We start from the raw sequence: 57,671 nt of genomic DNA, 5'->3' as shown, positions 1-57,671 counted from the left end.
ATCCACGGCGATCTTGACGATCTGCGCGAAATTGTCGTCGTGCATTTTGCCCTTACCCACATTGCCGGGATTGATGCGGTATTTGTCCAGCAAACGGGCGGTTTCGGGATGTTTGTTCAAAAGCGTGTGGCCGTTGAAATGAAAATCACCGATGATGGGTGTGGTGATGCCCTCACTGCGCAGGCGGCGTATGGCCTCGGCCGCTCCTTTGGCCGCGTCATTGTCATTGATGGTCCAGCGCACCAATTCAGAGCCGGCCTCAATGAGCGACTTGGTCTGGGCCAACGTGGCCTCAACGTCCGCGGTGGGCGTATCGGTCATGGACTGGATGCGCACCGGCTGGCCAGCGCCCAAAAGAACCGGGCCGACAACTACAACAGGTGTTTGACGACGTTTGATCATGAGAATCCTTCGACTCGGCTTCGACTTCGCTCAGCCTCGCTCAGGATGACTCCCACAAGGGAGAATGCAAGGAGTCATTTACACCTCAAGCAAAAATGCTATAATTGACGGCGTATTATAAGGAACATCAGCCAAAAAAGCAATATATGGAAATCTTTCTAGCCAGGACACAGGGGTTTTGCGCCGGGGTGGCCAGCGCCATTGATATCGTGGAATTGGCCCTGCAAACCTACGGCACGCCGCTTTATGTCTATCACGACATCGTGCACAACACGTCGGTGGTCAATGACATGCGCGAGCGGGGCGTTATTTTCGTTGAAGACCTTAACGACGTTCCCGAAGGCAGCCGCATCATTTTCAGCGCCCACGGCATTCCCCCGACCCTCATTGACCAGGCCAAGACCCGTCAATTGAAATACGTGGATGCCACCTGCCCCTTAGTCACCAAGGTCCACAAAGAAGCGGTGAAATTTTCCAGCCAGAACATTGACACCGTGCTCATCGGGCACGTCGGGCATCAGGAACTGGTGGGCACATCGGGCTATGTCCGTCCCGACTTTTTGCATATTGTGGAAGATGAAGATGACGTGGACGATCTGGACATAGCCCCCGGCAAGACCGTGGCCTATATCACCCAAACCACCTTGTCGGTGGATGAGACCAAGGGCATCATTGCCAAACTCCAGAAAAGATTTCCCAAACTCGTGGGCCCGTCGCGCTCGGACATTTGTTATGCCACCCAGAACCGCCAGGACGCGGTCAAGGAATTGGCCAAGACCTGCGACATCATCATCATCTGCGGCTCGCCGCATTCGTCCAACAGCAACCGCCTGCGGGAAACCGGCGAAGGCCAGGGCGTTGAAAGCCATATCGTGGACACGGCGGAAGAACTGGATGTCAGTATCTTTAAAAATAAAAGTAAGGTCGGTTTAAGTTCCGGGGCGTCCGTCCCCCGTTATCTGGTGGACACCATCATTGAAAAGATCCAAAACGCCTATCCCGGCACAAGCGTGCAGGAATTCCCTAATCCGGAAAAAAATATTGTTTTTCCGGTGCTGCAGTTTAAGGAATAAGAGATCTCTCGTCCCGCATAGCGGGACTCGAGATAAATTCGCCCTGTGGGGCTCATTTATGGCCAAACTCTTCATTGACAATATTGAATACGAAGTCCCCGACGGCAAACAGATCGCGGAAGCGTGCGAAACCGCCGGCATCCCCTTTTCCTGCAACTCCGGGGTCTGCGGCACCTGCCAGATCGAAGTGCTTGAAGGCGCCGAAAACCTCAACGAACTGAATGAAGAGGAATCGGCCCTGGGCCAGGACCGCAATCACCGCCTCGGATGCCAGTGCAAGATCCTCGGTGGCATTGTCAAGGTGACTTATTGATGTTCATCCTTCAGGAAAGCTCCATTGACATCGCCTCTTTCAAAAATACCGGCGCCAACGACGCCGACGGCGCGCTGGTGACCTTTGAGGGCATTGTCCGCGCCGACCAACACGGCAGCGGCAAGGTCAGCGTTCTGCAATACATCGCTGATACGCCGGCCTGCACAACAGAAGGCAAAAAGATCATGGCCGAGGCCCTGTCTCTTTTTCCCGTCACGCGCGCGGTATGCGTCCAGCGCGTGGGCAAACTCAACGTCGGGGAAACAGCAATATGGATCGGCGTCTGGGCCAGCCACCGGGACGAGGCCTTTAAGGCCTCGCGCTACATTATTGAAGAAGTTAAAAAACGCCTGCTCATCTGGAAAAAAGAATTCTTCGCGGATGGGACTTCCGACTGGGTGCGCGGCTGTCAACACGAGGTGAAAGTATGAATCCAGCAGATATTGACATTGACATCCACAGCATTTCCCCGGAGGATTTCAAAAAATACGCACTCGTGGACGTGCGCGAGGACGAAGAGATCCGGGAATGGCCCGCGCAGGCTGAACATCTGTGCATGCCCTGTTCCGGATTTCCTTTGAACAAAGATGTCTTGAGCAAGGACACGTCCTATCTCATCTTCTGCGCCAAAGGCGGCCGCAGCCATCACGTGGCCGAACTCCTTCAGGCCGAAGGATACAATGCCGTGTCCGTCAATAACGGCATCGCCTCGGTCAACGCGTATTTAGAAGGCCTCCCGAAATAATGAAAAGCATCCCCGACGCCCTGCTGGCGGATTATACGACGTTCCGCCTGGGCGGCCCTTGCCGGTATTTGCTGGATTGCCAAACGCCTGATGAAGTCAAACAGGCCGTGAAACAACTGGCGGCTGACAAAACACCGTTCGTGCTCATCGGCGGCGGGTCCAATTTGGTTGTTTCGGACGAGGGCCTGGACGCTGCGGTGGTGCGTTTTGTCAGTCCTACCCCGCTCATCAAACGCAGCAACGATGACGTGACAGTGTCCGGCGGCACGTCTTTGGACGCGCTGGCCCTGAACATGGTGGAAGAGGGCCTGGAAGGGTTAAATTACGCCACGGGCATTCCAGGCACCGTAGGCGGGGCTGTGGTGGGCAATGCCGGCGCCTGGGGCAAACAAGTGGGCGATGTGCTTAAATCCGCGACCATCCTGGACCACAAAGGCAATGCCAAGACCGTCGGTCCGGACTACTTTGCCTTCGCTTACCGCCACTCGCGCCTGAAAGAAACCGGCGAGATCGTCCTGGACGTCACCTTTGCCCTCAAACCGGGCGACTGTGTTGCACTGGCGACGGAACGCGCCGCCATCCTGAAAACGCGCGCTGAAAAGCATCCTGACCTGGTCACCCATCCATGCGCCGGCAGTTTTTTCCGTAACATTGAGCCCACCTCCAAAGCCGAACGCCGTCAGGCCGCGGGATGGTTTTTGGAGCAGGCGGGCGGGAAAAACTTAAAAGTCGGCGGGGCCCAAATTTTTGAAAAACACGCCAATATCATCATCAAAGGCCCTCACTGCACAGCGCAAAACGTGCACGACCTATCGCTGAAAATGGCCCTGCTGGTCAAGGCAAAATTTGATCTGGTCTTAAACCGCGAAGTGCGCTTCGCCGGCAAGTTCCAAAACGCACCCGGAGCCAATGAGCAGGGGTTTTGGTAAACTAATCATCGATCTCAATGACCGCCTGGCCCTCACCCAAACCTCATAATGGGCCGCATCCCTGGCAAGCACCTGTATTTTCCTGGCCTTGGGATGCGTTTTCACAAAGATTTTCATTCAATACTAAACCCCGCATTCACCACCGCCGTCACTTTTTTCTCCAGCGATGTGGTGTCATTCACGCCGTAGTCGGAAACCTCGGTGGAATTGACCGGCGTGATCTGGAATATCCCCATCCTCGCCGAACGGATAAACCCGATCTTATTGCCCGTGGCCTTGACCATGTTCTCGGCCCGCCGTTTCGCGTTCTCGGTGGCCAACGCCAGCATTTCAATCTTAAGTTCGTCGAGTTTTGTATAGTAATACTCCGGCGCGCCGGATTCAAAGGCGATGTTTTGATTGATCAGCTCCGTTGAGCCGCGCGACACCGCCGTCACCTTATCCACCTGATTGGACCACACCTCAATGGGCTGGATCAAGGCGTAATAATCAATTTCATTGGTGTCCTTGCCCTGCGAAGTTTTCTTGTATACTTTGTCGCTGACGATCTGCTGAATAATGATCTCGCTATCCACCACACCCTGGTTCATCAGATATTTTTTCACCTTATCCAGGTCTTCCTGGACCTTTTTATAGCCGCTGGGCAGGTCGCGTTCGCGGCGGCTGAAGATCGCCTTCCAGACAATTTTATCGCTTTTAATGTTCTTTTGCGCCGACCCGGTCACCGTCACCACCTGCTGGTTGAATTTGACCACCGCCATAAACCCTTTGGCCAATATCAAACTCGCCGCGACGGTGGCCACCGCAATGCAAACACCCAAAACAATGATCTGTGAATCCCTGAAGATCTTTCCCGTTTCCATAATCCTGTCCTTTCGTTTGATATAAATAAAAAAACCCCGCCGAGTCAGCCATCTGACCTTGCGAAGGTTTTACTTTTTTTATAGTCCAGGTTCCCCCTTCAACACAGGACTCTCCGATACATCTGTTTTCAATATATCACCGGGCAACCCCCTGTCAATCAAATTGCCGGGTAAAAATAGGTGGACCTCAAAAGATCCCTCTATACGGCTCTGCACCGCCGTTAACCGCTTTCAGGAACGCGGGGAATTTGCGCGAGGGAACGGTCATTTCCGTGACCTTTTCCCGGGTCACGTCCTCAAAAACCATCGTCATCCCCCTCTTGCCGTCATCGTCCGTAAAATGCTTGATGTACACGCTATAATGCGACCCCAAATAATCCCATTCGATCAAATCCTGTAGTTTAGACATATTTTTTTATTTCCTAGGCAACTTCTTATTCTGTGGCTTATTTAAATAATTCTCTTTTGAAACAACCGACCGCCCAAGCCTTTTTTCCAACTGTTGGCGGGCGCCCCCGGCAATGTCCCCACCGGCTTTTGAGTCATCTTTTAATTTAGCCATACCTTTGGAATCTTCGGTGCGGTGGATTTCCGTTGTAGAACGCTCTCCCAGCATCGTAAAGATCAGCTCAAAATCATCCATATGATCCCGCAGATTTTCACGCTTTAACCCTTTTAACTTCCTGTACTCACTAGGAGTGATGCCAAACGTGGCTTTGGCTATTTCGGCGGTCAAAACCTCGTAATCTTTGTCTTCCTGTGCGCCACGCTTCTGCCATTCATCCGTTAATTCTTCCCGGATGACAATGCCGCGCATGCGCTTTTCGATCCAGTCATCGCTATATCCCTTTAGCTTATAGAGCAACCGCATCCGTTTAGCCGCAAGCTCGGGATTTTCTATCTCTTGAATACGCTCATAACCGACCTTGGCCAGCCAACGCTTAAAAGGTTCAGCTTTGGGTGATGGGATGGATTGGATAATACGGAATATGCCCTCTGTATCAGCGCAGTCAGTTTCCCTATTCTTGCCATCCGGTGCGACTAATTTCAACTGTCGACAAAATGTCGACAGTTCAACACCCGCATCATCTTTTTCACGAACCTTCATTTTATACCAATAATCCCTGGGATTTTCACTATCCGTCAGAGACCCTACGATATCCACAACTGAAAACCACCATTCATTATTATGAATGGTTCTCCTGATCTGTTTACCCTTAAAAATGGCAATTTTGGTTGAGATCATTTCTTGAGACATGATGCCCCCTTCTGTTTAATAGATTATAACGCTTGTGCTACGGGGAGCAAGCAAACTATGGCCGGGGAAGCCCTGCTTAACTAAGAATGATCCTAATGATTCCTGGTGCAGTTTTCAAAAACTTCCCTCACCCAAACCTCATAACGTGCCACTCGAATTAATTCAATTGAACGATCAGATCTTTATCAAAAACTTGGGCTATCCGTTTTAAGGTATCCAAGGTCAAATTCTCCCGGCCGGCTTCCAAACGGGAAACGTACTGCTGAATAACACCCAATCTTTTAGCCATTTCCTTTTGGGTATACCCCATATGGACCCTTAATTCTTTGATCCGTTGGGCAACACTTAATCGCTCTGGCGGGATACTCAACGTCTGTTCATAGATACCCTGCCAGAAACCCGCCCTCTCTCTTGCCCAGGCATCTTTTGCGATCCTTTTTCTGACAACAGGCCATTGACGGCAAAAAGCTTCTTTAGAAACATAACTAAAGGCCTCCTTGGGATCGTCGACACGGGAAAACAACTTCTCCGCATAAATGTAAAAACGCGGGTCTCTTTCATTATGCAGGATCTTCTTGACCCGCACCTTGTTCAGCGTTGTGTCCCACAACCAATTGATCTTCATAGATGCCTCACAACAGTTTTCCAGGGATCAGTTTTAATATTTGCCCATCCAAATACTTAAAAACCTTCCCCGTGTCCACCTTGGGAACCAGGTCCATCAAAGCCAATTTTGCTTCTGTCCGGTCAAACCCTCTGTACCAGGCTTCAAGGCGTTCTGTATGGTTGTACGCAAAATATTCAAAGAAAAAATCCGCCAACGACTTGTAATGAGAAGAAAGATAGTAAATATCAAACAGGTCTTTAACGCTTCGCCGGCCCGTGGCCACGACCTGCCCTGCCTCGCCTTGTTTTTCCTGGCCCCCTATCGCCGCACAGATCTTCCTGTAGTAAATATCATCCATGGAGTGCATACCGTTCTTGATTGGATGGACATTTGCGACATAATCCTTAACAAAATCTATCTTCAATACTTCACCACCCTTTAATTCCATAAAATAAACCTTCATCGGAATTAATTTAGGATCATCCTGCTCGGCATCCAGTTGATAATCAAATCCGGTTTCTTGGGAAATATAGGCCATGATCTTTTCCGGTGTTTTCTTGTCATACTTTTGGCTAAAAAAATCTAAATCCTCCGAGAAACGGTGCCGGACATAAAAAGCCAGCGCCGTGCCGCCGGTCAAGTAATAGTCCTTGAATTTGCGAGCGACTAATCCGGTGATTCTTTTCTGCTCTTTCTTTATATAGGCGATCTTGTTTTTCATCTTTGGCCTCACTGAAAGTATACTACTCATAAGTAGTATTGTCAAATTGTATCAAGAAGACTGATGCTCCGCATGGGGAGCCAAATTGGCACCTTGAAGAATCGTATCAATGTCCTCACTTGGAGGGGAATTTACCAAGCAGATCACGGCCGGGGAAGCCCTGCTTGACTAAGGATGATTCTAATGATTCCTGGCGCGGTTTTCAAATGTTAATTTCTCCAACCAACGGCTGGAGTTTTATATTTTTTACGGCTTCATTGGCGGATGAAACCCGATCGGTATCTTGGGCTTGGGCGGCTCTTCTTTTTTCTGCAGCAACCGCCTGATCGCCTCAAAAACCTCAACAAACTTCTTATCATGGTCTTTAAAATTCCGCTCCAGGTCTTCGATCTTGCGAGCCAGATCTTTGTGGGAAATAATCATCTCCCTCAATCTGGCAAAAGCCCGCATGATCTGTATATTAACCTCAACAGCTCGGTCACTATTTAACACGCTGGAAAGCATTGCTACACCGTAATCGGTAAATACATAAGGCAGGTACCGTCTTCCTCCCCAACTTGAGGTCGCAATTTGCGACCTCAAGTTTTCATATTCTTCCTGGGTCAATTGAAACATAAAATCTGCTGGAAACCTCTTTATGCCTCTCTTGACCTGTTCATTAAACCTTTTTGTCGGCACTCCGTATAATTCCGCTAGATCCCTATCCAGCATGACCTTCCGGCCCCGGATCAAAAAGATCTTGTTTTGAATGATCTCGACCGATGCGACAGTTTCTGATTTCTTGAACATGGAATACCCCCTTGTAGATTAAAAGTTAATAGATTTACTACAGGGGATTTTTGTCAAACAGACTACGGCCGGGGAAGCCCTGCTTGACTAAGGATGATTCTAATGATTCCTGGCGCGATTTTCAAATGTTTAATTTCTACCTAAAGATTGTTGTATTTCGTATGCCTGCCCCTGGCTTTCTCAACCGGGTATTTCAGGGCATTTTTCTTCATTTTGATATCAATGGCCTTTGACAAATCGATCCCGAGATTATCCGCGAGTTCAAATAAATACACGGCAACATCCGCCAGCTCATCCGAGATCTCGGACCTGCAGGCCTCGCCATGTTCCTTGACCTCTTGCGGCGATTTCCACTGGAAATGCTCCAGCACTTCTGCCGCCTCTAAGACCAAAGACAGCGCCACGTCCTTATGATTGTGGAATTGCTTCCAATCCCGCTCATCGCGGAATTTTCTTATTTTTGCGGTGATTGTTTTGATTTCTGCCATTAAAAATTAGCGCCTGTCACTCTATTTCTTTTTACCGCGTATCATCCCTATCCGGCCAATCCTGTATTGGTAAAGAAGGCGGATTATCCTCTGGAAAATCTTTCGGAAGCTTATATTCTCCCAACTTTGGTGCTGGAAAACTTAATCCATAAGCCACGGATAGGCGCCAAAAATCAGAAACCAAAGCACCCTCTAGATTGGGAGAACAGGACAACGCTGACAAGTTATAGGGCTTTTTAGAAACCGCCGATGAAGCAAGCGGCGATGAACTAAAAAGAAAATTCATGCCTTTGGCCAAGGCAATCTTTGCTCCTCCTCCTGCGAGAAAAACAATCTTTATATCATCCAAACTCTCTCTTCTTTGTTTCCTCAATTTGATATGAGCAGATCTCCAAGGTCTTTTATACTCATCACTTCTAATAAAAGCCCTAATCCTCTTTCTTATTCTTAAGAACACATCCTCCTGAAGCCCGGTTGAAATTTCCTTAAAATTCTCGAAAGCTCTATAAACTTCACCCAACGAATCATCATGTCCTTGTTTCCTCAAAGCTTTCACAACTAATTTCTCTAATTGATACATGCCCATAGGTATAGCATCTGATGACAACCACACAGCACGCTCTTTCAAACCTCGGTCAAGTCTAAAAATCGATACGTCGGTTGTTCCCGAACCAATATCAATAAGAGCGTACAAGCCTGCCTCCCTATCCGCAGACTTACGATAACCAACCAGTTCTGCGACAGCCTCAGGAATAGCAAAAACATTCATTTGAGTTTCATCATATACACACTGGCTTTTTAATTCACTGGCAAGACGTAATAAACTGCGCGACTCACCTTTCTCTCGTTCCCAAAATCTGTAGAGTTCCTGAGCTACAGCCAACATTTTTTCAAAGTCTTTTCTTACGAGATTATCTTCAGCATAATCGATAGGAATACACACATTATAATTAATATGCAATTCTCTGCCTACATATTGACGCTTTAGAAAATCTCTGCATCGGTGCATCATATAGGCAACATAAAGAGACGTAACTTCTGATACTCCAACGCCCTCCTTATCAAGACCTAATAGTTGTAAATTTTCCTTGAAATGAGATGCGGAAACTTTGTCAACAAAATCCTCATTCTGAACTGACGCTAAGAGTGTTTTAAAATTTCTTAACCCTAATCCCCATTTTCCTGCTTCTACAGCCTCACCTGCCTCTTCACCTATATATATCCGATTTTGCTCATCACCAATAAGAACTGAAGGAATAACGTATGAAGGAAAAGACTTTAACTGATGTTTAAAATCAATTAAGTAAACCTTCTCCCTTCCATCTTGGATTTGATAACACGCTTTAGAACAACTTGTTCCAAAATCAATACCAACATGAATGGGAAGCTTCCCAGATGATGTCTTGATAATTGCAGGCGCAGCGGCAGGACTTTCGGTCTGATCTTCCGGTTTGACTTTCTGACCAGATAACGACTTTTTTTGAAAAAAAACTCTACACGATCTCCAGAATCCCTGCAGCAATTTCAACATGCGAACAACTGACGCTCCGTTTGGTCTCCTCCAAAGTGATGCCAGCCTCCATTTGATTTCTATATTTCCTAATCTCCCCCTCTAGCATCGTAAGATAACTCTTTTTCTTATTCCCCTGAATACCCCTTTCTAATAATTTCTGTTTCTGTTTAATCTTCTTTTCAAAATTTAATCGAATACTGGCTACTCGACCTTCAATCAAAAGGTTATTGCTCCGTTCCGCATCAGATTTTCTTTGTTCCTTATTCTTTAAAAATGTCCCTAGCGCCATACGATGGGACTGATCCAAATAACCTGGATCAATAGAAAAAGAGCTTCCATCTTCCGATCTCCGCCCGCTCTCTAGCATCTCACCTAACAAAACCTCGGAATCTTCTCCTGGGCAAATCTCATTAAGGGTTTCATCAATAAAAACTGTCTCAATCGTGTTGGTGTGTCGCGCCGCTTCGATTTTAAGTCGGAATACATAAAAAAAATATTTCCCCTTAGGCGCAATATTCGTATCAAGTTTAACAAAATAAGCATTATTGTGATGAATCGGATTTTCTTGATAATACCTTAAGATAAGAGCTGTTAGTGGATGCGTATTATTTAGAAACTCTATACTGGGATTCTGCAAAGCCGTATCAGAATCAAAGGTAATTTCAACCCCATCCGTAGAATAAAATCTTGATAAATCATGTGACTTTTCACATTTTGAGATAAAACCTTGCAACGCTTGATCAGCCACAATCTTCCCTAGGCAAGTCTTTTCGGAATATTCAAAGCGAGTCTTTGGGAAGAACCGCTCTAAAAAATAAAGAATAAACTTTTTCAACTGCTGCGGAGTTATATATCTTCTTGTTTTCTGTATTCTTGCAATCTCATCTTCAAAATAAGTATCTACCCCAATAAATTTTGCCGATTTTTCCTCCAGCTCACGCATCTCCCGTTCTTTCTTCTCCAAAATCAATGCCTTGCGTTCAACAAGATCCTCCTGCTCTTTAGCAGAAAGCTCTTTGGTCAACACCTCAGTAACAAGTTCCTGGATCTGCGCGCCCATAATAGGCTCCAATCCTCCTATCGAACGTTCAAAAATCCCGATCCGTTCATAAAGCCGCATAAGCACCCGATCCTCTATTGTATCCGCCAAAGACATGTTATAAATTCTGATCTTTTGGGAGCGCTGCCCAATACGATCAAGGCGTCCTATTCTCTGCTCAACCTCCATTGGGTTCCATGGAAGATCATAATTAACCATGGTATCGCAAAATTGAAAATCTAAACCTTCACTGCCGACCCTTGATGACAACAACACTTCTATAGAAGAATTTTCGTCCTTAAATTGATTAATCAATGCCGCTCGCTCTTTATAAGGCACGTCTCCTGAAATAATAAGATTTTTTATCCCCGCAGCTTTCAATTTTTTAGAAAGATAACGTAAGGTTGCCTTATAAAAAGCAAAAACCATTATTTTGAGCTTCCCATCCTCTTTCTTTAACTTCTGAATAGCCTCCATAAACTTTTGAAATTTCGTATCTTCAGTAGACCCTCCCCAAGTGTTAATAATTTCCAAAAGATTATTACGCGCCAATTCAAAACCTGAGCTTTTTGACTCTGTTTTCTCATCACTCTCATCATCTAGAGGATCATCATCCTCAACTTCAGAATTATCTAAATGCTGCTTATAATGCTCCACCATAGCTGATATACACGAAGCCGTACGTCTTAACGGATTGATCAGCATCCATCCAATCACCCTTGAATCAATGCCCCGCCTCTTTGCATCCGCCCGCACAAAGGCCTCTACAGCCTTATAAAACACCTTCTCCTTATCAGATAGATCCACCTTCACAGTTTTAGCCTGTCGTAACACGATCTTTTCTTTAACATCTCTCTTGCGAGTGCGATTTAGAATATGTCCTAGAAAGTTTAATTCCGACACATTCCTCTGAATATCGACTAACTGGCGACGATATTCTGGCAATCGCTGATCAACTGCCTTGAGCTGCTTCATCCGATCAATAACATCCAAACAAAGATTATGCTGATAAGGCTTCCTTGCCTTATCTAAATCCGCAAAAAAATCGGTTAACAACTCCCCAGCTCTTTCAAGATCTGCGGGAATATGGCTCAAACATGTTTGGGCCAAGACAACAGGTTCATTTTGAGTAAAGAGTTCCTCCGAAACTTGATGATTTGAAAAGTTCTCATCATCTAAAATATGCAATAAATTAAAAAGATCTCTATTCCCCATTTGCACTGGGGTTGCCGTTAACATAACCATAGCATCTGCAAAATCGCTCAAAACTTTTCCAGTCCTATGGTTCAGCGTTGTCTGATTTCGCATATGATGCGCTTCATCAATGATCACCAAATCAAATGCAGGACCGATCTCTTCTATTCGTTCAACTACACCCCTGTAGCGAATAGTTTCAAGTGGAATAATAACCTTCAAGGACTGAACCGCATAAGACTCCTCAAGCTTATCCAAGAAACGCATGAGGTCTGGCCGACGCCAAATATTAAATTCTTCCCCAAAGCGATGTTCCATTTCCATCTTCCATTTGTCTTTCAGACCTGACGGGCAAACGACAAGAATCCGTTGGAGATTTTGCCTCGCTTTTAATTCCTGAAAAATAAGACCCGCCTCAATAGTTTTACCAAGACCTACCTCATCCGCAATAAGAACGCGATTGTTGAAAGAATCCAGAAACTTGAGAAGTGGCTTGAACTGATACGGATAAAAATTGGTTCGGGAGGCATTAAATGAATAAAGGTTATTTGTAAGGATATTAATCTTAGAAAGCTTCTGATAAAGGATGTTCAACTGAAATTCTTCGAAAAATCCCAAGTGCCCCAGCCTTAAGACATCCACTGGCGAAACCCCCTCTATGTGGGGCCGAATATCAAACTCTGAAAGAACCGGACGTTCTTCTCCATCAAAAAAAACTTTATAATATTGAATTCCACCATGTAAAACATCCACATCAACAATAACCCCGATACGACTGGAGTCGTTTGTACGCTGAACCTGGTCGCCTTTGTTGAATTTAGGAATCATCGCGAGTCTTTATATAGTTTAGGTCTGTTGCATTTTTCATATAAAAACTCAATTTCTTACAAAATAACTTCTTCCCTCACCAAAATAACTATCATAAATGTGTCAATAAATGACCTCACACTTTGATTCAAAAAGATCGCAACCATAACGTTGCGATAATTCATCCGAGACCCGGCCAATAGCCACACGGACAGCTGCTCGCGTTTGTTGTCTTTTACACCAATCAAGCACTCACTGCCCATGTTTAAGCGTCGCAAGTAAACTCTTAGCTACTTTCTTGACCTCTTGCGGCGATTTCCACTAGAAATGCTCCAGCACCTCCGCCGCCTGCAAAACTAGGGACAACGCCACATCCTTATGATTGTGAAATTGTTTCCAACTGAATCCTATTTCAATCGGCCATTTTGTAGGCGATTAAGCGTTTTTTCAAACAGCTTAAATCTACGCCATAAAAAACTCTGATAACTACGCGCAAACTTACTCTGTTTCGCCCGCATCCCTTTTTCTTTAAAGGCACGCTCATATCTGCGAAGATCTTTCAAATTTCTAAATGGCAGCAGCTGACTGGAAAAATATTTTTCGACTATGCTAGCATTTGCTCCAATATCGTCAATCTGTTCTTGTAACCACTCCGATGGTAAACGATTCTTTTTTCTGCTATTCTCGTCTCCATTCAAAAAATGAATATTCAATATATTATTGATTTCTTGTCCAGAGATACCTTTTCGATATAAATCATAAGGGAAAAAATGGTCATCTTCTGGTTTATGCTGGCCGGATTCAACATCATCCCGACTTATCTTTTTTCCATTTATAAAAATTGGGGTTTGTTGCCAAAGAGCCTGTTTAATAATATTACGGTAAGTCGAACGACCAGCACGTATATCAACACCTTTAACTTTCGCAAATATTTTTATATCCGCTGGGGAGATTTTCAAGTCGCGATTATGCTCAGCCAAATCACGCATCTTCTTAGCATCCATGCCAATATGTTGCGAGTAGCCAGAACCGATATACCGATTAGAAAGTGACGATCGCCAGAACCATTTTCTCAACTCAGTTGCCTGCTTCTTAGTAGGTGCTCTTTTTCGATAGTAAGAAAATACCGCTAAAATCGTAATCATTGTCTGCGAAGGCAAATCGCTAAGGGAAACGATCTCATATTCTTCTTTTAAATGAGTAACTGCGCGGGCCACTGAATCTACGACATCTTTAAAAATCTTGTTATATGTGTTACTTGTATGCTGATGAACTTCTTCGGCTATCTTTTTTAGCGTAGTAATTCCTATCTCGACTGTTTGTTGCTTCCGTTTCTCTAACTGTAAAATTATCGCGAAAACATGTATAAAGATAACAGTGTCTATTCCGCTGGTAAGAGCTTCTCTGTTTTGCCTTTTCCATGTTCTCAAAATTTTACCAATATTGGAATGCTGATTCCAAGTCTCTGATAAGAATATTGATTCCGTTGAAATACGAGTGCCCGCCTGATTGATACGCTCAAATACTTCTATCGCGTGGTGATAGTCGTTCAATGAAATAGTTATTACAGGCACCCGATAGCTATTTCGAACGAGACGAGAGAATTTATTAAAATCCAATTCACACGAACTTTCCCGAGCATATTCCAGAACCGGTCCCTTTTTGTTTCTGTCGATATAAAACTTCTCGAAGTCAATAACTTGACGTTCGCGATTATCGCAGGTTTCATGAAACTTATCTTTCACACGAGGCTCAACAAATTTCTTTTGGCGACAAAGGTAATATATACTTGCCATTCTCTGTTGCCCATCTAATATCAAGAACTTTCTTTGAGGCAATTTTTCACCATCCAAAGTTCGGGCATCGATATGCTTGTTTGTTTCCCAAAGAATAAAACTACCCACAGGATATTGTTTTATGAGACTATCGAAAAGCTTCTTAACCTGTCCCGTTTTCCAGACAAACCCGCGCTGAAACTCTGGGACAGCAACATGCTTCGACTCGATAAAACGAACGAGTTCCTTGAGATTATATTTTCTTATTTTCGTTCCCAATTTATACCGCCCTTACCAAATCACGTCCATTTCGCTAAACACTCATAGTGTTCATCTTAAAAAAATTAGCGCCTGTTACTATTTCTAATAAAAAATCCTTAATAAATTAATAAAAGAACTGGCACTTAAAATAGGACCCTATTTTTATAATTCACTATATTTCTTGAAATTCTCGGCCTGTTCAAATATTTCTTTAAAAACTTCATCTTTGGGTACTGGGGGGTAACCATGTTCAGCGAGAACTAAAATCAAATCCATCTTTAATTCTGCTTTGATGTCATCACGATGAGACCAATCAGTATATTTCGCTTTATCGTCCACAATCTTTTTAACTGCTTGTGAAAGTACAATCAATTTATCTTCGGGATATTCAAACTTGTATTTCAGTGCAATGGCTTTCAGAATGTCATAAAATGCCTTTTCTTCAAAATCAATTCCTAAATCCATGAATGAGTTGCGCTCCTTCTGCAAATCTCTATACAGCTTCGCAAACTGTTCGGCTACATCGTCCAACACATCGCTTTGCATTGCCTGAAAATCTTTTCTTTCATTATACAGATCAACCAGCTTTTTCATCTTCTTGGTAAAATCAACACCTTTAATTCTGTTTACCTTCTTAAATTCCTCAATTGCTTGAATCAGCAATTTCTGAAGCAACTTGATTTTAGTATTCGGCAATGTAATTTTCTCTATCTTTGCCATGTATTCATCGCTGAAAATATCTGTACTGTTCTTTGGGTCGTTCTTATCTAGCTTGAAAATCTCTTCTACGCCATCGCTGATCAAGGCCTCTTTAATCATTTCCCTCACTTTGTCATTCATCTGTGCCGTATCGGGCGCATCGCCTTTTGTTAATTTGTGGATAATGGCTTTAACGGCAAAATAAAAATGGATGTGGTCTCTTTCTTTAGCGCTAAGCCCTTCGCTGCTGCAGCAAAGGCTATACGCAGATCGTAACTTCTTGGTTAATCCAATAAAACGCTTTTCCATTTCATCTGTCAACTGGACAAACTCTGCTGCGTTATTAAGGCAACTTAGCTGCTGCATTGCTGTCCCGTTAAAGAAAGGTTGTAGATCAAACTTGTGAAAGAGCTTTGCAAGCAAGTCCAGCTGATCTTTTACAATTACAACCGCTTTGCCTACATCTTCAAAATCATCACTACCAACTTTTGTATATTTCGCCAAAGCAATATTCATATTGGTTTTAATTCCAATGTAGTCCACCACCAATCCCGCTTCTTTGCCTTCGTACACACGATTCACTCGGGAGATTGTTTGTATCAATGAATGTTGCTGAATGGGCTTATCGATATACATAGTATCTAAAAATGGAACATCAAAGCCGGTTATCCACATATCAACGACTATTGCAATTTTGAAATTCGATTTTGTAATCTTAAATTGCCGGTCTAGCTCTTTTCTGCTTTCTTTTGTTCCAAGCATGTCATACAGCTCTTTTGGATCATCTCTATGCCGAGTCATGACCATTTTGATTTTCTCAATGGGCTTTAGCTCTCTCTTTTCTTCTGCAGTCAATTCTACGCCTTCCTCGCATTCTTTTGCTTCAGCCCACTCTGGTCGTAAGGCAATGATTTCTTTATACAAATCGTAAGCAATGGGGCGGCTACTGGCTACAAACATTGCTTTGCCTCTTATGGTAGATCCTTCTTCAATGCGCTTTTCGTAATGTTCCACAAAGTCTGCGGCTACTAATTTCAATCGCTTTGGGTCGCCCAAAATAACTTCCATTTGCGTAACGACTCTTTTACTTTCTTCCACCTGATATTCATTCGCGCCTTCTTCCGAACACTTCTTGTAATATTCTTCAATCTCTTTCAGTTTCTGCTCATTGAGTAATACTTTAGCGGCTCTGCCTTCATAAACGATTCTAACGGTAATTTCATCGTTCACTGATTCCTTCATGGTGTAGGCATCTACTACCTCACCAAACACATCGAGCGTTGCATCAATAGGCGTACCGGTGAAGCCCACGTAAGTAGCCTGTGGTAAAGAATCGTGCAGGTACTTGGCAAAGCCGAATTTCTTAGCTACCCCTTGATCGGTAACTTCTATTCTTTGGTCAAGGTTGATCTGTGAACGGTGCGCTTCGTCTGAAATACAAATCACATTTGATCTATCGGTGAGCAACTCAGTGCTTTCTGTAAACTTGTGAATGGTGGTAAGAAAAACACCGCCACTTTTTCTGTTCTGTAACAGTGTTTTAAGTTCGGCACGGGTTTCTACGCTGATGACATTTTCATCGCCAATAAAACTTTTGGCATTGGTAAATTGTGTTGATAGCTGGTCGTCTAAATCAGTTCGATCGGTGATCAATACAATGGTCGGGCTTGCAAAGTGTGGGCTTTTCATGAGCAACCGCGTGAGATATAGCATGGTGAAACTTTTGCCGCAGCCAGTTGCCCCGAAATAAGTTCCGCCCTTTCCGCTTCCGTGTGGTCGCATATTCAACTTAACGCTATCAAACAATTTGTTAGCGGCGTAGTATTGCGGATAGCGGCATACAATCTTTATATCGTCTTTAGCTGTGTCAGGGAAATAAATGAAGTTACGAATTACATCTTTTAGGCGCTGTTTGTTAAACAAGCCCTGCACCATGCTATAAAGCGAATTGATGCCATCTACCGCTTCATCTTCAGGATTTACTTTCCGCCATGCGTAAAAGAAATCATATTGAGCAAAAAGAGAGCCTATTTTGTTATTCACGCCATCGCTTATTACACAAAAAGCATTGTATTTAAACAACTCTGGAATATCCCTACGGTAGCGAACCGTTAACTGAGTGTAGGCATCTTTGACGGTGGTATTTTCTTTTACTGCGCTTTTAAATTCGATTACTACTAATGGCAAGCCATTGATATAAACAATGCCGTCAGGGATACGTTTTTCGTAACCTAATATTTCCAATTGGTTCACGAACTTATAAATGTTATTGTCTGTTACAAAGTCTATCAGATGAATGCGGAGATCCTTCTTACTACGGTCTGCCCTCTTTATTGTAAAGCCATCTGCCAATAATTTTATGATGGCTTTATTACTTTCGTATAAAGCTGAACTTGGAAAAAAGTCTAAACTACGGATGATGCTTTCAATTTCCTGCTGAGTAATATCTTCAGCAGCGTATTGATTGAGCAAAAACTTCTTCAAATCATCGCGAAGCAAGACATCACTCATTTCTTTATGAATGGTCTCACCTTTGCAGTGCGGGATTTGTTGCCCTGCAAATAGCTCAATGACGGCTTTTTCTAATGATTCCTCGTTGAACATTTTTTAATTCTCTATAGTCGCAAGTTTTGAAAGCAATAAATTCTTTACTGTTTTAAGAGCATTGTTTTCTTTTACTTTTAAATAAATATTATTAACAATCTTCCCAGCACATTCTTCAAATTGTATAAAAATATTATTGGAAGGAATCAAAATAGGAATTGTCCTTAAAAAGTCTAATGTTACATAGTTTTGAGTGCTTCCTAATAAACTTGATTGAATGTGTAACTTCAAATAGTCACTCTTTAAGAAATAAAGAATGTATTCTGCGACTTCTTTTCTCTCAGATGTCTTAAAAAGCCCCACATTTTTAATTGCAAAATTTATATTGTCATATAAAACATAATTAACTAAACCAATCGTGCCAATCATACTAAAAAGAATGTCGTGCTTATCAACTTTGCTCCGTTTATTAGCTTGATTGAAATCTTCTGCGCTAATATTATAGGTTTCATTCAAAGAAAGGTCGTATAGATTCAAGTGCGTTGAAGTAACCAAGGGATGACCAACCTCTGTAGGTTCGGGTGAATCATGTGTGCCATCTTTTACCGTTACTAGCTTTGAAATTACATCAACTTTCCACCCCTTTGGGATTTCTCTTTCTAATTTTTCATTAAATTCCATTTCACCATTATTGGATCTGTAGGGCTTTCTACTCTCATTAGGAAATTCAAAATCAACAAACCATTGCTTGTAAATTGCCTGTGCTGTTTCTTCTAATTTCTGAATAAACTGACTGTTGAAAGCTATGCGTTTTACAATGGCGTTGTATTCTTTTACAATTTCTTTTTGTTTTGCAGGGTGGGGAACTTTAATAGGAATATCACAAAATGTTTCCCATGATATGCCTCCTCTGACATCTCCACCACTTATAAAACCAATGTATCTATCATTCTCCGGACGGCATAACCACATAAATAAATATTCTGACAATAGAATCTTGTTGTCTATTGGTTCAAAAACATAATAAGCAGACGAAACGATGGCAGGTTCATCATTTTTATATAAATCCACAGGAAGCTTTTCATCTCTTCCTACACTCATCAACTTACAAGCAAGTTGTCCTTTCTTTAGAATCTTATAAACGGACATATCTGTATCAACAATATTAGCAACGGAAGAAATAAATGTTTTCTCCATACTTACGCCAATAAGTTTGGTAATAGCCAAATCACTATTTCTTTCATTTACTTCCTTAATATACTGACCAAGTTTGTTATAATTTAATTTCATAGCCCAATTCTTTAAAAACGATTAATAGATCTTTCTTCGACTCTTCTTCGATTTTCAGCAGGTTGGCAAATTCCGTTTGTAAACTCTGCATCTTATCGTCAAAGTCAATATTCTCATCACGATTTACAAACTCAATATACTTGCTTGGTACCAGTGAGAAATCTTTCTTCTCTATTTCCTCAAATGATACGCTGCGGCAAAACTCTGGCGTATTCTGATATGTTTTCTCAAAACCAGCCTGTTGCCAATTATGAAAGGTATCGGTTATTTGCTTAATAGCGGTTTCTGAAAACTGCACGAATTTCTTTTCAAAAGGTTCCCCCACCTTTCTTAAATCAAAAAATAAGATTTCTCTCTCTCGGTTGCGATATTTCTTAATTTCACCATTTAGTTCAATAGTTCTTGCTTTTTTATTTCTATTCATAAACCAAAGTGTAACGCTAATTGGTGTTGTATAAAACATGCCTTTAGGTAAAACCATGATTGCTTCCACCAAATTATTCTCGATCAATTTTCTGCGAATAGCTTTCTCCGTTCCGTCGGCACTCAATGCACCATTCGCCAAAACAAAACCAGCCGCACCGTTTTCAGATAGTTTACTCACCATGTTTAGAATCCACGCATAGTTAGCATTGCTTGTTGGCGGAACATCGTAGCCAGCCCATCGCGGATCGTTAGTAAGTTCGTTGTCTGCCCGCCACTGGCTTTGATTGAAAGGTGGGTTAGCCATGATGTAATCGGCTTTCAGATCTTTGTGCTGATCACGAAAGAAAGTATTCTCTGCCACATCGCCTAGGTTGGCACTGATGCCCCGAATGGCTAAATTCATTTTTGCCAACTTGTAAGTAGTGGTAATTGCTTCCTGCCCGTAGATGGAAATGTCTTTTTTATTTCCGTGATGGCTTTCAATAAACTTCATGCTCTGCACAAACATGCCGCCCGAACCGCAACAAGGGTCATAAATCTTCCCTTTGTAAGGCTCAATCATCTCTGCAATCAGGTTTACAATACTCTTGGGAGTGTAGAATTCTCCTTTGCCTTTTCCTTCTGCAATGGCGAACTTACTCAAGAAGTATTCATACACCCTGCCTACAATGTCCTGCTGCTTGTCTTTAAGGGTGTTAATATTGTTGATGGTGTCGAGCAAAGCCGCCAGCTTGCTTCCATCCAGATTCATTCGTGAATAATAATTGTCAGGCAAAGCGCCTTTGAGAGCAGGGTTGTTCTTCTCAACGGTAAAAAGGGCTGTATCAATCTTTATGGCAATGTCGTCTTGCTTGGCATTTCCGATCAAATAACTCCAGCGTGAGATTTCAGCTAGATAGAACACATTCTTGCTGGTGTAAAACTCCACCATGTCTAAATACTTCTTTTTGCCCTCGGCAATCAATTCCTGCTTGCGTTCCTCAAACTTGTCGCTGGCAAACTTCAGGAATATCAGTCCCAGCACCACATGCTTGTATTCTGATGGCTCAACCGAACCACGGAGCTTATTTGCCGAATCCCACAAGGTTTCTTCAATACTTTTAATGTTCTTCTTTCTTTGTTTTTCAGTCATTATGCTTTCTCCCTTAACAAATCCGCTGGGCATTATTGATCAGAATTACTATTTCTTATAGTTTTCCAACTAATGTCTCAATTTCATCTAACCTTTGAACAAAATTCTTGGTATCCAAGAAATAATTAGGATAGGCCCGCTTTAATGTTTCAATATTTCCCGCTGAAACAAGAACAATTTGCAACTTTTCACCTTTTAAAATACGCTGCTCTTTCTTGGAATATTCCTCATTAGCTAACTCAACCTGATCCCGCCCAAATGATCGAAGGCTAACAGTTTTCTCAGCAGGATTTAATTCGATTAAATGATAATGGTAGCTACTGGTTTTCTCATCAGTCAAAATATGATTTGCAACAATAGAGAAAGCACTTAATTTATGACGTACACCAAGCCCTTTAGCCGCCTGTACAACCTCCAGAAATGTTTCACGTTTTGATAAATGCCCATACTCAGGAACTGGTGTTGTTTCTTCTAAATGCGCAAATGCTGATCCTACTAAAGCAAAAAACTTAAGCCATCTTCTTGGTCCTTCGCTTGCTTTTAATGAAAATTCTAAAAATGTATCAATTGTCTCTACCGCTGTTGCCCAGGCGTGTTGTAAATCAGTTCTAATTTGAAGTTCGAGCAATAAACCATCGTATACAGGCACTTTTTTATTACGATATTTATAAATAATATGAACCCCCCGATACCCTGATTTCTTGGGGGAGAGAATATAATCATCTTTACTTACAAAAAAATGCTCAAATCGGCTTTTAGCATAATTACTCTCCAAAGCACGAAGTTGCTCTAAATTCCTAACCACTGCTCTTAGTCCTCCAATATCTTGCATTCTTGAAAGCTGCATATGCTTAAATCTTTTCAATTTTCTAATAATTGAAGGTGTTCTTTTTAAACGTTGCGCGACGATAGCTTTAGGAACTCCAATCGCAACAAGCTTCTTCCTTAAAGTAGATTGAAAAGTATTAATTGGATACCCGTGACAAGAACGCCAATTATTGAGTATTCGAAATGCCATTACCTGTTGTAATGGAGAGGTAGGGTTAATTAATGTTTCCCCGGCCTTACTGACTTGGCTTTTTGTAAACTCTGGTATTGGCCAATTATTCATTTCTCATCATCCACCTATATGATACATCTCAACCTTAGGAATATTCCTATTAGATTGGCGATGTTCGGACCGCAGTTCGGAATAACGGTCTTCGCGCTTCATCCAGGTGACGCGGATGAGATGGGCCAGGAAGGCATCGTCGGCGCCGTTGCGCAGGTTCGCCAGCAGGTCGGTGCCGTGGGTGGCAAAAAGGCAGGTGTACATTTTGCCGTCGGCGGAGAGGCGCAGGCGGTTACAGGTGCCGCAAAAAGCGTGGCTGACCGAGGAAACAAACCCGATCTCCCCCTGCCCGTCCTTGAAACGGTAGCGCTCGGAGGTTTCCCCGTCCTGGGTGCCGTCAAAGCGTTCCAAAGGATAGACGTCCTGGATCATTTGGACAATTTCGGACGAAGGCACCACATACTTGTATTCCCAGCGGTTTTGATTGCCCACGTCCATGTATTCAATGAAACGCAGGACGTGGCCGGTGCCGCGGAAATGCCGCACCAGGTCCAGAATGGTATGGTCATTGACCCCGCGTTGGATGACGACATTGAATTTGATGCGTTTAAAACCGGCCGCCTCGGCGGCTTTGATGCCGTCCAGCACATCCTCCACCTTGCCCCGATTGCCGTTCATTTGCTTAAAGACGTCCGGGTCCAAGGTATCCAAACTCACGGTCAGGCGTTTGAGGCCCGCGGCTTTTAAGCGCCCTGCCCATTCGGCCAGCATGGAACCGTTGGTGGTCAGGGCCAGGTCTTCTACCCCTTCAATGGTGGATAATTTGCGGACCAGTTCGTCAATGTTGGGCCGCAACAAGGGCTCGCCGCCGGTGAGGCGCAGTTTTTTGACGCCTAAAGAAACAAAAACGCGCGCCAGCCGATCAATTTCATCAAAGGACAGCCATTCGTTTTTGTTCAGAAATTCGTAGGTGCGGTGGAACTGTTCCGCGGGCATGCAGTACGGACAGCGAAAATTGCAGCGGTCAATGACGGAGATGCGCAGGTCTCTTAGTGGGCGATTAAGTTGATCGAGTGTGGACATAGTGTCTGGATTCCCGACAAAAGCATTCGGGAATGACAATCCTTTTAGGAATTATGGGGACACGTAACAAGTACATGTCCCCATAATTCACTCGGTTGAAATGGTTTTAACCTTGTCCAGCGAGCCATTCATGGTGTGCCAGGACAGCGACGCGCATTTGACGCGCGAGGGGTATTGCCAGATGCCGGAAAAAACAGCAAGTTTGTCCAGATGATCGGTCTTGCCGTCGGGCTTCAATTCACCGATGACTAAGCGATGGAATTCGTCAAACAAGGCCTTGGCTTGGGCAATGGTCTTGCCTTTTAAGGCCTCTGTCATCATGGATGATGAGGCCTTGGAAATGGCGCACCCGGAGCCCTCGAACGCCGCGTCCTTGATGATGCCGTCAGCAACGTTCATATAGACCCACAAATGGTCCCCGCACAAAGGATTGTAGCCCTCGGCCGCGTGGGTCGCGCCCGCGATCTTGCGGAAATTGCGCGGGTGACGGTTGTGTTCAATGATTGTCTGTTGGTAGAGTTCGTCACGCATGGAAAACTTCTTTCGCTTTATGGATGGCCTTGGCCAAAACGTCTAATTCTTCTTTGGTGTTATAGAAAGCCATGGACGCGCGGGCGGTCGCGGGCACACCGAAGAAATCCATCACCGGCTGGGTGCAATGATGCCCGGTGCGTATGGCCACACCCTCTTCGTCCACGAGGGTCCCCAGGTCATGCGGGTGTATGCCCTCCACGATAAAAGAGATGATGGATGTCTTTTCCTTGGCCGTGCCGATGAGGGTCACACCGGGGATGGCGGAAAGTACCTGCGTGCCGTATTCCAGCAATTCTTTTTTCTGCGCGGCCATGTCCGCAAAACCGATGCTTTGCACGTAACGCAGGGCTTCGCCCAAGCCGATGACCTCGGCAATGGCAGGCGTGCCTGCCTCAAATTTATAGGGCAGAACATTATACGTTGTTTTGGCGAAAGTCACAGAAGCGATCATGTCTCCCCCGCCCTGATACGGAGGCATGGCGTCCAACAATTTCTCCTTGCCGTACAGAACGCCGACACCTGTGGGCCCAAAAATTTTATGCCCGGAAAAGACAAAAAAGTCGCAATCCAGGGCCTTCACATCCACCGGAGCATGCGTGACCGCCTGCGCGCCGTCAACCAGCACCACAGCCCCGCGTTGATGCGCTTCTTTAATGATATTTTCAACGGGATTGACCGTGCCCAAAGAGTTGGACACCCATACGACGGAAACGATCTTTGTCTTGGGCCCAAGCAAACGCAAAAATTCTTCCCAAATGATCTCTCCCTGACGGTTGATGGGTGCGACCTTTAACACGCATCCTGTTTGCTGGCACAAGATCTGCCAGGGCACGATATTGGAATGATGCTCCATGTGGGAAATGAGAATTTCATCGCCGGGTTTAAGAAACGCGCGGCCATAACTCTGGGCCACAAGGTTGATGGATTCCGTGGCCCCGCGGGTAAAAATGATCTCCTGCGGCTTGGCGGCATTCAGGAATTCCGCCACGGTCTTGCGGGCCTCTTCAAACGCCTGGGTGGCGTGCTCGCTCAAATAATGCACGCCGCGATGCACGTTGGACGTGCCTTGCGAGTAATAGGCATCCATGGCCTCTATCACACAATGGGGTTTGAACGTGGTGGCCGCATTGTCCAGATATACCAGCGGCTTGCCGTGCACCTGAATGTGCAGGTTAGGGAAGTCCGAGCGGATCTTTTTAACATCGAGGGCAGACATGGTCTTGACCCTTCTAAAGTTTAACTTCCGGAAATTTGACGGACAAAAGTTTATTCAGTTTGCGGCGGATGGGCAAGGACTTGACCGTATTGATGATATCGTCCATGAACCCTTTGGACAATAACTGCACCGCCTTGGTCCGGTTGATACAGCGGCTTTGCAGATAAAAGACCTCGTCCTCGCTCAACTGGCCGATGGTGGCGCCGTGGGTGCATTTGACGTCGTCGGCAAAGATCTCCAGTTGGGGTTTGGTGTCCACCCGCGCCTCGGCCCCTAACAACAAATGTTTGTTCAACTGATACGCGTTGGTCTTCTGCGCTTCGGGATGCACATAGATCTTGCCGTTGAACACCGCGTGGCCGGCGCCATTGAGAAGCCCTTTATAGAATTGAAAAGTGGTGCAATTAGGATGCTGGATGTCCAAAAACGTGTGATTGTCCACGTGCTGTTGACCGTCAATGGCGTAAAATCCGTTCATCACGGTGTTGGCCCCCTCGCCTTTAAGCAGGATGGAAAGATTGTTGCGCGTCAACAGCGCCCCGTGGGCAAAGGCAAACGATTCCAGGGTGCTGGCGCCCTCCTGCCAGATGCGGGTCGCGGCGATATGGACAGAGCCGGCATTTTCGGCTTCGGCCTTGCAATAGTGGACAACGGCCCCCTCGCCGATGCGGATATCGGTGAGCGCGTCACTGACATACACTTCCGCGTCCAGGGAAACGTGGCTTTCCATGATGGAGGCCTGCGCGTTCTTGCCCACGATGACCATGCAGCGCGGAAAAACCATGACATCCGGCTCATCGCAGGCCGTCGCGTGGATGATATGGATGAGCGGTTCAATGACGGCATTCTCCTCAACACGCACAAAAACACCGTCAGTAAAAAGCGCGTGGTTCAAAGAAACAAAGGCCTTGGAGTCATTGGGTGTCAGCCGCGCGGTGAGCAGTTCCATTTCTTGCGAGTGACGGCCGGCGGCTTCATGGAAAGACAAAATGGACAGCCCCTTAGGCAGGCGGTCTAATCCGGAGAGTTGGGCGTTGAAGACCCCATTGACCAAAACAACGTGGATATCGCCTTCATCCTGATAAACGTGCAACTTCGCCTCATCCACGGACACAGGGTCAACAGCCACGCGCAAATGACGGTTAAAAACATCCACCAGAGGCGTATACTTCCATTCCTCCTCCTTGACCGTGGGCAGGCCTGCTTCGGTAAAAAGGGCCACACTCCGACGGCGCAGGGCTTTGAGCCATGCCGGGGAAGCATCGATCAGCTTTTCCTGGTATTCGTCCAGGCCATCAATGCGCAAAGGATATCGCCGTTCTTGAGTCATCATATTTATTTAACCAACCAGTCATAGCCGCGGCTTTCCACTTCCAGGGCCAGTTCCTTGCCCTCGGACCTGACGATCTTTCCATCGATCATGATGTGGACAAAATCGGGCTGTATGTAATTCAAAAGCCGCTGATAATGGGTGATGAGGACAATGGCATTGTCCTTGCGCTGCAATTTATTGACGCCGTCCGCCACGATCTTCATGGAATCAATGTCCAGCCCCGAATCGGTCTCGTCCAGAACAGCCAGACGCGGATTCAGGACCGCCATCTGCAGGATCTCATTGCGCTTTTTCTCCCCGCCGGAAAAATCCACGTTCACCGGACGGTCAATGTACTGCTCATCCATGTGCAGGAGTTTCATTTTTTCGCGCAAATATTTGTCAAAATCAATGGGGTCCATTTCATTGGCGCCCTGATGGCGGCAAATGGCATTGAACGCGGCCCTTAAAAACACCGATGTCGGCACGCCAGGGATCTCCACAGGATACTGAAAAGCCAGAAATATGCCTTCCAGCGCGCGCTGGTCCGGCTCAAGTTCGGTCAAATTGATCTTCTTGAAATTGACCTCATACGTGATGGTCCCCGACGTCACCTGATACTGCGGATGGCCGGCCAACACCTTGGACAAGGTGCTTTTGCCCGACCCGTTGGGGCCCATGATGGCGTGCACCTCGCCGGCATTGACCTTAAGGTTGACCCCTGCCAGGATCTCTTTGCCTTCTATGCCTGCGTGTAAATCCTTAATTTCCAACATTACAATTCCTTTCCTGTACGGGCACGGCATGCCGTGCCCCTACGTTAACCTACGCTGCCTTCCAATTTCATTTCCAGTAATTTGATCGCCTCAACGGAAAACTCAAGCGGCAATTCCTTAAAAACATCCTTGCAAAATCCGTTGATGATGAGCGAGATCGCCTCTTCCAAGTCCAGCCCGCGCGAACGCAGATAAAACATCTGTTCGGCGTTGATCTTGGATGTTGAGGCCTCATGCTCCACCACCGCGGTGTTGTTTTTCACCTCAATATAAGGAAAGGTATTGGCGCTGCAGCGGTTGCCCACCAGCATGGAGTCGCATTGGGAAAAATTGCGCGCCCCTTCGGCCGACGGCATGATCTTAACCAAACCCCGGTAACTGTTGTTGGCATATTCGGAAGCGATGCCCTTGGACACAATGGTGCTTTTGGTATTTTTGCCGATATGGATCATCTTGGTGCCGGTGTCCGCGGTCATGCGATGGCTGGTCAGGGCCACCGAATAGAATTTCCCGACGGAATTGTCCCCCTGCAGAATGACCGAGGGATATTTCCAGGTGATGGCACTGCCCGCTTCCACCTGGGTCCAGGAGATCTTGGAATTGACCCCCACGCATTTGCCGCGCTTGGTCACGAAATTGTAAATGCCGCCCTTGCCCTCTTTGTCGCCGGAATACCAGTTTTGCACCGTGGAATATTTGATCTCGGCATTGTTCAAAGCCACCAGCTCCACGACCGCGGCGTGCAATTGATGGGTGTCGCGCATGGGCGCGGTGCACCCTTCCAGATAACTGACATAACTGTCATCTTCGGCCACGATCAGGGTGCGTTCAAACTGCCCGGTGTTTTCCGCGTTGATGCGAAAATACGTTGAGAGTTCCAAAGGACAATGCACGCCTTTGGGAATGTAGCAGAATGACCCATCGCTGAAAACCGCGGAGTTGAGCGCCGCGAAGAAATTGTCAGCCGCGGGCACGACAGAGCCCATATATTTTTTGACCAGATCAGGATGGTTCAAGACGGCCTCGGACATGGAGCAAAAAATGACCCCCAACTTGGCCAATTCACTTTGATGGGTTGTCCCCACGGAAATGCTGTCAAAAACCGCGTCCACGGCCACCCCGGTCAAACGCTTCTGTTCGGTCAAAGGGATACCAAGACGGTCAAAGGTCTTGAGCAATTCCTCGTCAACCTCCCCCAGGTTCTTAGGATTTTCATTTTTCTGCTTGGGCGCCGAGTAATAATACAGGTCCTGATAATCAATGGGGCCATACTCAAAATTGGGCCATTGGGGCTCGGTCATTTTCTGCCAGTGGCGAAAGGCCTTCAAGCGCCACTCGAGCATCCATTCCGGCTCTTTCTTTTTGGCGGAGATCAGACGCACAGTTTCTTCGTTAAGGCCCTTGGGCACGGTTTCGGCCTCAATGTCCGTAAAAAAGCCGTAACGGTACTCGCCGCCCGAGAGTTTGTTGTCTTCCAACTCTTTTTGTTTGACGATGTCGCTCATATCTTTATTCCTGACCCACAGCGATAGGCTTGCTGCGGATCTGTTTTTCGCCCTGATTGCGCGATTGAATGAGTTCCTGAACGTTGATGTTCTTAAAGAATCCCGCGATCCTCTCGTTGAGATTCAGCATCGGCGAGATCACGTTACAGCTGGCCGTAATGTCGCAATGCGAATAATTGCCGTGGAAACAGTTGACGATCTCCAGAGGCCCCTCGATCATCTGTGTGAGGTCCTGCAGACTGACCTTGGAAAGGTCTTTGAGGATCTGATACCCGCCATGGGCGCCCTGCTCGGCGCGCACGATCTCGTGCTGGGCCATGATCTGTAAAACGCGCGAGGTCGGGTCAAACGGCGTATTGTAAATGTCGCAGATCTCCTTGGCCGACGTCAATTGCCCCGGCGCCTTGGCGCTCATGTGCCGCAGGGAGATGAGCGCGTACTCCAATTTACGGTTTATTTTAAACATATCTCACCCCTTTGCCAGTCGAGGACTAAGCGTGTTGATCTTTGCCGCCAAAATGAGGTCATTCTCCGTAATCCCGCCAAGCGCATGCGTATTTAGGTCAATGCGCAGTTTGCGGTAACCGGTCAAATGAAGGTCCGGATGATGGCCTTCGGCCTCGGCGATGGGTGCTATGGCATTGACAAACTCCACCGCAGCGACAAAATCCTTCATGACAAATTCCCGCCAGATGCTTTTGGCGTCATCCGACAAATACCACCCGGGTATTTCCTTCAAGCCCGCCTGGGCCTCGGCGCGGTCAAACGCGCGTCCGATCCCTTCGCACGGCAAACATTTTTTCTTGGCCAGTTCCATATATTAACTCGCGATCTCCACGGTGATCCCGGGACTGAACTCGTCCTTTAAAATATTTTCAATGGCCTTTAACGTTCCCGCGGAAGAACTGGGGCATGACCCGCAAGCGCCCTGATAAGTGACCCCCAGCACGCTCCCGTCGTAACTGATCACGTGCAGGTCCCCGCCGTCCATCTGCAGGGCCGGACGGATGGTGCGGTCCAGGATCTCATTGATCTTCTGAATGTCCGGGTTGTCCGATACCGGGGCCGGTTTCTGGGCCTCTTCCACCTTAAAATCCGGGTCATGATTTTCAGCATGGTCAAGGATCAGGCGCTTGATCTGCTCTTCAATGGCGTCCCAATCGGCGTTGCCGTCCTGGGTGACCGTGACATAATTGTCAAAAAAATACACTTCCGTGACATTGGGCACGGTAAAGATCGCCGCGGCCATAGGATTTTGCCCGGCCTGGTCAGCGTTTTTATACGTGACCTTACCCTCGGTTTTAACCGGGATATTGAGCACGAACTTCAAAGCGTTCGGGTTCGGCGTGCTTTGGATCAAGATCCTGATGTCCATTTTGACCTCCTCATATACTTCTAATTCTGACGTATATAGGATAACATAAAAGCTATACCGTGACAAGAATTAATTAGGCGTGGTTATGCGCCAAGGTATTGATCTACAATGTACTTAGAGAATGGGAAGGCACAGGTAAAGGCAGGCGATACGGCGTTTAAGACGTGGGTGCTGACGCTGTCCCCTTCCACAACGAAATCCTGGACCAGGGAAAGGGTTTCCTTGTCCAGCAATTGGGCCCGGATCCCGGGCGGGGTGAATTCCGTGAATCCTTTGGGATCAATGTTCTGTACCATTTGGGCGGCCAACCCTATAAAATATTTTTTATCATATTTACGGGTCTCTTCCAAAGCCAGGTCCCGAAACCCAAAGGCATTGGTCAGAAATAATTTGCTTTCATAAAAGAGCACCTTGGCCATTTCCGTGGGCTGAAAACCGGTTTTAAGGTCATAATTCTCCCGCCACAGCGCCGGGATGGCGGTCGGGCCTATTTTGATGGTGCCGTCCACGGTCTTGGTAAAATGCACCCCCAAAAACGGGTTTTTCAAATTGGGCACCGGATAAATATGCATGCGCACGTCCGTCTTGTTCTTGGTGTATTTCAAATACAGGCCCTTAAAGGGGATCATGGTGTATTTTTTCCCGAAACCGAAATCCTGCGCGATCTTGTCCGCGTACAGCCCGGCGCAATTGATGATCCTTTGGGCCTCAAAATCCCCCTCCGTGGTGTGAATGACATGACCGGTATGGCTTAAATATTTTGCGCCGAACACAAACTCCACCCCGGCTCCGGTGAGGTCTTCTTTCAAGGCCCGGCACACCGCTTTAGGGTCAATGCTGGCGGTGTCCGGCGAATGCAGGGCCTTTTGATGGGTGCGCACATTGGGTTCCAGTTCGCGCGCTTTGTACTCGTCGATCAAACGCACATTGGCCCCATTGCGCTGACCGCGGAGCAATAACTCGTCGAGCTGGCCCAATTCATATTCATTTTGGGCAACGACCAATTTGCCGCATTCATTAACAGCAAGACCCTTGGAGCGCGCATAGGCCTTCATCTGCCGGTTTCCCTCAACGGTGAATTTGGCTTTTAAACTGTCGGCGGTGTAATAAAACCCGGCGTGCAAAACTCCGCTGTTACGCCCCGACGCGTGAAAAGCCGGAGCGTTTTCCTTGTCAATGACGACAATGCGGGCCGAAAGCTTGCGGGTTTTGAGCGCGTGGGCCGTTGTCAGGCCGATGATGCCAGCGCCGATGATGATAAAATCGTATTTAGGCATAAATGGACTTGAATGATACCGCAAAAATCGTTAATCTAAGTTCATGGACAACCACAATCATCCTTATGTCATGACCCTAAAGCCGGGCCGCTACGTCTGGTGCGCCTGCGGGCTGTCGCAAAAACAGCCGTTCTGCGACGGGTCGCACTCCTCCACAAATATGAGGCCGATGTTCGTGGAGATCACGGAAGAAAAACAGGTGGCCTGGTGCGGCTGTAAAACAAGCGGCAATAAACCGTTCTGCGACGGCAGCCACAAAAAACTCGCGGCCTGAATCATTTGCGCAAGAGGAAGATCGCGGCGTACGCGAAAATGTTGCGCGCAAAGAACACTTCCCGGCTGGCCCCGATGGCCCTCTCGCGCTCCACGATGATCCCCCGCTCCGCGCAAAACTGACGGAAGTCCTTGATGCTCAAAAAACGCAAGTTGGGCGTATTGTACCACTTATAAGGCAAACCCTTGGTCACCGGCACCTTGCCCAGAAAAAAGATCTGCAGGCGCGCCGAGATATGGCAGAAATTCGGGATGCCGACGATGACCTTCTTTCCCACCCGCAGGGCCTCCTTGATGACTTTGTCGGGATTTAAGACCTCCTGTAAACTTTCGTTGAGAATGACATAATCAAAACGCTGGTCCCCGTAATCCTCCAGACCCGAATCAATGTCCCCGTGCGACACCGTGACTCCGTGTTCAATGCATTTGTAAATGGCTTTCTCATTGATCTCAATGCCCGTGGCCCGGCAATGCCGGCGCTTCATGAGCAAGGACAAAAGTTCGCCGTCCCCGCAGCCCAGATCCAGCACATGGCTGTCGGGTTCGATCATTTCTAAAATGAGTTTGTGGTCAGCGCGCAAGGTTTCCATTAAACAGGCAAATTCCCCAAAAAGCTTTTGACTAATTTTGACTGGCCTTCAATTTCCACCAAAAACGAATCATGGCCGTAATCGGTCTCTATTTCGATGAACGACACGTCCAGATGGTTGGCTTTCATGGCCTTGACCATTTCTTTGCTTTGATACGACGGATACAGCCAGTCCGACGTGAAGGTGATGATCAGGAATTTGCAAGCCGCGGCCTTGAACGCCTGCGGCAGGTCTGAATCCTCAGCGATGTCAAAATAATCCAGCGCCTTGGAAATGTACAGATAACTGTTGGCGTCAAAACGCTGGACGAAATTGTCACTGCGGTATTTGAGATAGCTTTCCACCTCAAAATCATGCGAAAAATCGTAGCCGAGTTTTTCCTTCCCTTTGAGTTTGCGGCCGAATTTTTCATCCATGGACCGCTCGCTCATGTAGGTGATGTGACCTATCATGCGCGAGACCGCCAGGCCCCGGGCCGGGACGCTTTTGCCGTAATAATCGCCGCCCTGCCAGTCCGGGTCGGACATGATGGCCTGACGCGCCACCTCGTGCAAAGCGATCTGCTGGGCGGTGTGACGGTAATTGGTGGCGATCAAAATGGCCGAGCGCACGGTGTCCGGGTAAAGCAAAGACCATTTCAGGGCCTGCAGACCTCCCATGGACCCGCCGGTGACGCAGAGCAATTGCTTGATGCCCAGATGGTCAATGAGCCGCTTTTGGGCCGCCACCATGTCTTCAATGGTCACGACGGGAAAACTCAAACCGTAGGGCTTGTTGGTGGCGGGATTGATGGACGCCGGGCCCGTGCTTCCCTTGCATCCGCCGATGACATTGACGCAAATGACAAAATACTTGGCCGTGTCAAAGGCCTTGCCCGGCCCGATCATCGCGTCCCACCAGCCGGGGTTTTTGGAATCCTTATGCACCCCTGCCGCGTGGGCGTCACCGGTCAAAGCGTGAAAAACAAGGATGGCATTGCTCTTGGCGGTGTTAAGCCGCCCATAGGTCTCATAGGCCAGGGTGACGGGCCCGAGTTTGAGCCCGCTTTTAAGGACCAGTTCATCCGGGGGATGACCGAACGTAAAATATTGAGGTTCGACGAACGAGTCGTTCATTAAGAGGGTTGGGCGTAACGGAACATCGCCTCAATGCTTTTGAGGGCGCGCAGGCGGATATCCTCGTTGAAAACGACGCGGTCTTTGGGCAACGGATCTTTAAGGACCCGCAGGATGTCCTCAAGGGTGTTGGATTTCATGTATTTGCACATGGTGCAGCTGCCGACCAGTTTCTTGTCGGGGAATTCCGACTGCAGGCGGCTGGACAGGCCGCATTCGGTGAGCATCAAAAATTCTTTGGTCTCGGTTTCGCGCATGAATCCGAGCATTTGCTCGGTGCTTCCCACGAAATCGGAATTGTCCACCACCGCGGCGTTGCATTCGGGATGGCTGACGATCTTGGCAAGGGGGTATTCCAGGCGGATCTTCAAAATGTCCTCAATGTTATACGTCTCGTGCACGTAGCAAGTACCGCTGTAAAAACGGATGTCCTTTTTGATGCCGCGGCGTTCCATGGCGTTCTTAAGATTCTGGCCCATGAGCTTGTCCGGCAGGAAATAAATTTTGTCATTGGCGATATTTTCAACGATCTTATAAACGTTGGACGACGTGACACAGACATCGCATTCGGCTTTGACCTCGGCGGTGGTATTGATGTAGCAGACGAAGGTATAGCCCGGATATTGTTTGCGCAGATCGCGGACCTGGGATGCGTTGATGGAATCCGCCAGCGTGCATCCGTCCAAGGGTGCCGGGATCAAGACCTCTTTTTCAGGGTTGAGGATCTTGGCTGTCTCGCCCATGAACCGCACCGCGGTAAAGACAATGGTCGAGGCCTTGGTGGTCATGGCATCACGGCTTAATTTGTAGGAATCCCCGACGAAATCGCTGACCCCGTAAATGATCTCGGGGCTGATGTAGGAATGCGCCAGAATGACGGCGTTCTTCTCTTCCTTAAGTTCATTAATTTCATTGATAATGGGGGTCAGTTCTTCGCATTTCTTAAGCGAATAATGACACACGGTCCCCCCGACCTTAATGTTCTTAAGTTTTTCGTAGAGGTCTTCGGCTGTGATGTGCGTGGTTTTCAGCATATATTAAAAATAAACTATATACCTAAACGCGTTAATTTGCAAAAACTATCCTATTGCAATTATACTCCGAAAGGCCCACCGCGTAAAGCATGGGGTGTGGCATGGGTGATGCGGACCTGGAGCATGTCCCCTACCTTATATGGACCGCTGGGTAGAATGACGAGTTTATTGCCGTCTGTCCTGCCCTGACATTCGTCGGAGGACCTGGCCGTGGCCAGGGATTCCACCAGGACCGTATGGGTTTCGCCGACATGGGCGAGGTTCTTTTCGTAGGAGATCTGTTTTTGCAGGTCATTGAGCCGCATGATGCGTTGGGTTTTAACGGCTTCAGCCACATCGTCGGGGTGTTTCTTGGAGGCAATGGTGCCTTTGCGCTCGGAGTATTTGAACGTGAAGGCCGAATCAAAACGCACTTCGCGCATGACGCTCAACGTGTCTTCAAATTCCGCGTCGGTTTCCGTCGGAAAACCCACAATGACGTCGGTGGACAGGCATAAGCCCGGGATGCGCTTGCGCATGTCCGCGGCCAGGGCGAGGAACTCTTCCTTAGTATAAGTACGGTTCATCATGTCCAAAACGCGGTTATTGCCCGCCTGCAAAGGCAAATGGATCTGTTTGCAGATCTTTGGGTTGGACGCCATCAGGTCAAGAAAACGGACCGGAAAATCTTTCGGGTGAGGTGATGTGAAACGGATGCGCTCAATGCCGTGCACGCGGCTGACCGCCTGCATCAGGTCCGCAAAATCCTTGCCTTCATGGTGATAGGAATTCACGTTTTGGCCCAGCAAGGTGACTTGTTTGAATCCTTCGGCGGCCAGATGTTTGACCTCTTCAACCACATTTTCCACCGAGCGGCTGCGCTCGCGGCCGCGCGTGTAGGGTACGACGCAAAACGTGCAGAAATTATTGCACCCGCGCATGACGGCGATCCACGCATTAACGCCTTGTTTGCGGCTGGGGGTGATGTCGGAATAGGTTTCAAATTCGGACAGGGTGACGTCATAGGCCTTTTGCCCATCCTGACCCGCCTCGCGGATCAGATCCGGCAGGCGTTTGTAACTGTCGGGCCCGGCAATGAAGTCAATTTTCATGCTGCGGTCTTCAAACAAGTCCTGGCGTAAATTGGTGGCCATGCACCCCAATATCCCTATCATGACCGGCTTGTCCTTGGGGCGGGCGTGGCGTATGGAATGAACACGGCCATACACCTTGCGATGCGCGTGCTCGCGGATAGCGCAGGTGTTGAGCATGACAATGTCCGCCTGATGCTCGTCGGGCACAAACTCATACTTCTCACGGGCCAAGATCGTGCGCACGAGTTCGGAGTCGTACTCGTTCATCTGACAGCCGTATGTTTCCAAAAATATTTTCATAAAATTAAGTAGTAAAATTAAGTAGCCACCCGCCGTAACCTTAATTCAATTTATTGATCAAGTTTACCACCAAAGGCACAATGATACCTTTTTCTTTTGGCTGACTCTCTTATACAAACCCAACTATTGCAAATTTTGCAACAGTTCACCATGTTCCAAAATGGAACATACTGAATTTCCTTCAGTTATCCGGAAATTCCAGATAACTAAATTCTCAGTATGTGCAAAAAATGCACAGACTAGAACCTGTCCCAAAACTGTCACCCCCGAATGTTTCAGTCGGGGGTCTATCATTAGCCTCGTCTGGATTCCCGACACAAGCATTCGGGAATGACAAACTTTTATAGGTTACCGTTGGCGTCCTCCAAACATTTAAGCAATTAACGCGTTGATCTAAACATCCACATCGACAGGGTGAACGTAATAAGGCCCGCGATGACACTGACCCACAAAGGCATCATAAGACCGTTAATAATAACTCCCCACCCAAAAATCACCCTTAGGAAATGCACAATGGCGATCAATAAAAAGAACGCCCCTGCCACTTTCAAAGCCGTTTGTTTTTCATAAACCATATGACCCTCCTTTTAAAATTTTTTACTTTCACGGACGGCATGGGCTTTGAGGTCTTCCAGTTTGACGACTTGAAGTGTTGCCTCATGGGTGGATCCCAGAACGACTTGCGGCGCGGCGCCGACTTCAAAGGCCTCCTGCCAGCGCAAGGCGCATAAACACCACTGGTCGCCCGCGATCAAGCCCGAAAAATCGGACTCCGGTTGCGGTGTGGAAAGATCATTGCCGGCGTCCTTGGAAAATGCCAGGAATTCCTCCGTGACCCGGATGCACACCGTATGCCGGCCCAGATCCTCCGGGCCGGTGTTGCAATACCCGTCGCGGTAAAACCCCGTCATCGGGAATTTGCAGCAGGGCTCGAGCTTTCCTCCCAATACATTTCTGGCTTGCGATTCAGACATATCAATACTCCCCGTAAATAGCCTGCCCGTCCATTTTTTCCAAACGGACAGGGACTAATTGATTGTGGAGGTCAGTGTCGGATCTGACCTTGACCCGCGCATAATTGTCGGTCAGGCCGGTCCAGAATCCGCCTTTTTGTTCTTCAAACAAAACCGCCTGTGTGGTGCCGATGAGCGATCCATAAAACATGAGGCGTTTGCGCTGGCTTAGGTCGCGTAAAATTTGACTGCGCTTGCTGATGGTTTGCGGGGCAACAACCTCCCCCATGTCCTTACTTTTAGCCATTTGCCGTTGGGAATAACTGAACACGTGAAAATAATGGATGGGCTCTTGCCTCAAAAACGCCTCGGCATCCGCGAACTGCGCGTCGGTTTCTCCCGGAAAACCAACGATCACGTCGGTGCCGATGCAGATCTGCGGCACTTGCGCGTAAGCCCCGCGGATAAAATTTCTGAACTCACCCGTCGTGTATTTGCGCTTCATGGCGGACAAAATATCATCATGGCCGCTTTGCAAGGGGATGTGCAGATAGCGGCATAATTTGCCCTGGCCCATGCGGCCGAATATTTCCAAAGGAATGGTGGTCGGTTCAATAGACGATATGCGGATGCGGTCAATGCCGGCGATGCCTTCTAAGCGCGCGATGACATCCATCAATTTTTTGCCTTCATGGCCGTAAGTGCCGATATTGATACCGGTCAAAACGATCTCACGGCGGCCTGCTTGCGCCAAAATGCGCGCTTCCTTAATAATGTCGTCAAAGACACGGCTACGGGCCCGGCCGCGCGCGTAAGGAATTTCGCAGAATGAACAGAAAAAGTCACAGCCATCCTGAATTTTGATATTGGCGCGGGTATGCCGGTCATCTACGGATGAAACCGCGATGGTGAATGCTTCGCGTTCAATGGTCGGCGTGATCACTTCGGCCTGCACAGGGTCGGGATAGCGGCGGAACACATCCACCAGGTCCATTTTCTTCTGATTGCCGACGATCCAGCGCACGTTGGGTAAGGTCGCTAATCGCTCCTTTTGCACCTGGGCCTGACAGCCAACCAAGGCGATACGGGCATTGGGGTTGAGGCGATTGACGCGGTGGACCAGACGCCGCGTGTCCGTGTCTCCCCCTTCGGTCACGGTGCAGGTATTGATGACCGCGATGTCTGATGGCTTGTCAAAATCAACAACGGTATAGCCGCCGACCTCAAAGGAATTGCGGATGGAGGCGGTCTCGCTTTGATTGAGCCGGCAGCCCAATGTGTAAAAAGAAATTTTCATTTGAGATCTGATAAATGTTTGATGCGCTTGAGCATGTTCGGGTGCGTGCCCAGCAATTCCATCATTTTCTCGCCCGTGGACAGGGTGACCGTCTTGTTCCTCAAGCGGAACAGTTCATTGGTGTCAATGGTGCCGCTTTTGTTGATATCCAATTGAGCGAGGTCTTTGATCTCATTCATGGCCTGCGACGGGTCATTGAGAAAAAATGCTTTCATCCCTTCAACCTGCTTGAGGTCTTCGGTGTTGGCCATGCGCGCGGAGCCATAGACCAGTTTATACAATGCCGACGCTAAAGCTGATGGTTTATTGCCTAATTCAACGGAGCCCTTGTCCGCGTAATATTCCCGGATGCGCGAACCGTAGAGCACCAGAAGATTGGTGATGAAATAAAACAGGAACGCGGCCAACCCGATGACAAGGCCGCTGGGCGCGTTGCGGTCATTCCTGCGTCCGCCGCCGTACCACATGAAATGCCAGGCCAGGCGGTACATGATCATGGGGACCACCGACAATAAGGTGATGACGACCACATCGCGGTTTTTAAGATGGGTCAATTCATGGCCTAAAACCGCTTTTAATTCTTCCTCGTCCAGCAGGCGCAGGATGCCCTGGCAAACGCACACGCGCCCGTCGCGCTGACCACGGCCGAACGCGAACGCATTGGGCACCTGCGACGGTGAAATGCACACGCGCGGCATGGGGATATTGGCCTTGCGGGCCATCTCCTCGACCATACTCCAGAGTTTCGGGTCATCTTCGCGCTTGATGTATTTTAACTGCATGGTCCATTCAATGATCTTGGGGCCGATCATGAATTGCAACCACATCAACCCCACGGAAATGATCAGATAAAAATAAAAATCGTTCATCCCCATGGCCGTTCCGATCAGGACAATGGCCGCGTAAACAATAGCGAACAGAGCCGCCACCAAAAGTGCCATGCGTATTTGCAAAGACATCATATTCCGCTCCTTTTCAACCATTCCAGGGCCTGATGGAAACCCGCGCACGTGGCCCTGGTCCTTAGGTCAAAATGTCTGTCCCCGCTTGAACCCGCGCGGGCATATTGTTCAATGAGCCGGGCGTTTTCCGACGCCAAAAGGCATTCCCTTTTTTCCTCAACTTCTATTTTAACACCGGCGTCAAAATCCATTTCATGACGCAGATAAGAACCGTCTTTTTGACGCGCGGACAACAAAATCTTCGCCGGACGCATCAGCGGAAAACCCAAACCGCCTTCCATGCCGTTGCGGACAACGACAATTCCCGCGAAACCCGCGCGTTCGGACACTGTCCGCATTTTCTCGCCGTACGGCGGATGGAAGGCCGAAGTCACGACAACGCGCGCAGCCGCAGGGTTTAAAAATTTCTCCAGCGTCGCCAAGAACGGACGCTTGATGGTCTGACGGCGGATGTCCACCCAGCGGTCCACGGCCGGGGACAGGTCTTGCTGGCGGATGAACCGGCCGTATTCCGGTTTCGGATTTCCTAGATCCGCATTCCCCCGCGCGTAAGGCACAGCCAGCGCATCGGCAACATCCAAAAGATTATAAACCGATTTCGGCCCGCTGTTGCGGCCCGTTAAATGGACAACCCTGTAACCCAGTCCCTGCGCATACCTGCCCAACAAAGGCGTGACCATATAGGAATGGTCATTGCCGTCAAACGGTTCAGCCATTTGGATGATCGGCTCTCCCGACGGCACGAGCGCGCGGAACGCGGGCACGATGGTTTCATTGATGGCTGTGAGCAAACCTTCATATTCATCATCGGTCTCATAGCGCACCCGCAGCAAACTGGCGATCAAGCCCCTGGCCCCATCACCGGACGCATCAGACAATAAAAATTGACCCAGACGATAAGCGGTATTCTTATCCAGCGTCTGGCCGGACAAAAGCCGCAGGCAAATGTCCTGCACAAAATCCGGGGCATCCGAAGCTAAGGCCTTGACCAAAAGCCGCGGGTCTTTGAGCGCGCCCGGCGTTTCAAAAGCGCTGTCCAAGACCTCTTCGTCCGGTGTCGTGCCTTTATAAAAAAGCCCGGCAAAAAAAGCGCCGGCAGACGCGGGCGTCACCTTGCCTGCTTTAAGATCTTCCGCGATCTCTTGGGCTAATGGACCGCTTAAGGACTTACTGCCCTTCTTACCCACCCCAACAGTCCTTATGCCCCTGCGGATGGCGTCTTCTCTAATATCCAAAACAATGGCCATAGGGCCCAATTATACTAGATTTGCATAAAAAGTAAATTTAGTTATAATAGCGCGTTATGAAAATCGGTTCCCTGACCATCGACAAACCCCTGTGCCTGGCGCCCATGGAAGACGTGACGGAAATGCCGTTTCGCGTCATCTGCAAACGCCTGGGCGCGGACATCGTGTATACGGAATTCACCTCTTCCGAGGGGATCATCCGCGACATCCCCCGCATCATGGAAAAAATAGAGATCTGCGATGAGGAACGGCCGGTGGCCATCCAGATATTCGGCGGACGGCCCGAGGCCATGTCCGGCGCGGCCCAGGCCATTGAACGCCTCAAACCGGATTTTATTGACGTCAATTGCGGATGCTGGGTCAAAAACCACGTGGCGCGCAATGAAGGCGCCGGACTTTTGCGCGACCTTCCCCTGTTTGAGGCCATTGTCAAAGCCACGGTCAAGGGCACGAAATTGCCGGTCACGGTCAAAACACGCTTAGGGTGGGACGAGGAAAGCATCGTCATCACCGACGTGGCAAAGATGGTGGAGGATGCCGGCGCGCAGGCGCTCACCCTGCACTGCCGCACCCGTGCCCAAGCCCATAACGGTTTTGCCGACTGGTCCTGGCTGGAGAAAATTAAAAAAGCCGTTAAGATCCCTGTCATCGGCAACGGGGACATCGCCTCCCCCGAGGACGTCCAGGCCATGTTCGCGACCGGATGCGACGGGGTCATGATCGGCCGCGGCGCCATCGCCAATCCGTGGATCTTCAAGCAAACCAAATATTATCTGAAAACCGGCTCCCATTTGCCGGAACCGTCCGTTGAAGAACGTATCCAGACCTGCATGGAACATCTGAAACTCAACGTGGCGCACAAAGGCGAAAAAGGCGGGGTCATCACCTTCCGCAAACATTACGCGGGCTATCTCAAAGGCCTGGCGAACATTGCCCAAGTGCGTATGGAATTAATGCAATACACGACGCTGGAGCCGACCATTGCACGTTTAGAAAAATATCTAGAAGAAAGTTTATCTAAAATATGAAAACTTTTGATGTCATTACAATCGGCTCCGGCGGCGGGGCCAAGATCACCTCTCCGGCCGCCTCCCTGGGCCATAAGGTCGCGGTCATTGAAAAAGACCGCCTGGGTGGCACTTGTCTTAACCGCGGATGCATCCCCTCCAAAATGCTCATCCATCCGGCGGACGTGGCCCTGGCCATCAAAGAGGCCCGCAAATTTGATCTGCACAATGATCCCAACTTCACGGTGGATTTTGCCAAACTCGTCACCCGCATTTCGCAGACCGTGGACAATGATTCCGACAAGATCGCGGCCAGTTACAGCAAACACCCCAATATCACCTCTATCAAAGGCGAAGCCAAATTCATTGATAACAAAACTATTGAGGTCAACGGCGAACGCATGACAGCGCCAAAAATCTTTATCGCCATCGGTACCCGGCCCCACATTCCCGATATCCCGGGTCTGGCCGGAACGCCTTTTATGACCAGCACCGAGGCCCTGCGCAGCACAGCCTTGCCCAAAAGCATGATCATTTTAGGCGGCGGGTATATCGCGGCTGAACTGGGCCATGCCTATGGGGCGCTGGGGACCAAAACGTGTTTTCTGGTGCGCTCCTCCATGCTGCGAAACGAAGACGCCGAAGTAGCTGCTGAATTTGTCCGGGTCTTTTCCCAACGCCACGACATACGCCTTGGCGCCGTGCCCGCGCGCGTGGAGCATGGCGACGGGCAATTCACCGTGCATTACACCCAAAACAACCAAAACCAAAAGATCTCCGCCGAGGCACTCTTAGTCGCCACAGGCATTGTCTCCAACGCGGATACCTTGCATCTTGAAAATGCCGGCATACGCCTCAACAACCGTGCCTTCATCGCCGTGGACGATTTTCTGCAAACATCTGCCGATGGTGTTTATGCTTTGGGCGATTGCATCGGCCGTTATTTTTTCAGGCACAGCGTTAATTTTGAGGGCGAATACCTGTTCCATGCGCTGTTCGGCAACAGTCCCAAACGCCCCATCCAATATCCGCCCATGCCTCACGCGATCTTCGCGCATCCGCAGATCGCGGGTGTGGGAAAAACCGAGGAGCAACTCAAAGACGAGGGCGCAGACTATGTCGTCGGGCTTAATCCCTACAAAAGCAGTGCCATGGGTATGGCCTTGCTATCTGACCATGGTTTTTGTAAACTATTGGTCGAGCGCAAATCCCGCAGGATCCTGGGTTGTCATATCATCGGGGATGAGGCCTCGGACATGATCCACATGGTCATTGCCTTCATGAACAAGAACGGCACGCTGGATGATCTTCTCAACATGATCTACATTCACCCCGCCCTGCCGGAGATCGTGCGCAACAGCGCGCGCAAGGCCGAGGCGGCACTTAAAATTCAAAATGGGATATAAATTACGGACATGAGGCCCGAATGGACAAAGCGTGGATATTGCCATGCCAATGGGAAGACAGGGCGTCGTAGATCATGCGGTGTTTTTTTAGGGATGTTTGCCCCTTGAACGCTTCAGCGACGATGACGACGCGGTAATGGCCGCCCTGACCCGCCCCGGCGTGGCCGGCATGCAAAGGAGAATCGTCGATCACTTCAAGCGCGGACGGCTGGAAATGTTCGCGCAAAATACGCTCAAGAGATATTCGATCCATGCGATCATTGTAGCACATCCAATATGCGTAAATCACTGACCGTCCAAAATAATTTCACCGGAAGTTTCTGCGTGCCCTGCATCCAAAGCAAGCAGGAAGAGGTCCATCAATGGCTGTTGGGCCATGAAAAAAAGGAGACACCCTTCTATTCCTCCGTTGATATCCGCGACGCGGGATTTAAAATGACGGTGGTGGACACCAACCTTTTTCCCGCCGGGTTCAATAACCTGTGCGAACACGGCATTGCCGACGCCTCGCATTTTATCCGCGAAGCCATCCTCAAGCGTGTGCCTGGGGCACGCAAGATCCTCATCGTCACCGAAGAGCACACCCGGAACACCGCCTATCTGGAAAATGTGCGCATCCTGCAGGACATCATCCGTAAAGCGGGATTTGAGGTCAGCGTGGCCTTTCCCGAAGACATCAAGACCGCGTGCACGCAATGCGACCTGATCGTCATGAACAATGACCTTTCCTCCGGTATTCCCGACGCGCTTAAAAAGTCCAATGTCCCGGTGTTCCCGTCCATGCACGCGGGCTGGCACGCGCGGTTGAAATCCGGACATTTCATCCAAACCGGCCGGCTTGCCGAAGAATTCGCCCGCATCGTAGGTCTGGACCCGTGGCTTTTTTCCTGCCTCTTTGAGGCCGTGGACGACGTGGACATCAACAGCGACGAGGGGCATCAAAAACTGCATGACGCCGCGGTCCGGTTGTTTGACGGTGTGCGCGCGAAATACAAAGAACACAAGATCAACGAAAAGCCCTTTGCCTTCATCAAGGCCGACAGCGGCACCTACGGCATGGGGGTCGTGCCCATCGAGGACCCGGCGCAGATCCTGGAACTCAACCGCAAAAAACGCAATGACCTTTTGCGCGGCAAAAGCGGACAACCGGTCACGCGTTTTCTATTGCAGGAAGGCGTGCCCACCATCCAGCGCATCGAACAAAGCCCCTGCGAAGTATGCATTTATCAAGTCGACAACAATCTCATCGGCGGGTTTTACCGTTATCATACCGGCAAGAGCCCGCGCGAGAACCTGAATTCCCCCGGCGGCATGGCTTTCCAAAAGGTATGTCCCCATTTGGACAAATACGGCCAGGACTGCGGGGTCAAACACAACATGAACATCTTTGACATCTACCGGATCCTCGCCCGCATCGCCGGAGTGGCGGCGGGACGCGAGACCCGGGAATTGGAGAGCCAGGCCCGATGAAATTCCTCTTTTTGATGGACCCGCTGGAAACAGTGGCGATGGAAAAAGACACCACCTTCATCCTCATGGTCGGCGCGCACGCGCGCGGGCATGACGTGTATTTCCTGGCCGAGGACGGCATCGCGCTCAAAGACGGCAAGGTGCATTTTCACGTCGTCAAGGTCAAGCCGCAACTAATCGTCCATGAGCCGTTCATTGAAGAACACGCGGCCACCCTGACGCAAGACCAGGTCCACGCCGTGTTCGTGCGTCCCGACCCTCCGGTGGACGAACAATACCTGATGAACACATGGCTTTTGGACCAGCTGCCCCCCAACGTCCTCGTCATCAACAAACCGTCGGGCATACGCACCGTCAATGAAAAGATCTGGGCCGCGCAATTTACGGACATCACTCCGAAAACCCTCATTTCCTGCAGGCGTCCTGACCTTCTGGATTTCATCGCCAAAGAAAAGTCCGCCAAAGGCGGATCCGCCTCCGGCGGAAACGGCGTCATTGCCAAACCGACCAACGCGTTCGGCGGGCACGCGGTCTTTCATATCAAGCCCGGGGACACCAACACCAAGGTCATTCTGGAAAACCTCTCCCGGCGCTGGTCGGTGCCCGTTGTCCTCCAGCGTTACGTGCCGGACGCAGAGAGCGGGGACAAACGCATTTTGCTGTTAAACGGCGAACCGCTGGGCGCCGTGCTGCGCGTGCACGAGGAAGGCGACCACCGTAATAATTTCTTTGCCGGCGGTAAACCGCACGCGGCCCAGCTCACGGCCCGCGACAGCCACATCATCGGCGTCCTCAAAGAGCATCTGCTGCGTTTGGGGCTTTATTTCGTCGGCATTGACATCATCGGCGGGTTTTTGATCGAGGTCAACGTCACCTCCCCGACCTGCATGCAGGAAATGAACCGCCTGTATAACGTCGCTCTGCAGGAAAAAGTCATTGATTTCGTCGAAAAATCTGTAAAATAAGGACTCAACTATGCCATTGACCCTTTATCATTTTCAGGGCTGTCCGTATTGCGGCCGCGTGCGCGACTTTCTGTCCAAAGAAAATATCAGCGTGCCCATGAAAGATACCCACGCAAACCCTTCTTTCCGCGATGAACTCATCAAGATCGGCGGCAAGACCCAAGTGCCGTGTCTGGTCATCAACGGCAAAGCGCTCTATGAATCATCAGATATCATTGAGTGGTTCAAGAAAAACAAATGACGGTCCAGGAAATCAAGAACGCTATTGAACGCTCCATCCCCGGGGCCGCCGCGCATGTTCTCGACCCCATGAACGATGGACAGCATCTGCAGGCCTTTGTCATTGCCCCGGCCTTTGAGGGGAAAACGTTGATACAGCAACATCAAATGGTCATGGCGCCGCTCAAAGGAGCGCTCGCCGGCGCTGTGCACGCTTTGGCCTTAAAAACTTTCACCCCTGCCAAGTGGGAGGACGTCAAATCACAATACGGTTTTTAAATTCCCCCGCCGACGGCGGGGTCATTTAGGAGACGATTATGTTATCAGATAAAATGCGGCAGGACATTGAAAACGAGATCAAGACCAATCCGATCGTGATCTACATGAAAGGCACGCCGGACGCGCCCCAGTGCGGGTTTTCGGCCAGGTCCGTGCAGATCCTGCGATCCTACAACCTTCCCATCAAAAGCCATGACATTCTGGCCAGCGAAGAACTGCGCCAGGGCGTCAAGGAATTCACCGACTGGCCCACCATCCCCCAGATCTTCATCAAAGGCCAGTTCGTCGGCGGCTGTGACATCATCACCGAAATGCACGAGAACGGCGAGCTGGCGAAACTTTTGGGTTTGTGATAAGATACGGCTTCATGATGACTAAAACAGCGACCAAAAAACCACAGCCCATCAACGGCGCCCAAGCCCTTGTCCAATGCCTGGAGAATTTCGGCGTTGAGTACATTTGGGGCCTTTCCGGCGGTGCGGCCATCCCTATTTTTGATGCCCTGGTGGGCTCCAAGATCAAGCTCATTTTGACCCGCCATGAACAGGGCGCCACCCACATGGCCGACGGTTATGCCCGGGCCACGGGCAGGCCCGGTGTCGTCCTGGTGACCTCGGGCCCCGGCGCTACCAACACGGTGACCGGCATTTTGACCGCCCATATGGATTCCGTGCCCATCATCGTGCTCACGGGCCAGACCATCACCTCCATGCTCGGCAAGGACGCTTTCCAGGAAGCGGACATCGTGGGCATCACCATGCCCATCGTCAAACACAGTTATCTGGTCAAAAACACCAATGACATCCCGCGCGTCATCAAAGAGGCCTGGCATATCTGCCAGACCGGACGGCCCGGGCCTGTGCTCATCGATCTGCCCAAGGACATCACGTCCGCCCCGTTCACCGGCGGCACCCTCAATCCTGAAATGGACATTCCGGGTTACAAGGAACTGCCCAAACCCAATCAACACGATGTCCTGAAGATGGCCGGAATGTTCAAGGGCTCCAAAAAGCCGCTTTTGCTGGTGGGGCATGGTGCTGTGATCGCGCGCGCCGGGGACGCCATCAAGAAACTGGCGGAAAAACTCAACGCGCCCGTGACCAACACGCTTCTTGGCAAAGGGGAATTCCCCGAAACCCATCCCTTGTCTTTGGGAATGCTGGGCATGCACGGCACCGCCTATGCCAACAAGGCGATCATCAATTGCGACCTCATCCTGTCCATCGGCTCGCGCTGGGACGACCGCATCAACGGCGACAACCGCGAATTCTGCGTGAAAGCCAAAAAACTGCACATTGACGCGGATTTCTCCGAGATCAACAAGATCGTCAAACCCGATGCCTGGGTGGTGGCCGATGCCAGGGAAACCGTGGAAGAGCTCATCAAACACGTCGCGCCGCTGGATACCAAGGAATGGCTGGCGGAACTGGCCTTTTACCGCAAAGAATTCCCGCTCAAATACGAAAATGACAAAGGCCTCACCGCCCAGTACGTCCTTGATACCTGTTACAAGGTGACCAACGGCCGCGCCATTGTCACCACCGACGTGGGCCAACACCAGATGTGGGCCGCGCAGTTCTACCTCTCCGGTAGGGGCGACCACTGGATCTCCTCGGGCGGCGCGGGCACCATGGGCTTCGGCTTTCCGGCCGCCATCGGCGCGCAGTTCGGCAAACCCAAAAACCTGGTCGTGGCCATCGTGGGCGACGGCGGTTTCCAAATGACGCTCTCCGAACTTTCAACCATGTTCATCCACAAATTACCGGTGAAGGTGCTCATCATTGACAACAAATATCTGGGGATGGTGCGCCAGTGGCAGGAGCTGTTTTTTGAGAACCGGCTTTCCGGCGTGGACCTGGAAGGCAACCCGGATTTCGTCAAACTCGCCGAGGCCTACGGCATCAAAGGTTTTCACATCAACACGGTGGAACGCTGCCATGACGTGATGAAACAGGCCATGGAATATCCCGGCCCCTGCGTCATCCACGCGGAGGTCATCAAGGAAGGCAACGTGTATCCCATGGTCCCGGCGGGCAAAAGCGCCTTTCACATGATCATTGAAAAACCGACGGGGAAATTGGAAAAACCGACCGGTTCTACGTAGGGGACCAATATGAAAAATACCGACCCTTCCCATACGATCAGCGTGCTCGTGGCCAATAAGCCCGGAGTGCTGGTGCGCATCGCTTTGGTCTTTGCCCGGCGCGGTTATAACATTGACTCTCTGGTGGTCTCCCCCACGGTCAACCCGAAATATTCACGCATGACCCTCACGGCCAGGGGAAACCTGGAAACCCTGGACCAGATCATCAAGAACGCGGGCAAATTGGTGGACGTCATCCATTGCGGCGAACATGACATGGCCCACAGCGTTGAAAAAGAACTGTCCCTGGTCAAATTGAAGGCGTCGCCCGCGGTCAAGGCCTTTGTCACCAAGGCCGCGCGCAAATTCCACGTCAAGATCGATGATTCTTCCGAAAAATATTACATCATTGAACAGACCGGGACCACCGCCCAGTTGAACGAATTTGAGGCCATGGCGAAAAAATACGGTGTGGTGGAGATGGTGCGGACGGGCAAAATTTTAATGGCCAAGGGTAAAAAAGAAACCTAAACCACGGGCCTGTCTTTCAAACTGCAGGGCAAGATCTTCGGAAGTTCCTTCGGCGGTAAGATCACTTCGGCAATTTCAATAAGATCAGGCGCATATTCAATGGACGTGATGCGGCAGCGTTCGCGGTCCACCGACGGATGGTCCACTCCAAGGTATTGCGCCAACCCCGCCTTTAAAGCATCAAGTTCCAAATACAGGATAAACTGCCTTTCTTCCTCCGTGTTGAGGTCAAGCGCGGAAGCCAGCATATAAAAATCCAGATCCAGAATTTCCTGGATGGTCTTGCCCGCGCAAAATTTGGACAAACCCGTATTTCCCGCGATCTCGCTGGAACAGGTGATCTTGGCGAATTCAAATTTGACCAAACGCTCGTGGGCGTCCAGCGTGATATTCAAACCGGAAGTGCTGTCGGAACAAGGCATAAATGAGTACCCAGTCTGGGGACACCCACCGTAACCTTAATTACGGCCATGTCCCCGCTTTAATTAAGGTTACGGTGGGTGTCCCCATAATAGGTGGCTACTTAATTACAGCGTGACGAAAAACCAGATAATACGCGATCGCCATGGCTAAAATGACCACGACAACGACGGCCCCGCTGAATTTTGTCTTACCCGTCATGGTCATTTAAAAATACCGTTAAGGACACTGTTGAGGATCTCTTTGACTTCGGGGTTCTTATCCAGCACTTTCTCCAACTGTTGGCTGATCTGCTTGATCCCCTCGCCGGTCACGATCTTTTTGGCCAGATAGCCGGCGTTCGGAACATAACGGACCTTCGGCGCCTGACCGATGAGTTTGCCGGGAACATATAAACGCCCGTCCTGGTCCAGAATGCCCTGAAGCGGTGTAATGAAACGCGTGATCTCCTGCGACAGGTCCTTGGCCGCATAAAAAGACACATCCATGCTGACGTTCCCGTCAAAACCGGCCGTGCCTTTGATCCCGGCCTCGAAGAGCGGGGATTGGACCACGGCATCATCGATCAAAATTTGCCCCTGGCGGAGCGTGAATTTTACCCGCACCCTATCCAGGGCGGTGGTATCGCCCCCTAATTTTTCCCTGAGCGTTTCCGACAACAAACCCTCGATCTGTTCTCCCAAGCCGGGAATGACATTGATACGACCCAGCACGGCCTTAAGGACATTGAAATTCTCCAGACGGCCGTCGGTAAAGAACGCCTCCCCGCTGACAGGCAAAGGGGCATCCAAAGACAGGTCATTGACATGGGCCTCCAGCTTCGGGATCCGTATGTCCAAAGGTGTCTGTGCATCACCGGCATTGACCCTGATGTCTGAAATAATGATATGAGTGACATGGACCTTGCGCTGTCTTAAGAGCGGCATGAGCCCCATCTGCACGCTGGCTTTGCCCGCCTCAATGGAAGGCTCTCCGGCCACGCGGATGTCAAAAACATCCACGGCGATCCCCTGCCAGGAAAAATCGAGGCCTGCGGCGGCGATGCTCACCTCGCGCCCCAAGGCGTCGGAGGCGGCTTTGGTGATCTGGGGCAAATACGTATTCACATTGAATGTTTTGATAAAAATGAACGCGGCAATGGCAACGACAACGAAAAGGATCCCTAAGGCAAGAAAAAAAAATTTAACGGCCTTCATGAACATCTCCGATCTGGCGTTCCAGGACCGCGGGATCGTCCGTCGGGGTCAGGCATGTCCTTCCTTTACAAACGCGTACCATGACCCTTGGCGCCCCTGCTTCGTGAACCACGGACTTATTTGGAACAAAATGTTTATACAACACTTTCGTCATTTTGGCAATGGCTTCGCCGGGCGGCCCTGACAACACCACCTGTGTCGCTCCCTCGCGGTAAAAATCATAAGCGCACAGGGCCAGTGTGTAAGCAGACGGCGCCTGGCTGATAGCGCCGGAAAAACACGCGAAGATGCGCGATGCGCTTGCGTAAAACCCCTCTTCGCCGGTCAACGCGTGCAAACGCAGCAAGGCCAGCGCCGACGCTGAATTACCCGACGGGATGGCCCCGTCGTAGATCTCTTTGGGCCGCGTGATCAGGGTTTGGGCATCGCGGGCGGTCATGTAAAAACCGCCGTTAACATCATCTTCAAACAATTCCTGCATCACACGGGCCAAACGTCTGGCTTGCTCCAGATATTTTCCCTCAAAAGACGCCTCATACAAGTCAATGAGACCTGTCATAAAAAACGCATAGTCCTCCAGCGTGGCCGGGATCCCCGCCTGTCCCTGTCTCCAGCGATGGACAAGCCGTCCATCATCCACGAGATGGGATAAAATGAAATCAGCAGCTGCCCGGGCAGCATCCACGTATCGCTCTTTGCCCAAAACGCGCCCGCCGAAAGCCAGAGCAGAGATCATAAGCCCGTTCCAGTCAACGATGACCTTATCATCCAAATGCGGCCGCGGACGCGTCTGCCGACGTTCAAACAGCTGTTGACGGCAAAGGGTCGCCATGTGTTCATCCTCGGGATCTTTGGAAAGAAAAAGAATATTCTTGCCGACAAACTCACCGTGGGGATCGAAGGCCGCGTTGCCGTCGGGCTTGACGCCATACCACGCGCAAAATGCATCTGCCTCTTTGGGGCCCAGAATTTCAATGATCTCTTTGTGGGTCCAGACGTAGAATGCGCCTTCCTTATTGATTGTATGGGCGATTATTCCTGCCTGCCGGCAGGCAGGAATCGCCCCTACAGGGCTATCTGCATCTTCAGCGCAATAAAAACCGCCTTCGGGCTGACGCATGTCCCTTAAAACATAAGTAAAAATATTTTCGGCAATATCAGCGTATGTTTTTTGACCCGTGACCTGGAACGCCTCCAGATAAACGCGGGCCAAAAGGGCCTGGTCATAAAGCATTTTCTCAAAATGCGGGACATGCCATCGGGCATCCGTCGAATAACGATGAAAACCGAAACCGATATGGTCCCAGATCCCGCCGCGGGCCATGGCCGCGAGCGTCTGTTCGACCATGACCAGCGCCTTTTGATCCTTAGTGCGGTGATGATGGCGCAATAAGAACCCAAGTCCGTGCGGCATGGGAAATTTGGGGCTGGAACCGAAACCGCCGTTGGCCGCGTCAAAATGGGCGGACATCTGGCGGAATGCCGCATCCAGTACCGATCCCGATAATTCATCCTGTAGGGGCACGGCATGCCGTGCCCCTACGTTCAACGATCGTGTGATCTCATCCGAAGACGATAAGATGCCCTCACGGTTGTTGCGCCAGGCATCGGCAACGGACAGCAGGATATCTTTAAACCCCTGTGACCCGCTTTGGGCATAAGGAGGAAAATACGTGCCCCCGTAAAATGGTTTCCCGTCGGGGGTCAAAAATACCGTCAGCGGCCATCCGCCCTGTCCGGTCATGGCAACAACGGCCGCCATATACACATGGTCCACATCCGGCCGCTCTTCGCGGTCCACCTTGACCGCTATAAAATGGTCATTGAGGACATTCGCGATATCTTCATTTTCAAAGGACTCATGCGCCATGACATGGCACCAATGGCAGGTGGAATATCCGATGGATAAAAGGATGGGCTTGTCCGCGCCAACAGCCGCGGCAAAGGCCTGCGGGCCCCATGGATACCAGAACACCGGGTTATTAGAGTGCTGGAGCAGATACGGACTTTGTTCAGCTCCAAGCCGATTAACGGACATTGGGTTCGAAACGGTCGAGGGCGTTTTTGACGGCTTTATTGCGGGACACGCCGGGAATATTTTCCTGGGGCTTTACTGAAAATTGTATGGCTTTTTTCATAAGGTCTTTGGATTGTTTGTAATCAGGGATAATATCCTGCACATCATTGAATCTCTCGATAGCGTCGATGTATTTGCCCGCTTTATACAAAACTATGGCTTCCTGGTATAAGGCCTCCACCCCGTCTTCCAGCTGTTTGCGCAAAACGGCGCGTTCGGCCTCCAGTTTCTTTTGCATCTGACCGGCTTTGGGGGCATCCGAAGACCTCCCCTGACGTTCGCGCTCCAGGCGTTCGGCTTCCTGACGGCGGCGCTCCATTTCCTGCTTGCGCTGTTCTTCCCGCTCCAAATATTTCTTGCGCTTATTGGAAAGATCGATCCGTTCCTGGCTCTCTTTGGGGGTCAGCTCTTCCTTCGGATTCAAACGCTCCTGCCGACGCTGGCCTTCCATCTCTTTCTTCTGGACCTCAAGGGCATTGATCAATTTTTTCTGACGCGCCTGTTCTTTTTCCCGCGCGGTTTTCCGGGTCTCTTTGAGCTGGTGTGTGTCCTGGGCCAGCTTCTTTGCTTCTTGTTCTTTGGCCTGGCCTGATTCCATGGCTTCCTTGGTGGCTTTTAAAGAAACCACCACTTTCTCTAATTCTTCAAATTTGGCCTTGGCCTCGTCAAAATTGTGTTCCTTGGCAAGCCTAAGGATATCATCATTAAGGATGGCGGCCTTCTCCGCAAAACCACGGATCTCTTCTTCCTGCGCCTGACGCAACTGGCGTTTGCGGTCTTCTTCAGCGGCCGCGCGCGCGGTTTCTTCCCGCCGTTGTTTTTCCTCAAGTTCCTTGGCACGCGTCTCTTCCGCCCGGGTGCGTTCCAGGACCGCCTGCTGTCCGGCGCGCTCCCTGTCCTGTTCGATCCGCTGCAAATACGAACGGGTGGCCTTGTAATCCGGCGACGTATTTTCCAATTCCAGGAATTTGGTCCTGGCCCCGTCAAAATCATGGTTCCTCAAAGCAACGATGCCCTCATCGTACACTTGCGCGACCTGGGCGCGATGGGCGCGCTCTTCTTCCTCACGCATCTGGCGCAACAAATGTTCTTTCTGCGCTTTAAGGCCGTTTAAAACGTCTTCCACCTTGGATAGTTTACGTTTGGCAGTAACGGTATAGCGGTCACTGGTCAAAGCGGAGATCTGTTTATATAACGCCGCGGACCTCTGGGCCAATTCCGCGATGGTCCGGGCCTCTTTCATCTGTTCTTCTTTGGATGCATTCTGCTGGGGCTTGGGAACCTGTACCGGCTTGGGAGGCCGTGCCGGCTTGGGAGGCGGTTGTAAGACAATGACAACAGCTTGCGCGTCTGATTTCTTCAGATATTCTTTGGCGTCCTTGAAATCCGGAAAAATTTTGGCCACGGCCATAAATTTTTCTTTCGCAGGCAAAAATTGTTTTTGACGGTATAAAGCAATACCCTCATCATACGACCGCTGGGCCTCCTGTGTGCGGCGTCTGGTCTCTTCCAATTCAGCGCGTTTTTTCGCCAAAGGCGCTTCGTGGTCCTTCTTCTCTTTCGCCGCCTTGTCCTGGGCCGATTGACGGCGCTGGGCTTCTTCGGCGTCCCGTTTGGCTTTCTCATCGGTGAGGACCTTCTGACGTGCCTGTTGGGCCGCCGCTTCGTCCTGACGCCGTTTTTCCTTCTCTTTCAATTGCGCGACCTTGGCGATATAAATACGCGTTGACTTAAAACCGGGCGCTGTTTTCTCAATGTCATTGAATTTCTCCAAAGCCTCGTCCAAAAGCCCCTTGTCAAATAATGTCAGGGCTGCCTGATAAACAAACTGGGCCTCTTCTTCCAACTGCTTGCGGTGCTCTTTCTCCCTTTGCCCCTCGATCTCTTTGAGCTGGGTCTCTTCTTTCTTGCGCGCGACCTCTTCTTCCCACTTCTGTTTTTCCAGGTCCTTTTCTCTCTGCACAGCCGTTCGTTTTTCTTCGTCGGCAATGTCCTTATCAATGTTCTTTAAATAATTCCGGCCGGCCTTGTAATCAGGGACCACCCATTCGACTTCCTGAAATTTCTCTTTGGCCGCGGCAAACTTCCTGTCCTTATAAAGCGCGACGGCTTCGTTATAGACCTTGTCGGCCTGCTGGTTGACCTGGACTTTGCGTTCCTTTTCCTTGCGGTCGATCTCCTGGCGCCAGACCTCCTTCTCGCGCGCACGGGCGATCTCGGCTTCCTTGTTCTGGCGCTCGATCTCCACCTTTTGTTGTTTGATATTCAGGGCTTCCTGCCCAATGATGTCCTGGTCCAGGATGCGCAGATAACTGCGCACGGCCTTGTAATCGGGCAGCAGCGCATCAATATGTTCAAACTGGTCTTTGGCGGCTTGATATTTTTTCTCTTTATAAAGGGCCACGGCCTCCCGGTAGGCGTTCTGGGCGTCCTCCTGTTTGGAACGCTCGTCCTGTTGTTCCTGTTTGAGGTACTGCACCTCTTGGTGCTTGATCGCCTGTTCCTGCAGTTTCAACCGCCGTTCGCTTTCCTTAATATAGCCGATCATTTCAGGATGATCGGTGATGCGCACGGCCTTTTCAAAATACTCACGCGCTTCGTCGAGTTTTCCCTCGTCGGTCAATTGCATCCCGCGCTGATAATATTCCCTGGCCCGTTCTTCACGCTTCTGGTTGCGCTTGATGACGGCCTGGTCTTTGATCTTTGCGTTGACGCGCTTGATATTTTCGCGGGACTGGATGATGAGTTTCTTAAGATCGTAAACGTAACTGGACGGAGCCTGTTCCTGGATGGCAGGGGCGGATGCGCCAGGAGTTATTCCGGGAGTTGCGGCCTTGGAAGCCGGGACCGCCGCGGTCTCCACAGAAGGGGTATTGTCCAAAGCAGAGCGCGGCTCCTCGGCCCATACAAAATGGCCGATACTTATAAAAAATAATATAGAGATAAAACGCATAATTTTAATTATTGTATCACACGCTTTTGGGCGTCTTCCACTATTTTCTCCCATAATTTACGGGCCTTGATATATTCGCCGCCTTTGAAATACTCCTGCGCGGCCTTGTTGTATTCCTCCAATTTCTCCTCAAAAGCGATCTTGGAACGGATATACTGCGAGGCCTCATCAAACATCATCTGTCCGGCCATGATCACATCTTTATAGATCTGTCTGGATTCCTCATAACGGCCGGCTTTCTGCGCCTGTTGGGCCAGGACGAACATATTATTGAGTTCCGCGGTGACCTTGCTGCCGGGTTTGGCCAATTCCTTTTTGACCATGATCCACGACCACTCCGTGATCCGGTCATCCAGCCACTTGGCGCGGGCGCGCGCTTTTTCTTGCGGCGTGCGGTCATACATCTTGCCGGTCATGCGCAAGAACGGCCCCTGGGATGTATAACTCAGCGACGTCAGATCGTCGCTGAAATTGGTGAAGTTCCACCCGATCCCCAACTGGGCGTTGTCGTTGATGTTGCGGGTGGCTTCCAGCAGGAAGCCCTGCTTGCTGTCCTTCGCCTCCGCCTGCGTCAGCCGCCTGTATTCGCCGCTGACCTGCCAGTTGCGGTCCACGCGGTAATTGATGCGGTGGATCATAAGCCAGGTGTGCGTCTTGTTGAACTCAAAACCGGTGACCTTCTCCTCGTTGATGCGCAGGGCGAATTTCTCGGCCAACTGCCAGTTCTCGTCCACATCATACACCGCTTCGCCGGAGAAAACCTGCGCGCGGGTGGCTGTCACATCCGTGGCGGCCTCGTTCACCTGCCCCGACGGGCCGACATTTTCCTTATACGTATATTGGGCGATGAGGTTCAACCGGTCAAAATTAACGGGCCGGTACGCGGTGCCGAGGATAATTTCCTTGTGCCTGGCCTCAACCTGCCTGGTGGTCATGTTTTGGGTGATGTCATACTGGAGTTTGGCGGACGCCGAGAGATTGTCCGTGAGCTTGCCCTCCAGGGCGTTATAAAAAACAAACTGGCGTTTGTTTTCAACGCCATTGTCCAGGCGCAGTTCGACCTTGGCGGAATTCGTCAGGCGCTCGACGGCCGTTTCAACGTCCTTGAGCACGTATCCCGTACCCAGCGTGAACGCACTGCGGTTGGTGCTCGTCCCGTCGAGGTTCTGGACACGGCCTTTTTCAATGGTGCCCAGCAAAGCCACCCTGTCGTTGACGTCGCCCGACAGGCCGAAAATATTCGATTGCGTGACGGCGGTCTGGTCCTGGGAAAGCTGGCGGGTCAAACTGCCTTCCAGTTTCTTGCCGTCTTTGTCGCGGACGATGGCATATTTGGCATTCTGCTGTATGCCGGTGGTCCCGATCCCGAAGGTGCGCTCGGACACGGCCTGCAACTGGTCATTGATCTTTGTGGTATCGGTGAAGGACAGCGTCGTGGTTTTGCCTCCCGCGGCGCCCTCATCCACCTGCATCTTGGAAGAACTGGAGGTCTTGTCATCCACTTTGCGGCTGGCATCCACGATGAGGGACTTGGTCTGCCCCGTCGCGGCATCACCGCTGACCTGATAGGCGGTGGACAGCGTTGAATCCTTGTCCACCTGGGTGGTCGCCTGCAAAGAGGCCACGTTCTTGGCTTGGGCCCCGCCCGCCTGGGTCTGGCCGATGGCCGCTTGCAATGATGTGGCGTCGGACAATTTCATCTTTGTCCCCAGAGAACCGGTTGTGGTTTTGTCCCCCGTCGAGGACTCCGTCATTGCGACTGAACCGGAGGCAAAAATATTGTCATTGACCTTCTGCTCGGCGCCGATGGTCATGGTCCTGTCAACTCCCCCTGTGTTCATGCGGGCGATCGTATAATCGGAGGAAAGGGCCAGCTTCTCTGTCACATTGGCCGTCAGTCCCGCGCTGATGGCCGTGCCTTCCTTGCTGAAGGCCTCCTGGCCGCGCAGCGTGAGTTTGTCCGTGAGGCGCGCCTGCGCTCCGGCGGTGGTCACGGCTTTGGACGCGTCCTTGATATCCAGCTGCTGGGTCAAGAACACATCAACGCGGTCGGTGAGCGAATATTCAGCCTTACCCGCGACAACGGCCTGCTCCTGATTAGTGGCTGTTTCAAACCCGTCTTTCTTTTCTCTGACCTGCGTCAACTGGTATTCGCCGGTCAGTTTCAAGCGCTGGGCCTCATGCACGATCTGCACCATGGTCGTCGATGTTTCCGTGGCCCCGACCTGCGCCTGGGTCTGCAAGTTGCTGTTTTGCATAAGCCGCTGGATGTCCCGACGGGCGGTCAAACGCGTCACCGGCGTCAGGTCAAAGGTCAATGTCATGCCGGTCAATTCTTTGCCCTGCTGTGAACTGGAATCCGTCGTGGCAAAGTCATTGCTGATCCATTTGTAATAACTGCTTAAGCCCAGCCGGTCAAAGAGGCGCGCGTCGCCCTTGATGCCGTAGGCCAAACCGGTTTCCAGGTTGCCCGTGGACAATGTCGTGAACGTGATGCCGCCGTCGGTGGAAACGAATGAACTGGTGCTCGACGCGCTGGTCTGCGCGGTCTCGGCTTTCACGGTCGCGTCAGGCCCGAGATGGACGGTCACGTCCGCGCCTTTTAATTCATAATTCTTATCGGCCTGGGTTTCCCTGACATAGGTGCCGCCCACAACAACATTGTCCCCCACGGCTTGAGCGACGCGCCCACCCTCGCTGGATTCAGTCAGTTTGTCCTTGACCGCGTATTCATAATCCGTGACCACGTAAACAGGATTGCCTTCCAAAAGCCCGTCAGAGACGATGGACTCCGCCTTGACGATCATGGAGACCGGCTGCCAGAACAGGATCCTGCCTTCGCCCTCGTCGAGTTCATAGTCCGCGCCGTTTTTCATGACCTTGCTGCCGATGGGAAGACCCGTGACCCTGTCCCTCACCTCCAAACGGATCTTGTCGCTGCCCTGGATGATCTCCTTGTGTTTAAGGAAATACAGCGACCCGCCCGTGCCCAAAAATTCATTATGCGACGGCCTTTGCTGGATCTCGGCATGGAAAACCAGCACCTTGGTGCGCGCATCGCCATAAGGATTGGTGGCCAGCGACTGATAATCGATCTTACCGCCGTAGAACGTGCGGCTAAACGCGGCGAATTCCGTATCTTTAAAATCGAGGGCATAATTACCCCAGATCACCGACGACTTGTCCCAATCGACGAGCAGATACAACGGGCCCTGGGTGTTGGT

The 57,671-nt window shown here is 49.7% G+C and carries 55 protein-coding genes (1 of these 55 running past the window's edge); 15 read left to right on the top strand and 40 right to left on the bottom strand.

Annotation, left to right across the window (positions count from 1 at the left end; all coding sequences use genetic code 11):
* A protein-coding gene (gene ispG, locus Q7K71_05175; GenBank protein ID MDO8675492.1) for a flavodoxin-dependent (E)-4-hydroxy-3-methylbut-2-enyl-diphosphate synthase crosses the window boundary here: on the bottom strand, window positions 1–402 show its beginning. The gene continues 807 nt to the left of window position 1, outside the view; 402 of the gene's 1,209 nt are visible here — the first part of the coding sequence; it begins with the start codon at window positions 400–402; its stop codon lies off the left edge, out of view.
* A 146-nt stretch (window positions 403–548) separates the two neighbouring features.
* Between ispG and ispH the strand changes: the two genes are divergently transcribed.
* The 5 genes from ispH to murB are packed head-to-tail and all read left to right on the top strand — an operon-like array spanning window position 549 to window position 3,462.
* The gene (gene ispH / locus Q7K71_05170) at window positions 549–1,475 is read left to right on the top strand and encodes a 4-hydroxy-3-methylbut-2-enyl diphosphate reductase (GenBank protein ID MDO8675491.1); all 927 of its coding nucleotides are present in this window, start codon (window positions 549–551) and stop codon (window positions 1,473–1,475) included.
* A gap of 58 nt (window positions 1,476–1,533) precedes the next feature.
* Complete coding sequence (locus Q7K71_05165; GenBank protein ID MDO8675490.1) at window positions 1,534–1,788, top strand: 2Fe-2S iron-sulfur cluster-binding protein; 255 nt, start codon at window positions 1,534–1,536, stop codon at window positions 1,786–1,788.
* Window positions 1,788–2,219 (top strand): molybdenum cofactor biosynthesis protein MoaE, encoded by a 432-nt coding sequence (locus Q7K71_05160; protein ID MDO8675489.1) that lies wholly within the window; start codon window positions 1,788–1,790, stop codon window positions 2,217–2,219. The genes Q7K71_05165 and Q7K71_05160 overlap by 1 nt, the downstream gene beginning before the upstream one ends.
* A complete protein-coding gene (locus Q7K71_05155; protein MDO8675488.1) occupies window positions 2,216–2,533 on the top strand; it encodes a rhodanese-like domain-containing protein in 318 nt (105 codons plus the stop codon). The genes Q7K71_05160 and Q7K71_05155 overlap by 4 nt, the downstream gene beginning before the upstream one ends.
* Window positions 2,533–3,462, top strand: coding sequence for a UDP-N-acetylmuramate dehydrogenase (murB, locus tag Q7K71_05150; protein ID MDO8675487.1), 930 nt, complete (start codon window positions 2,533–2,535; stop codon window positions 3,460–3,462). Before Q7K71_05155 ends, murB begins: the two co-directional genes overlap by 1 nt.
* Before the next feature lie 113 nt (window positions 3,463–3,575).
* Here murB and Q7K71_05145 read toward each other — a convergent pair whose 3' ends face one another.
* The 24 genes from Q7K71_05145 to lhgO all read right to left on the bottom strand — a co-directional run bounded on the left by Q7K71_05145 (window position 3,576) and on the right by lhgO (window position 30,997).
* Window positions 3,576–4,325, bottom strand: a complete 750-nt coding sequence (locus tag Q7K71_05145) for an SIMPL domain-containing protein (GenBank protein MDO8675486.1) — start codon at window positions 4,323–4,325, stop codon at window positions 3,576–3,578.
* Between the two features lie 187 nt (window positions 4,326–4,512).
* Window positions 4,513–4,734 carry a hypothetical protein gene (locus Q7K71_05140; GenBank protein ID MDO8675485.1) on the bottom strand — a complete coding sequence of 74 codons (222 nt, stop codon included), beginning with the start codon at window positions 4,732–4,734 and terminating at the stop codon, window positions 4,513–4,515.
* 6 nt (window positions 4,735–4,740) lie between these two features.
* A complete protein-coding gene (locus tag Q7K71_05135; GenBank protein MDO8675484.1) occupies window positions 4,741–5,583 on the bottom strand; it encodes a Bro-N domain-containing protein in 843 nt (280 codons plus the stop codon).
* A 157-nt stretch (window positions 5,584–5,740) separates the two neighbouring features.
* Window positions 5,741–6,208 (bottom strand): helix-turn-helix transcriptional regulator, encoded by a 468-nt coding sequence (locus tag Q7K71_05130; protein MDO8675483.1) that lies wholly within the window; start codon window positions 6,206–6,208, stop codon window positions 5,741–5,743.
* Between the two features lie 7 nt (window positions 6,209–6,215).
* Window positions 6,216–6,911, bottom strand: coding sequence for a nucleotidyl transferase AbiEii/AbiGii toxin family protein (locus tag Q7K71_05125; protein ID MDO8675482.1), 696 nt, complete (start codon window positions 6,909–6,911; stop codon window positions 6,216–6,218).
* A gap of 246 nt (window positions 6,912–7,157) precedes the next feature.
* A complete protein-coding gene (locus Q7K71_05120) occupies window positions 7,158–7,700 on the bottom strand; it encodes an ORF6N domain-containing protein (protein ID MDO8675481.1) in 543 nt (180 codons plus the stop codon).
* A gap of 140 nt (window positions 7,701–7,840) precedes the next feature.
* Window positions 7,841–8,188 carry a nucleotide pyrophosphohydrolase gene (locus Q7K71_05115; GenBank protein ID MDO8675480.1) on the bottom strand — a complete coding sequence of 116 codons (348 nt, stop codon included), beginning with the start codon at window positions 8,186–8,188 and terminating at the stop codon, window positions 7,841–7,843.
* A 31-nt stretch (window positions 8,189–8,219) separates the two neighbouring features.
* Complete coding sequence (locus tag Q7K71_05110) at window positions 8,220–9,719, bottom strand: hypothetical protein (protein ID MDO8675479.1); 1,500 nt, start codon at window positions 9,717–9,719, stop codon at window positions 8,220–8,222.
* Window positions 9,682–12,762 (bottom strand): helicase-related protein, encoded by a 3,081-nt coding sequence (locus tag Q7K71_05105; protein ID MDO8675478.1) that lies wholly within the window; start codon window positions 12,760–12,762, stop codon window positions 9,682–9,684. The genes Q7K71_05110 and Q7K71_05105 overlap by 38 nt, the downstream gene beginning before the upstream one ends.
* Before the next feature lie 386 nt (window positions 12,763–13,148).
* Window positions 13,149–14,795 carry a DUF262 domain-containing protein gene (locus Q7K71_05100; protein ID MDO8675477.1) on the bottom strand — a complete coding sequence of 549 codons (1,647 nt, stop codon included), beginning with the start codon at window positions 14,793–14,795 and terminating at the stop codon, window positions 13,149–13,151.
* A gap of 144 nt (window positions 14,796–14,939) precedes the next feature.
* Window positions 14,940–18,080, bottom strand: coding sequence for a type I restriction endonuclease subunit R (locus Q7K71_05095; protein MDO8675476.1), 3,141 nt, complete (start codon window positions 18,078–18,080; stop codon window positions 14,940–14,942).
* A 3-nt stretch (window positions 18,081–18,083) separates the two neighbouring features.
* Window positions 18,084–19,310: a restriction endonuclease subunit S gene (locus Q7K71_05090; GenBank protein ID MDO8675475.1), complete on the bottom strand. Its 1,227-nt coding sequence runs from the start codon at window positions 19,308–19,310 to the stop codon at window positions 18,084–18,086.
* Complete coding sequence (locus Q7K71_05085) at window positions 19,294–20,868, bottom strand: class I SAM-dependent DNA methyltransferase (GenBank protein ID MDO8675474.1); 1,575 nt, start codon at window positions 20,866–20,868, stop codon at window positions 19,294–19,296. Before Q7K71_05085 ends, Q7K71_05090 begins: the two co-directional genes overlap by 17 nt.
* 55 nt (window positions 20,869–20,923) lie before the next feature.
* Window positions 20,924–21,979: a RelA/SpoT domain-containing protein gene (locus Q7K71_05080; GenBank protein MDO8675473.1), complete on the bottom strand. Its 1,056-nt coding sequence runs from the start codon at window positions 21,977–21,979 to the stop codon at window positions 20,924–20,926.
* A gap of 6 nt (window positions 21,980–21,985) precedes the next feature.
* Entirely contained in the window at window positions 21,986–23,002 is a 1,017-nt protein-coding gene (gene moaA / locus Q7K71_05075) for a GTP 3',8-cyclase MoaA (protein ID MDO8675472.1), read from the bottom strand.
* Window positions 23,003–23,089: 87 nt separating this feature from the next.
* Window positions 23,090–23,533: an SUF system NifU family Fe-S cluster assembly protein gene (locus tag Q7K71_05070; protein ID MDO8675471.1), complete on the bottom strand. Its 444-nt coding sequence runs from the start codon at window positions 23,531–23,533 to the stop codon at window positions 23,090–23,092.
* On the bottom strand, window positions 23,526–24,752 hold the full coding sequence (locus tag Q7K71_05065; protein MDO8675470.1) for a cysteine desulfurase: 1,227 nt from the start codon (window positions 24,750–24,752) through the stop codon (window positions 23,526–23,528). The genes Q7K71_05070 and Q7K71_05065 overlap by 8 nt, the downstream gene beginning before the upstream one ends.
* Window positions 24,753–24,765: 13 nt before the next feature.
* Window positions 24,766–26,085, bottom strand: coding sequence for a Fe-S cluster assembly protein SufD (gene sufD / locus Q7K71_05060; protein ID MDO8675469.1), 1,320 nt, complete (start codon window positions 26,083–26,085; stop codon window positions 24,766–24,768).
* A 2-nt stretch (window positions 26,086–26,087) separates the two neighbouring features.
* The gene (gene sufC, locus Q7K71_05055) at window positions 26,088–26,840 is read right to left on the bottom strand and encodes a Fe-S cluster assembly ATPase SufC (GenBank protein ID MDO8675468.1); all 753 of its coding nucleotides are present in this window, start codon (window positions 26,838–26,840) and stop codon (window positions 26,088–26,090) included.
* Window positions 26,841–26,884: 44 nt separating this feature from the next.
* Window positions 26,885–28,345, bottom strand: a complete 1,461-nt coding sequence (gene sufB, locus Q7K71_05050; protein ID MDO8675467.1) for a Fe-S cluster assembly protein SufB — start codon at window positions 28,343–28,345, stop codon at window positions 26,885–26,887.
* Between the two features lie 4 nt (window positions 28,346–28,349).
* Window positions 28,350–28,811: an Rrf2 family transcriptional regulator gene (locus tag Q7K71_05045; protein ID MDO8675466.1), complete on the bottom strand. Its 462-nt coding sequence runs from the start codon at window positions 28,809–28,811 to the stop codon at window positions 28,350–28,352.
* Window positions 28,812–28,814: 3 nt separating this feature from the next.
* On the bottom strand, window positions 28,815–29,162 hold the full coding sequence (locus tag Q7K71_05040; GenBank protein MDO8675465.1) for a 4a-hydroxytetrahydrobiopterin dehydratase: 348 nt from the start codon (window positions 29,160–29,162) through the stop codon (window positions 28,815–28,817).
* 3 nt (window positions 29,163–29,165) lie between these two features.
* A complete protein-coding gene (locus Q7K71_05035) occupies window positions 29,166–29,720 on the bottom strand; it encodes a NifU family protein (protein MDO8675464.1) in 555 nt (184 codons plus the stop codon).
* A gap of 83 nt (window positions 29,721–29,803) precedes the next feature.
* Window positions 29,804–30,997, bottom strand: coding sequence for an L-2-hydroxyglutarate oxidase (lhgO, locus tag Q7K71_05030; GenBank protein ID MDO8675463.1), 1,194 nt, complete (start codon window positions 30,995–30,997; stop codon window positions 29,804–29,806).
* Window positions 30,998–31,040: 43 nt separating this feature from the next.
* Here lhgO and Q7K71_05025 point away from each other — a divergent pair, with 43 nt between their 5' ends.
* Window positions 31,041–31,271 carry a CDGSH iron-sulfur domain-containing protein gene (locus Q7K71_05025; GenBank protein ID MDO8675462.1) on the top strand — a complete coding sequence of 77 codons (231 nt, stop codon included), beginning with the start codon at window positions 31,041–31,043 and terminating at the stop codon, window positions 31,269–31,271.
* Window position 31,272: 1 nt separating this feature from the next.
* On the opposite strand, the gene metW is transcribed toward Q7K71_05025, so the two are convergent.
* The 9 genes from metW to Q7K71_04980 all read right to left on the bottom strand — a co-directional run bounded on the left by metW (window position 31,273) and on the right by Q7K71_04980 (window position 39,841).
* On the bottom strand, window positions 31,273–31,860 hold the full coding sequence (metW, locus tag Q7K71_05020) for a methionine biosynthesis protein MetW (GenBank protein MDO8675461.1): 588 nt from the start codon (window positions 31,858–31,860) through the stop codon (window positions 31,273–31,275).
* Window positions 31,860–32,975, bottom strand: a complete 1,116-nt coding sequence (locus Q7K71_05015) for a homoserine O-acetyltransferase (GenBank protein ID MDO8675460.1) — start codon at window positions 32,973–32,975, stop codon at window positions 31,860–31,862. Before Q7K71_05015 ends, metW begins: the two co-directional genes overlap by 1 nt.
* Complete coding sequence (gene nadA, locus Q7K71_05010; protein ID MDO8675459.1) at window positions 32,975–34,009, bottom strand: quinolinate synthase NadA; 1,035 nt, start codon at window positions 34,007–34,009, stop codon at window positions 32,975–32,977. The genes Q7K71_05015 and nadA overlap by 1 nt, the downstream gene beginning before the upstream one ends.
* A 59-nt stretch (window positions 34,010–34,068) precedes the next feature.
* Complete coding sequence (miaB, locus tag Q7K71_05005; GenBank protein ID MDO8675458.1) at window positions 34,069–35,382, bottom strand: tRNA (N6-isopentenyl adenosine(37)-C2)-methylthiotransferase MiaB; 1,314 nt, start codon at window positions 35,380–35,382, stop codon at window positions 34,069–34,071.
* 380 nt (window positions 35,383–35,762) lie between these two features.
* Window positions 35,763–35,957 (bottom strand): hypothetical protein, encoded by a 195-nt coding sequence (locus Q7K71_05000; protein MDO8675457.1) that lies wholly within the window; start codon window positions 35,955–35,957, stop codon window positions 35,763–35,765.
* Window positions 35,958–35,969: 12 nt separating this feature from the next.
* Window positions 35,970–36,356 (bottom strand): DUF2237 domain-containing protein, encoded by a 387-nt coding sequence (locus tag Q7K71_04995; protein MDO8675456.1) that lies wholly within the window; start codon window positions 36,354–36,356, stop codon window positions 35,970–35,972.
* 1 nt (window position 36,357) lies between these two features.
* Window positions 36,358–37,632: a tRNA (N(6)-L-threonylcarbamoyladenosine(37)-C(2))-methylthiotransferase MtaB gene (mtaB, locus tag Q7K71_04990; protein ID MDO8675455.1), complete on the bottom strand. Its 1,275-nt coding sequence runs from the start codon at window positions 37,630–37,632 to the stop codon at window positions 36,358–36,360.
* Window positions 37,629–38,591: a zinc metalloprotease HtpX gene (locus tag Q7K71_04985; protein ID MDO8675454.1), complete on the bottom strand. Its 963-nt coding sequence runs from the start codon at window positions 38,589–38,591 to the stop codon at window positions 37,629–37,631. The genes mtaB and Q7K71_04985 overlap by 4 nt, the downstream gene beginning before the upstream one ends.
* A complete protein-coding gene (locus Q7K71_04980) occupies window positions 38,591–39,841 on the bottom strand; it encodes a hypothetical protein (GenBank protein ID MDO8675453.1) in 1,251 nt (416 codons plus the stop codon). The genes Q7K71_04985 and Q7K71_04980 overlap by 1 nt, the downstream gene beginning before the upstream one ends.
* Before the next feature lie 56 nt (window positions 39,842–39,897).
* Between Q7K71_04980 and dusB the strand changes: the two genes are divergently transcribed.
* Window positions 39,898–40,869 carry a tRNA dihydrouridine synthase DusB gene (dusB, locus tag Q7K71_04975; protein ID MDO8675452.1) on the top strand — a complete coding sequence of 324 codons (972 nt, stop codon included), beginning with the start codon at window positions 39,898–39,900 and terminating at the stop codon, window positions 40,867–40,869.
* Window positions 40,866–42,254: a dihydrolipoyl dehydrogenase gene (locus Q7K71_04970; GenBank protein MDO8675451.1), complete on the top strand. Its 1,389-nt coding sequence runs from the start codon at window positions 40,866–40,868 to the stop codon at window positions 42,252–42,254. Before dusB ends, Q7K71_04970 begins: the two co-directional genes overlap by 4 nt.
* 1 nt (window position 42,255) lies before the next feature.
* On the opposite strand, the gene Q7K71_04965 is transcribed toward Q7K71_04970, so the two are convergent.
* On the bottom strand, window positions 42,256–42,507 hold the full coding sequence (locus Q7K71_04965; protein MDO8675450.1) for a BolA family protein: 252 nt from the start codon (window positions 42,505–42,507) through the stop codon (window positions 42,256–42,258).
* A gap of 23 nt (window positions 42,508–42,530) precedes the next feature.
* On the opposite strand from Q7K71_04965, the gene Q7K71_04960 reads away from it, so the two are divergent.
* Genes Q7K71_04960 through ilvN form a run of 7 tightly spaced genes read left to right on the top strand, consistent with a single transcriptional unit; the run spans window position 42,531 to window position 47,801 of the window.
* A complete protein-coding gene (locus tag Q7K71_04960) occupies window positions 42,531–43,724 on the top strand; it encodes a glutamate--cysteine ligase (GenBank protein ID MDO8675449.1) in 1,194 nt (397 codons plus the stop codon).
* Window positions 43,721–44,689: a glutathione synthase gene (gene gshB / locus Q7K71_04955; GenBank protein MDO8675448.1), complete on the top strand. Its 969-nt coding sequence runs from the start codon at window positions 43,721–43,723 to the stop codon at window positions 44,687–44,689. The genes Q7K71_04960 and gshB overlap by 4 nt, the downstream gene beginning before the upstream one ends.
* Window positions 44,690–44,699: 10 nt before the next feature.
* Window positions 44,700–44,930, top strand: a complete 231-nt coding sequence (locus Q7K71_04950; GenBank protein MDO8675447.1) for a glutathione S-transferase N-terminal domain-containing protein — start codon at window positions 44,700–44,702, stop codon at window positions 44,928–44,930.
* Window positions 44,927–45,187, top strand: coding sequence for a BolA/IbaG family iron-sulfur metabolism protein (locus Q7K71_04945; GenBank protein MDO8675446.1), 261 nt, complete (start codon window positions 44,927–44,929; stop codon window positions 45,185–45,187). The genes Q7K71_04950 and Q7K71_04945 overlap by 4 nt, the downstream gene beginning before the upstream one ends.
* A 38-nt stretch (window positions 45,188–45,225) precedes the next feature.
* Complete coding sequence (gene grxD / locus Q7K71_04940) at window positions 45,226–45,540, top strand: Grx4 family monothiol glutaredoxin (protein MDO8675445.1); 315 nt, start codon at window positions 45,226–45,228, stop codon at window positions 45,538–45,540.
* A gap of 17 nt (window positions 45,541–45,557) precedes the next feature.
* Window positions 45,558–47,291, top strand: a complete 1,734-nt coding sequence (gene ilvB, locus Q7K71_04935; GenBank protein MDO8675444.1) for a biosynthetic-type acetolactate synthase large subunit — start codon at window positions 45,558–45,560, stop codon at window positions 47,289–47,291.
* A 9-nt stretch (window positions 47,292–47,300) separates the two neighbouring features.
* Complete coding sequence (gene ilvN, locus Q7K71_04930) at window positions 47,301–47,801, top strand: acetolactate synthase small subunit (protein ID MDO8675443.1); 501 nt, start codon at window positions 47,301–47,303, stop codon at window positions 47,799–47,801.
* Here ilvN and Q7K71_04925 read toward each other — a convergent pair.
* The 5 genes from Q7K71_04925 to Q7K71_04905 all read right to left on the bottom strand — a co-directional run.
* Window positions 47,798–48,223 (bottom strand): iron-sulfur cluster assembly scaffold protein, encoded by a 426-nt coding sequence (locus Q7K71_04925; GenBank protein ID MDO8675442.1) that lies wholly within the window; start codon window positions 48,221–48,223, stop codon window positions 47,798–47,800. The genes ilvN and Q7K71_04925 overlap by 4 nt on opposite strands.
* A gap of 201 nt (window positions 48,224–48,424) precedes the next feature.
* Window positions 48,425–49,417: an AsmA-like C-terminal region-containing protein gene (locus tag Q7K71_04920; GenBank protein MDO8675441.1), complete on the bottom strand. Its 993-nt coding sequence runs from the start codon at window positions 49,415–49,417 to the stop codon at window positions 48,425–48,427.
* Window positions 49,404–51,455, bottom strand: a complete 2,052-nt coding sequence (locus Q7K71_04915) for a thioredoxin domain-containing protein (GenBank protein MDO8675440.1) — start codon at window positions 51,453–51,455, stop codon at window positions 49,404–49,406. The genes Q7K71_04920 and Q7K71_04915 overlap by 14 nt, the downstream gene beginning before the upstream one ends.
* Entirely contained in the window at window positions 51,445–54,447 is a 3,003-nt protein-coding gene (locus Q7K71_04910) for a hypothetical protein (GenBank protein ID MDO8675439.1), read from the bottom strand. Before Q7K71_04910 ends, Q7K71_04915 begins: the two co-directional genes overlap by 11 nt.
* Before the next feature lie 8 nt (window positions 54,448–54,455).
* Window positions 54,456–57,671, bottom strand: a 3,216-nt coding sequence (locus Q7K71_04905) for a hypothetical protein (protein ID MDO8675438.1), incomplete at its 5' end; no start/stop codon positions are given.

The sequence above is a fragment of the Candidatus Omnitrophota bacterium genome, assembly GCA_030650275.1.
Classification (GTDB): domain Bacteria; phylum Omnitrophota; class Gorgyraeia; order Zapsychrales; family Fredricksoniimonadaceae; genus JACPXN01.
This window is presented reverse-complemented; position numbering and strand designations above follow the sequence as displayed.

What these genes read in the sequence shown, in the direction of transcription:
- ispH (MDO8675491.1), top strand. Translation starts at nt 549, where the DNA reads ATGGAAATCTTTCTAGCCAGGACACAGGGGTTTTGCGCCGGGGTGGCC.
- Q7K71_05165 (MDO8675490.1), top strand. Translation starts at nt 1,534, where the DNA reads ATGGCCAAACTCTTCATTGACAATATTGAATACGAAGTCCCCGACGGC.
- Q7K71_05160 (MDO8675489.1), top strand. Translation starts at nt 1,788, where the DNA reads ATGTTCATCCTTCAGGAAAGCTCCATTGACATCGCCTCTTTCAAAAAT.
- Q7K71_05155 (MDO8675488.1), top strand. Translation starts at nt 2,216, where the DNA reads ATGAATCCAGCAGATATTGACATTGACATCCACAGCATTTCCCCGGAG.
- murB (MDO8675487.1), top strand. Translation starts at nt 2,533, where the DNA reads ATGAAAAGCATCCCCGACGCCCTGCTGGCGGATTATACGACGTTCCGC.
- Q7K71_05145 (MDO8675486.1), bottom strand. Translation starts at nt 4,325, where the DNA reads ATGGAAACGGGAAAGATCTTCAGGGATTCACAGATCATTGTTTTGGGT.
- Q7K71_05140 (MDO8675485.1), bottom strand. Translation starts at nt 4,734, where the DNA reads ATGTCTAAACTACAGGATTTGATCGAATGGGATTATTTGGGGTCGCAT.
- Q7K71_05135 (MDO8675484.1), bottom strand. Translation starts at nt 5,583, where the DNA reads ATGTCTCAAGAAATGATCTCAACCAAAATTGCCATTTTTAAGGGTAAA.
- Q7K71_05130 (MDO8675483.1), bottom strand. Translation starts at nt 6,208, where the DNA reads ATGAAGATCAATTGGTTGTGGGACACAACGCTGAACAAGGTGCGGGTC.
- Q7K71_05125 (MDO8675482.1), bottom strand. Translation starts at nt 6,911, where the DNA reads ATGAAAAACAAGATCGCCTATATAAAGAAAGAGCAGAAAAGAATCACC.
- Q7K71_05120 (MDO8675481.1), bottom strand. Translation starts at nt 7,700, where the DNA reads ATGTTCAAGAAATCAGAAACTGTCGCATCGGTCGAGATCATTCAAAAC.
- Q7K71_05115 (MDO8675480.1), bottom strand. Translation starts at nt 8,188, where the DNA reads ATGGCAGAAATCAAAACAATCACCGCAAAAATAAGAAAATTCCGCGAT.
- Q7K71_05110 (MDO8675479.1), bottom strand. Translation starts at nt 9,719, where the DNA reads ATGTTGAAATTGCTGCAGGGATTCTGGAGATCGTGTAGAGTTTTTTTT.
- Q7K71_05105 (MDO8675478.1), bottom strand. Translation starts at nt 12,762, where the DNA reads ATGATTCCTAAATTCAACAAAGGCGACCAGGTTCAGCGTACAAACGAC.
- Q7K71_05095 (MDO8675476.1), bottom strand. Translation starts at nt 18,080, where the DNA reads ATGTTCAACGAGGAATCATTAGAAAAAGCCGTCATTGAGCTATTTGCA.
- Q7K71_05090 (MDO8675475.1), bottom strand. Translation starts at nt 19,310, where the DNA reads ATGAAATTAAATTATAACAAACTTGGTCAGTATATTAAGGAAGTAAAT.
- Q7K71_05085 (MDO8675474.1), bottom strand. Translation starts at nt 20,868, where the DNA reads ATGACTGAAAAACAAAGAAAGAAGAACATTAAAAGTATTGAAGAAACC.
- Q7K71_05080 (MDO8675473.1), bottom strand. Translation starts at nt 21,979, where the DNA reads ATGAATAATTGGCCAATACCAGAGTTTACAAAAAGCCAAGTCAGTAAG.
- moaA (MDO8675472.1), bottom strand. Translation starts at nt 23,002, where the DNA reads ATGTCCACACTCGATCAACTTAATCGCCCACTAAGAGACCTGCGCATC.
- Q7K71_05070 (MDO8675471.1), bottom strand. Translation starts at nt 23,533, where the DNA reads ATGCGTGACGAACTCTACCAACAGACAATCATTGAACACAACCGTCAC.
- Q7K71_05065 (MDO8675470.1), bottom strand. Translation starts at nt 24,752, where the DNA reads ATGTCTGCCCTCGATGTTAAAAAGATCCGCTCGGACTTCCCTAACCTG.
- sufD (MDO8675469.1), bottom strand. Translation starts at nt 26,085, where the DNA reads ATGATGACTCAAGAACGGCGATATCCTTTGCGCATTGATGGCCTGGAC.
- sufC (MDO8675468.1), bottom strand. Translation starts at nt 26,840, where the DNA reads ATGTTGGAAATTAAGGATTTACACGCAGGCATAGAAGGCAAAGAGATC.
- sufB (MDO8675467.1), bottom strand. Translation starts at nt 28,345, where the DNA reads ATGAGCGACATCGTCAAACAAAAAGAGTTGGAAGACAACAAACTCTCG.
- Q7K71_05045 (MDO8675466.1), bottom strand. Translation starts at nt 28,811, where the DNA reads ATGTTTAAAATAAACCGTAAATTGGAGTACGCGCTCATCTCCCTGCGG.
- Q7K71_05040 (MDO8675465.1), bottom strand. Translation starts at nt 29,162, where the DNA reads ATGGAACTGGCCAAGAAAAAATGTTTGCCGTGCGAAGGGATCGGACGC.
- Q7K71_05035 (MDO8675464.1), bottom strand. Translation starts at nt 29,720, where the DNA reads ATGGACATCAGGATCTTGATCCAAAGCACGCCGAACCCGAACGCTTTG.
- lhgO (MDO8675463.1), bottom strand. Translation starts at nt 30,997, where the DNA reads ATGCCTAAATACGATTTTATCATCATCGGCGCTGGCATCATCGGCCTG.
- Q7K71_05025 (MDO8675462.1), top strand. Translation starts at nt 31,041, where the DNA reads ATGGACAACCACAATCATCCTTATGTCATGACCCTAAAGCCGGGCCGC.
- metW (MDO8675461.1), bottom strand. Translation starts at nt 31,860, where the DNA reads ATGGAAACCTTGCGCGCTGACCACAAACTCATTTTAGAAATGATCGAA.
- Q7K71_05015 (MDO8675460.1), bottom strand. Translation starts at nt 32,975, where the DNA reads ATGAACGACTCGTTCGTCGAACCTCAATATTTTACGTTCGGTCATCCC.
- nadA (MDO8675459.1), bottom strand. Translation starts at nt 34,009, where the DNA reads ATGCTGAAAACCACGCACATCACAGCCGAAGACCTCTACGAAAAACTT.
- miaB (MDO8675458.1), bottom strand. Translation starts at nt 35,382, where the DNA reads ATGAAAATATTTTTGGAAACATACGGCTGTCAGATGAACGAGTACGAC.
- Q7K71_05000 (MDO8675457.1), bottom strand. Translation starts at nt 35,957, where the DNA reads ATGGTTTATGAAAAACAAACGGCTTTGAAAGTGGCAGGGGCGTTCTTT.
- Q7K71_04995 (MDO8675456.1), bottom strand. Translation starts at nt 36,356, where the DNA reads ATGTCTGAATCGCAAGCCAGAAATGTATTGGGAGGAAAGCTCGAGCCC.
- mtaB (MDO8675455.1), bottom strand. Translation starts at nt 37,632, where the DNA reads ATGAAAATTTCTTTTTACACATTGGGCTGCCGGCTCAATCAAAGCGAG.
- Q7K71_04985 (MDO8675454.1), bottom strand. Translation starts at nt 38,591, where the DNA reads ATGTCTTTGCAAATACGCATGGCACTTTTGGTGGCGGCTCTGTTCGCT.
- Q7K71_04980 (MDO8675453.1), bottom strand. Translation starts at nt 39,841, where the DNA reads ATGGCCATTGTTTTGGATATTAGAGAAGACGCCATCCGCAGGGGCATA.
- dusB (MDO8675452.1), top strand. Translation starts at nt 39,898, where the DNA reads ATGAAAATCGGTTCCCTGACCATCGACAAACCCCTGTGCCTGGCGCCC.
- Q7K71_04970 (MDO8675451.1), top strand. Translation starts at nt 40,866, where the DNA reads ATGAAAACTTTTGATGTCATTACAATCGGCTCCGGCGGCGGGGCCAAG.
- Q7K71_04965 (MDO8675450.1), bottom strand. Translation starts at nt 42,507, where the DNA reads ATGGATCGAATATCTCTTGAGCGTATTTTGCGCGAACATTTCCAGCCG.
- Q7K71_04960 (MDO8675449.1), top strand. Translation starts at nt 42,531, where the DNA reads ATGCGTAAATCACTGACCGTCCAAAATAATTTCACCGGAAGTTTCTGC.
- gshB (MDO8675448.1), top strand. Translation starts at nt 43,721, where the DNA reads ATGAAATTCCTCTTTTTGATGGACCCGCTGGAAACAGTGGCGATGGAA.
- Q7K71_04950 (MDO8675447.1), top strand. Translation starts at nt 44,700, where the DNA reads ATGCCATTGACCCTTTATCATTTTCAGGGCTGTCCGTATTGCGGCCGC.
- Q7K71_04945 (MDO8675446.1), top strand. Translation starts at nt 44,927, where the DNA reads ATGACGGTCCAGGAAATCAAGAACGCTATTGAACGCTCCATCCCCGGG.
- grxD (MDO8675445.1), top strand. Translation starts at nt 45,226, where the DNA reads ATGTTATCAGATAAAATGCGGCAGGACATTGAAAACGAGATCAAGACC.
- ilvB (MDO8675444.1), top strand. Translation starts at nt 45,558, where the DNA reads ATGACTAAAACAGCGACCAAAAAACCACAGCCCATCAACGGCGCCCAA.
- ilvN (MDO8675443.1), top strand. Translation starts at nt 47,301, where the DNA reads ATGAAAAATACCGACCCTTCCCATACGATCAGCGTGCTCGTGGCCAAT.
- Q7K71_04925 (MDO8675442.1), bottom strand. Translation starts at nt 48,223, where the DNA reads ATGCCTTGTTCCGACAGCACTTCCGGTTTGAATATCACGCTGGACGCC.
- Q7K71_04920 (MDO8675441.1), bottom strand. Translation starts at nt 49,417, where the DNA reads ATGAAGGCCGTTAAATTTTTTTTTCTTGCCTTAGGGATCCTTTTCGTT.
- Q7K71_04915 (MDO8675440.1), bottom strand. Translation starts at nt 51,455, where the DNA reads ATGTCCGTTAATCGGCTTGGAGCTGAACAAAGTCCGTATCTGCTCCAG.
- Q7K71_04910 (MDO8675439.1), bottom strand. Translation starts at nt 54,447, where the DNA reads ATGCGTTTTATCTCTATATTATTTTTTATAAGTATCGGCCATTTTGTA.